49 protein-coding genes and 1 pseudogene (2 of these 50 cut by a window edge) are annotated in these 57,671 nt (G+C 69.5%); 21 read left to right on the top strand and 29 right to left on the bottom strand.

Going from position 1 to position 57,671, the window contains the following annotated elements:
• Nucleotides 1-406, top strand: the final stretch of a protein-coding gene (locus tag ACFXKA_RS15375; protein WP_379427688.1) for a hypothetical protein. 1,289 nt of this gene lie to the left of the window's left edge; only the last 406 of its 1,695 coding nucleotides appear in the window; the start codon falls outside the window, past its left edge; it ends in the stop codon at nt 404-406.
• A gap of 59 nt (nt 407-465) precedes the next feature.
• On the top strand, nt 466-1,101 hold the full coding sequence (locus ACFXKA_RS15380) for a LysE family translocator (RefSeq protein ID WP_379427689.1): 636 nt from the start codon (nt 466-468) through the stop codon (nt 1,099-1,101).
• Nucleotides 1,102-1,233: 132 nt separating this feature from the next.
• On the opposite strand, the gene ACFXKA_RS15385 is transcribed toward ACFXKA_RS15380, so the two are convergent.
• Entirely contained in the window at nt 1,234-1,596 is a 363-nt protein-coding gene (locus tag ACFXKA_RS15385; RefSeq protein ID WP_379427690.1) for a hypothetical protein, read from the bottom strand.
• A gap of 320 nt (nt 1,597-1,916) precedes the next feature.
• Complete coding sequence (locus ACFXKA_RS15390; RefSeq protein WP_379427810.1) at nt 1,917-2,276, bottom strand: DUF4254 domain-containing protein; 360 nt, start codon at nt 2,274-2,276, stop codon at nt 1,917-1,919.
• A gap of 262 nt (nt 2,277-2,538) precedes the next feature.
• Between ACFXKA_RS15390 and ACFXKA_RS15395 the strand changes: the two genes are divergently transcribed.
• From ACFXKA_RS15395 to ACFXKA_RS15430, 8 genes are all read left to right on the top strand, one after another.
• The gene (locus tag ACFXKA_RS15395) at nt 2,539-3,402 is read left to right on the top strand and encodes a helix-turn-helix transcriptional regulator (RefSeq protein ID WP_354837607.1); all 864 of its coding nucleotides are present in this window, start codon (nt 2,539-2,541) and stop codon (nt 3,400-3,402) included.
• Nucleotides 3,403-3,549: 147 nt separating this feature from the next.
• On the top strand, nt 3,550-3,957 hold the full coding sequence (locus ACFXKA_RS15400; RefSeq protein ID WP_379427691.1) for an AMP-binding protein: 408 nt from the start codon (nt 3,550-3,552) through the stop codon (nt 3,955-3,957).
• Nucleotides 3,958-3,994: 37 nt separating this feature from the next.
• Entirely contained in the window at nt 3,995-17,257 is a 13,263-nt protein-coding gene (locus ACFXKA_RS15405) for an amino acid adenylation domain-containing protein (RefSeq protein ID WP_379427692.1), read from the top strand.
• Between the two features lie 41 nt (nt 17,258-17,298).
• Nucleotides 17,299-18,363, top strand: coding sequence for an ATP-binding cassette domain-containing protein (locus tag ACFXKA_RS15410; RefSeq protein ID WP_379427811.1), 1,065 nt, complete (start codon nt 17,299-17,301; stop codon nt 18,361-18,363).
• Complete coding sequence (locus tag ACFXKA_RS15415) at nt 18,360-19,193, top strand: antibiotic transporter (protein WP_379427693.1); 834 nt, start codon at nt 18,360-18,362, stop codon at nt 19,191-19,193. Before ACFXKA_RS15410 ends, ACFXKA_RS15415 begins: the two co-directional genes overlap by 4 nt.
• 1 nt (nt 19,194) lies before the next feature.
• A complete protein-coding gene (locus ACFXKA_RS15420; protein ID WP_379427694.1) occupies nt 19,195-20,016 on the top strand; it encodes an ABC transporter permease in 822 nt (273 codons plus the stop codon).
• Between the two features lie 75 nt (nt 20,017-20,091).
• Entirely contained in the window at nt 20,092-20,607 is a 516-nt protein-coding gene (locus ACFXKA_RS15425) for a peroxynitrite isomerase (protein WP_379427812.1), read from the top strand.
• Between the two features lie 217 nt (nt 20,608-20,824).
• Entirely contained in the window at nt 20,825-21,022 is a 198-nt protein-coding gene (locus tag ACFXKA_RS15430) for a hypothetical protein (RefSeq protein ID WP_354837619.1), read from the top strand.
• A gap of 19 nt (nt 21,023-21,041) precedes the next feature.
• Here ACFXKA_RS15430 and ACFXKA_RS15435 read toward each other — a convergent pair whose 3' ends face one another.
• From ACFXKA_RS15435 to ispG, 3 genes are all read right to left on the bottom strand, one after another.
• Nucleotides 21,042-22,841 (bottom strand): penicillin-binding transpeptidase domain-containing protein, encoded by a 1,800-nt coding sequence (locus ACFXKA_RS15435; protein ID WP_379427695.1) that lies wholly within the window; start codon nt 22,839-22,841, stop codon nt 21,042-21,044.
• Nucleotides 22,842-22,929: 88 nt separating this feature from the next.
• Nucleotides 22,930-23,793 carry a GNAT family N-acetyltransferase gene (locus ACFXKA_RS15440; protein ID WP_379427696.1) on the bottom strand — a complete coding sequence of 288 codons (864 nt, stop codon included), beginning with the start codon at nt 23,791-23,793 and terminating at the stop codon, nt 22,930-22,932.
• Nucleotides 23,794-24,025: 232 nt separating this feature from the next.
• A complete protein-coding gene (ispG, locus tag ACFXKA_RS15445) occupies nt 24,026-25,159 on the bottom strand; it encodes a flavodoxin-dependent (E)-4-hydroxy-3-methylbut-2-enyl-diphosphate synthase (protein WP_379386894.1) in 1,134 nt (377 codons plus the stop codon).
• A gap of 208 nt (nt 25,160-25,367) precedes the next feature.
• Between ispG and ACFXKA_RS15450 the strand changes: the two genes are divergently transcribed.
• Nucleotides 25,368-26,090: an endonuclease V gene (locus ACFXKA_RS15450; RefSeq protein ID WP_379427697.1), complete on the top strand. Its 723-nt coding sequence runs from the start codon at nt 25,368-25,370 to the stop codon at nt 26,088-26,090.
• Here the strand turns inward: ACFXKA_RS15450 and ACFXKA_RS15455 are convergent.
• Together ACFXKA_RS15455 and dxr are read right to left on the bottom strand one after the other, a co-directional pair.
• Nucleotides 26,065-27,267 (bottom strand): M50 family metallopeptidase, encoded by a 1,203-nt coding sequence (locus tag ACFXKA_RS15455; protein ID WP_379427698.1) that lies wholly within the window; start codon nt 27,265-27,267, stop codon nt 26,065-26,067. The genes ACFXKA_RS15450 and ACFXKA_RS15455 overlap by 26 nt on opposite strands.
• Before the next feature lie 22 nt (nt 27,268-27,289).
• The gene (gene dxr, locus ACFXKA_RS15460; protein ID WP_379427699.1) at nt 27,290-28,429 is read right to left on the bottom strand and encodes a 1-deoxy-D-xylulose-5-phosphate reductoisomerase; all 1,140 of its coding nucleotides are present in this window, start codon (nt 28,427-28,429) and stop codon (nt 27,290-27,292) included.
• A 93-nt stretch (nt 28,430-28,522) separates the two neighbouring features.
• Between dxr and ACFXKA_RS15465 the strand changes: the two genes are divergently transcribed.
• On the top strand, nt 28,523-28,807 hold the full coding sequence (locus ACFXKA_RS15465) for a DUF2631 domain-containing protein (protein WP_364623898.1): 285 nt from the start codon (nt 28,523-28,525) through the stop codon (nt 28,805-28,807).
• Nucleotides 28,808-29,038: 231 nt separating this feature from the next.
• On the opposite strand, the gene ACFXKA_RS15470 is transcribed toward ACFXKA_RS15465, so the two are convergent.
• From ACFXKA_RS15470 to ACFXKA_RS15485, 4 genes are all read right to left on the bottom strand, one after another.
• Nucleotides 29,039-29,725, bottom strand: coding sequence for a hypothetical protein (locus ACFXKA_RS15470; protein ID WP_354837631.1), 687 nt, complete (start codon nt 29,723-29,725; stop codon nt 29,039-29,041).
• Nucleotides 29,726-30,009: 284 nt separating this feature from the next.
• Entirely contained in the window at nt 30,010-30,996 is a 987-nt protein-coding gene (locus ACFXKA_RS15475; RefSeq protein WP_379427700.1) for a cytochrome c oxidase assembly protein, read from the bottom strand.
• Between the two features lie 63 nt (nt 30,997-31,059).
• Complete coding sequence (locus ACFXKA_RS15480; RefSeq protein ID WP_379427701.1) at nt 31,060-32,745, bottom strand: metallophosphoesterase; 1,686 nt, start codon at nt 32,743-32,745, stop codon at nt 31,060-31,062.
• A 113-nt stretch (nt 32,746-32,858) separates the two neighbouring features.
• Nucleotides 32,859-33,554 carry a TetR/AcrR family transcriptional regulator gene (locus tag ACFXKA_RS15485; RefSeq protein WP_379427702.1) on the bottom strand — a complete coding sequence of 232 codons (696 nt, stop codon included), beginning with the start codon at nt 33,552-33,554 and terminating at the stop codon, nt 32,859-32,861.
• A 100-nt stretch (nt 33,555-33,654) separates the two neighbouring features.
• Here ACFXKA_RS15485 and ACFXKA_RS15490 point away from each other — a divergent pair, with 100 nt between their 5' ends.
• Nucleotides 33,655-35,826 (top strand): MMPL family transporter, encoded by a 2,172-nt coding sequence (locus ACFXKA_RS15490; RefSeq protein WP_379427703.1) that lies wholly within the window; start codon nt 33,655-33,657, stop codon nt 35,824-35,826.
• A 28-nt stretch (nt 35,827-35,854) separates the two neighbouring features.
• Here the strand turns inward: ACFXKA_RS15490 and ACFXKA_RS15495 are convergent, their stop codons facing one another.
• The 5 genes from ACFXKA_RS15495 to ACFXKA_RS15515 form a co-directional block, all read right to left on the bottom strand.
• Nucleotides 35,855-36,517: a DedA family protein gene (locus ACFXKA_RS15495; RefSeq protein ID WP_354837636.1), complete on the bottom strand. Its 663-nt coding sequence runs from the start codon at nt 36,515-36,517 to the stop codon at nt 35,855-35,857.
• 46 nt (nt 36,518-36,563) lie between these two features.
• Nucleotides 36,564-37,892: a hypothetical protein gene (locus ACFXKA_RS15500; protein ID WP_379427704.1), complete on the bottom strand. Its 1,329-nt coding sequence runs from the start codon at nt 37,890-37,892 to the stop codon at nt 36,564-36,566.
• 179 nt (nt 37,893-38,071) lie between these two features.
• Nucleotides 38,072-38,401 carry a DUF202 domain-containing protein gene (locus tag ACFXKA_RS15505; RefSeq protein ID WP_379427705.1) on the bottom strand — a complete coding sequence of 110 codons (330 nt, stop codon included), beginning with the start codon at nt 38,399-38,401 and terminating at the stop codon, nt 38,072-38,074.
• Nucleotides 38,398-38,739 carry a YidH family protein gene (locus ACFXKA_RS15510; RefSeq protein ID WP_379427706.1) on the bottom strand — a complete coding sequence of 114 codons (342 nt, stop codon included), beginning with the start codon at nt 38,737-38,739 and terminating at the stop codon, nt 38,398-38,400. Before ACFXKA_RS15510 ends, ACFXKA_RS15505 begins: the two co-directional genes overlap by 4 nt.
• A gap of 85 nt (nt 38,740-38,824) precedes the next feature.
• The gene (locus ACFXKA_RS15515; protein ID WP_379427707.1) at nt 38,825-39,646 is read right to left on the bottom strand and encodes an alpha/beta fold hydrolase; all 822 of its coding nucleotides are present in this window, start codon (nt 39,644-39,646) and stop codon (nt 38,825-38,827) included.
• 155 nt (nt 39,647-39,801) lie between these two features.
• Here ACFXKA_RS15515 and ACFXKA_RS15520 point away from each other — a divergent pair, with 155 nt between their 5' ends.
• The 3 genes from ACFXKA_RS15520 to ACFXKA_RS15530 all read left to right on the top strand — a co-directional run bounded on the left by ACFXKA_RS15520 (nt 39,802) and on the right by ACFXKA_RS15530 (nt 42,006).
• Nucleotides 39,802-40,140, top strand: coding sequence for a YciI family protein (locus ACFXKA_RS15520; protein WP_379427708.1), 339 nt, complete (start codon nt 39,802-39,804; stop codon nt 40,138-40,140).
• On the top strand, nt 40,137-41,372 hold the full coding sequence (locus tag ACFXKA_RS15525) for an RNA polymerase sigma factor (RefSeq protein WP_379427709.1): 1,236 nt from the start codon (nt 40,137-40,139) through the stop codon (nt 41,370-41,372). The genes ACFXKA_RS15520 and ACFXKA_RS15525 overlap by 4 nt, the downstream gene beginning before the upstream one ends.
• 205 nt (nt 41,373-41,577) lie before the next feature.
• Nucleotides 41,578-42,006, top strand: a complete 429-nt coding sequence (locus ACFXKA_RS15530) for a hypothetical protein (protein WP_379427710.1) — start codon at nt 41,578-41,580, stop codon at nt 42,004-42,006.
• Here the strand turns inward: ACFXKA_RS15530 and ACFXKA_RS15535 are convergent.
• The 11 genes and pseudogenes from ACFXKA_RS15535 to ACFXKA_RS15585 form a co-directional block, all read right to left on the bottom strand.
• Entirely contained in the window at nt 42,003-43,166 is a 1,164-nt protein-coding gene (locus tag ACFXKA_RS15535; RefSeq protein ID WP_379427711.1) for a low temperature requirement protein A, read from the bottom strand. The two genes, ACFXKA_RS15530 and ACFXKA_RS15535, sit on opposite strands and share 4 nt — an antisense overlap.
• Nucleotides 43,167-43,208: 42 nt before the next feature.
• Nucleotides 43,209-46,694, bottom strand: a complete 3,486-nt coding sequence (locus ACFXKA_RS15540) for a protein kinase (protein WP_379427712.1) — start codon at nt 46,692-46,694, stop codon at nt 43,209-43,211.
• A 47-nt stretch (nt 46,695-46,741) separates the two neighbouring features.
• The gene (locus ACFXKA_RS15545; protein ID WP_354837658.1) at nt 46,742-46,957 is read right to left on the bottom strand and encodes a hypothetical protein; all 216 of its coding nucleotides are present in this window, start codon (nt 46,955-46,957) and stop codon (nt 46,742-46,744) included.
• A 215-nt stretch (nt 46,958-47,172) separates the two neighbouring features.
• Nucleotides 47,173-47,424 carry a hypothetical protein gene (locus tag ACFXKA_RS15550; protein ID WP_379427713.1) on the bottom strand — a complete coding sequence of 84 codons (252 nt, stop codon included), beginning with the start codon at nt 47,422-47,424 and terminating at the stop codon, nt 47,173-47,175.
• 31 nt (nt 47,425-47,455) lie between these two features.
• Nucleotides 47,456-48,526 (bottom strand): annotated as a pseudogene (locus tag ACFXKA_RS15555) (RNA polymerase sigma factor); the annotation flags it as partial.
• A gap of 207 nt (nt 48,527-48,733) precedes the next feature.
• The gene (gene rlmN, locus ACFXKA_RS15560) at nt 48,734-49,843 is read right to left on the bottom strand and encodes a 23S rRNA (adenine(2503)-C(2))-methyltransferase RlmN (protein ID WP_354837664.1); all 1,110 of its coding nucleotides are present in this window, start codon (nt 49,841-49,843) and stop codon (nt 48,734-48,736) included.
• Between the two features lie 73 nt (nt 49,844-49,916).
• Complete coding sequence (locus ACFXKA_RS15565; RefSeq protein WP_379427813.1) at nt 49,917-50,099, bottom strand: tetratricopeptide repeat protein; 183 nt, start codon at nt 50,097-50,099, stop codon at nt 49,917-49,919.
• 50 nt (nt 50,100-50,149) lie between these two features.
• The gene (locus tag ACFXKA_RS15570; RefSeq protein ID WP_354837972.1) at nt 50,150-51,046 is read right to left on the bottom strand and encodes a phosphatidate cytidylyltransferase; all 897 of its coding nucleotides are present in this window, start codon (nt 51,044-51,046) and stop codon (nt 50,150-50,152) included.
• Between the two features lie 90 nt (nt 51,047-51,136).
• Nucleotides 51,137-51,694 (bottom strand): ribosome recycling factor, encoded by a 558-nt coding sequence (gene frr / locus ACFXKA_RS15575; RefSeq protein WP_354837666.1) that lies wholly within the window; start codon nt 51,692-51,694, stop codon nt 51,137-51,139.
• A gap of 36 nt (nt 51,695-51,730) precedes the next feature.
• A complete protein-coding gene (pyrH, locus tag ACFXKA_RS15580) occupies nt 51,731-52,465 on the bottom strand; it encodes a UMP kinase (RefSeq protein WP_040859803.1) in 735 nt (244 codons plus the stop codon).
• 158 nt (nt 52,466-52,623) lie between these two features.
• Nucleotides 52,624-53,496 carry a helix-turn-helix transcriptional regulator gene (locus tag ACFXKA_RS15585; protein WP_379427714.1) on the bottom strand — a complete coding sequence of 291 codons (873 nt, stop codon included), beginning with the start codon at nt 53,494-53,496 and terminating at the stop codon, nt 52,624-52,626.
• A gap of 182 nt (nt 53,497-53,678) precedes the next feature.
• Between ACFXKA_RS15585 and ACFXKA_RS15590 the strand changes: the two genes are divergently transcribed.
• The 4 genes from ACFXKA_RS15590 to ACFXKA_RS15605 all read left to right on the top strand — a co-directional run bounded on the left by ACFXKA_RS15590 (nt 53,679) and on the right by ACFXKA_RS15605 (nt 55,418).
• Nucleotides 53,679-54,224 carry a cupin domain-containing protein gene (locus ACFXKA_RS15590; protein WP_379427715.1) on the top strand — a complete coding sequence of 182 codons (546 nt, stop codon included), beginning with the start codon at nt 53,679-53,681 and terminating at the stop codon, nt 54,222-54,224.
• A gap of 84 nt (nt 54,225-54,308) precedes the next feature.
• Nucleotides 54,309-54,758, top strand: coding sequence for a hypothetical protein (locus ACFXKA_RS15595; protein WP_379427716.1), 450 nt, complete (start codon nt 54,309-54,311; stop codon nt 54,756-54,758).
• On the top strand, nt 54,755-55,003 hold the full coding sequence (locus ACFXKA_RS15600; protein WP_379427717.1) for a hypothetical protein: 249 nt from the start codon (nt 54,755-54,757) through the stop codon (nt 55,001-55,003). Before ACFXKA_RS15595 ends, ACFXKA_RS15600 begins: the two co-directional genes overlap by 4 nt.
• A 52-nt stretch (nt 55,004-55,055) precedes the next feature.
• A complete protein-coding gene (locus ACFXKA_RS15605) occupies nt 55,056-55,418 on the top strand; it encodes a hypothetical protein (protein WP_379427718.1) in 363 nt (120 codons plus the stop codon).
• Between the two features lie 73 nt (nt 55,419-55,491).
• Here the strand turns inward: ACFXKA_RS15605 and tsf are convergent, their stop codons facing one another.
• Together tsf and rpsB are read right to left on the bottom strand one after the other, a co-directional pair.
• Nucleotides 55,492-56,307, bottom strand: a complete 816-nt coding sequence (gene tsf, locus ACFXKA_RS15610) for a translation elongation factor Ts (protein ID WP_379427719.1) — start codon at nt 56,305-56,307, stop codon at nt 55,492-55,494.
• A 108-nt stretch (nt 56,308-56,415) separates the two neighbouring features.
• On the bottom strand, nt 56,416-57,267 hold the full coding sequence (rpsB, locus tag ACFXKA_RS15615; RefSeq protein WP_379386661.1) for a 30S ribosomal protein S2: 852 nt from the start codon (nt 57,265-57,267) through the stop codon (nt 56,416-56,418).
• A gap of 257 nt (nt 57,268-57,524) precedes the next feature.
• Between rpsB and ACFXKA_RS15620 the strand changes: the two genes are divergently transcribed.
• Nucleotides 57,525-57,671, top strand: the beginning of a protein-coding gene (locus tag ACFXKA_RS15620) for a GNAT family N-acetyltransferase (RefSeq protein ID WP_379427720.1). Its footprint extends 357 nt past the window's final position; the window shows 147 of its 504 coding nt (coding positions 1-147); it begins with the start codon at nt 57,525-57,527; the stop codon falls past the right edge of the window.

A 57,671-nucleotide genomic window follows, 5' to 3' on the forward strand; every position in this document is an offset into this window, starting at 1 on the left:
GTCGCAGAACGTGAAGACGGCGCTGCAGAACAACAAGTGCCAGCAGATGATGACAGGCGTCTACCTCGACGCCTCCGAGAAGATCCTGACCTCCATCGAGGTCTTCGCCTTCCCCTCCAACACCGAGGCCGAAACCCTCTACAACGGCCTCAAGGGCCAGGACCAGATCTGGGACGTCTGGTGCCCCACCCAGGGCGTCGGCTCCAGCGTCTGCCAAGCCAACACCGACACCCTCTTCAAGGCCACCTACTCCAGCTGGGGCAGCCAGGAATACCGCTACCTCTACGAGTCCTACTCCCTCTACATCAACCTCACAGTCGATGCCTCCCTCGAACCCAACCTCGAGGCCTCCGCCCGCACCATCCTCAACCTGGTAGGCCCCGACAACTACTGGAAAGACCGCTGACCCAACAGCTTCCGAGCAGAACGGCCGTATCCGGCGGCCACCGTGGTTACCCTGGGGTGATGGTGCCTGTGTCGCATGTGGTGGCATTCGGGGTGGCGGCGGTGATCCTGATTGTGATTCCGGGGCCCAATGTGATGTTCGCGGTGGGGCGGGCGTTGGTGTTGGGGCGGCGGGCGGCGGTGTTGTCGGTGGCGGGGACAGGGGCGGGGACTGCGGTGTGTTTGGTGGGGGCGGCGGTGGGGTTGGGGGCGTTGCTGATGGCCTGGGCAATGTTGTTTCTGGTGGTGAGGATCGCGGGGGCGGTGTATTTGATCTGGTTGGGGGGCATGGCTATTCGGGGGCGGCGGAAGCTCGGGGAAAGTTTGCGGGCGGGAGTGCCGGAAGGGGCGCAGCGGCGGGTGGTGTGGCAGGGGTTCGTGGTGGGGGCGACGAATCCGAAGACGGTGGTGTTCTTCGCGGCGGTGCTGCCGCAGTTCGCGGTGCCCGCCAACGGGTGGCTGCCGGTGCAGTTCCTGGTGCTGGGGGCGATCTTCCCGGTGCTGCAGGTGCTTTCGGATGTGGTGTGGGCGCTCGGGGCGGCGTCGGCGCGCGAGTGGTTCGTCCGGTCACCGCGGCGGCTGGAGGCCGTGGGGGCCACTGGCGGCGCGATGATCATCGGGGTGGGGACGACGGTGGCGTTCTCCGGGAACGGATGAGATCGGCTGCGGCGGAACGGGTTGGCGGTCCACCGCTGGCGCCGGGTCCGGACGACAAGAATTGGGCCGGTACCCGTTCGGCGGATACCGGCCCAACCTTCTCCGGGTGAGGGATCAACAAGACCCGAAGTCTCAGAGGCCTGCGGCGGCGGCCAGCAGGGTGCGCGAGTAGGTGGCGTCGGTGGCCTCGATCAGGCCGGCGGCCAGCAGGTAGGCGGCGGCCATGTCGAGGGCGGAGTGACGCAGAGCGGTCAGGGCCTCGGTGAGCTGGCGGCCCTTGTGTTCGAAACCGCGCCGGAGTTGGTGGGCGGAGTCGAAATCACCGAAGCCGGTGAGGGTATGAGTATCGTGGCTGCGCTCGATTTGCGGGTCCAGTGCGTCTGCGAACCGCAGGAAGTGTGCGGCGCAGTTACGCGCCGCTCCCACCTCCAGGCGGAATGTGCCGTCCTGGGCCCGCCGGTAGAGCTCGGTGGCCGTGCCCTCGCCCGTGTTCATGACGAACTCCCTCCCTCGAAATGTGAAACGCCGTATTACACCCGCAATTTTGTGAATCCGCCGCCACGTGAATGAAACATGGCGTGAACAAAAACCGCGCGGATGGTTTTGGGGCGCTCCGCGATTTATCCAGGCGGGCGTGCCGCGCCAGTCGACCACGCGGCACGCCGGGCGGGGCGCCCCGTTGCGCCCGCCGTCTCGGGCGGGCGACGTCCTACGGTTCGAGCGACCTATTGGTCCGATAGCACGACTCGGCTGACGTCACCGCTGACGATCAACGATTCGTTGGCAATACATCAATTGTGTCAATGCATTTGGAATCATTGTTCTGGTAAACGGCGGCGGCCACCGGCCACGTCGATTACGAGATCAGTGTAGCCGTCCACCAGTTCGGCCAGGTGGTACCAGTGTTTATGGGTGTTATCACTGGCCGCGCCCTCGTGATCGATCACCTGATTGGCCTCCACCCAGCTCCGGGCCATGCGGTCGACGACCGCGCCCAGGCTCTCGGTGTGCAGCGTGGCGCCGTTGCGGTGTTGCGGCAGTTCCTGTTCCACCCAATCATTGATATCGTCAACGAGTTCGCTGCGGCGACAATCGATCTCGCTGACCATCATGGGATCCCGTAGCTGGCCGCGACGTTCGTGCAGTTCGGCGAGAGCGTGCGCCGACCGTAGCAACACTCGATCTTGAAATCGCCTCCCCTGGAAGGCACAGAGCAATTGCGGAGCGGTCGGCAGGACGCCGGCTATCGACATGGTCATCGAGACTCCCTATACGCACCCGACAGCATCACTAATCGCACCAACATGATTGGTCTCCGGATTCAGCTATACCGGTCATCGGATCGGTTGTTCACGAATAGGCTAGCTGGATCATGCTCTTACAAATGCAAGAACGCAATACTGCGTTCTAGCAAGTGCGACAAGGGAAAGGGTTGTCATGGCAGGCAAGCGCACCGTGCTCACCGTCCGTTTGCGGCGGCTCGCCGCGATGCTGCACGAGATGCGCGAGACGGCGCAGCTCAGCAAAGAAGTGGTCAGCGCCAAGACCGGCATCAACGTGACCACCCTCTACCGCATCGAAACCGCTCAGGCCAGGCCCCAGCGCCGCACCCTGACGGCCATGCTGGACCTGTATGGCATCGGCGAGCCGCAACGTTCAGATGCCTTGCAGTTGCTGGTGGATGCGCTCCGCCCGGGCATGGCACGGTCTTTCGAGGATGCGGTGTCGGAGGTCTACGGCGCCTACATCAACTTCGAAGCCGAGGCGCTCTCGGCTCGGTTCTTCCAGTCCACCTATATCCCCGGCCTGCTACAGACCGAGGCGTACGCGAACGCGGTGTACCAGACCACCATGCCCAAGATCTCGGATCAGGTTATCGAGCAACGGATCCGGGCGCGCCAGGAGCGGGCCAAGGTGCTCACCAAGGACGATCCGCTGGAACTGTGGGTGGTGCTGGACGAGGCCGTCATCCGCCGGCTGGTGGGCGGCCCGGAGGTGATGTTCCAGCAGTTCACCCTGCTGCTGGAGCACACAGAGAAGCGCAATGTGATCCTGCAGATCCTGCCCTTCGACGCCGGCGCGCACCCGGGCATGCTGGGTTCCTTCACGCTGCTGGACTTCCCGGACCCCGCGGACCCGGAGCTGGTCTACGTGGAGGGCATCGCCAGTGACGAGCTCATCGAGGGCCATCCGGAGGTACGCCGCTACGGCGTGATGTTCGACCAGCTCCGGGCCATGGCACTGAGCCCGCGCGACTCCATCGCCATGATCTCCCAGACCATGGAGGGCCTGGGCGGCTGATCTTCCACCCACCCCAGGGTGGGTACATCCGCACCCTCGGAGCGGGTTCCGGCAGCACTGTGGTCGCTATCGGCCACGGCGCGCGGCGGCGACAGTAGATACATCCCGAACGCCACCGCAAGCGCCCCTCCGAGAGGATGATGTTCGATGTGCAAGCCGGTCGAATCGCCCGCCGCCATCGCGATGACCGCCGCCGACTGCGAACTGAGCTACGCCGAACTGGATCGCTGGAGCAACCGCCTCGCGCGCATGCTGCTGCGGCTCGGAGCCCACCCGGGGGCCCGCATCGCGATCGCGGAGACCCCGCAGCTGGAGGCCGCGGTGTCCCTTCTGGCCATCACCAAGATCGGCGCGATTCCGGTGCCGCTCACCACCGAAACCACGGTGGCGCGTGCCGATTTCGGCGTCACCACCAAGGACGGCCGGGAGCGGATCACCGATCCGAGCCGCTGGCTGGTGCTCGACGACCGCTCCACGCTGGTGCAGTACCTCACCGGTTCGGACGCCCCGCTCACCGCGGCGGAACTGCCGCCGGCACGGGAGGCTGCAGCCTGACCGTACCGAATCATTATCGCCCGCAGGATGTTTCAGAATGGTTTTCAGCACCCTGTCCACATCCACCCCTGATTCATCCGCGGCCTTCGCTCTCTCGGCGGCCCAGCGCGGCATCTGGTTCGCCCAGCAGCTGGCGGGTGACACGCCCGTCTCGATCGCCCAGTACGTGGAGCTCACCGGCCCCGTCGACGTGCAATTGCTCGCCGACGCGATCCGCCGCGCCGGGCGCGAGTTCGGCACCGGATACCTGCGCCTGACAGAAATCGACGAGCTGCCCTGGCAGCTCGTGGACACCACGCTCGACGACACGATCGACACCGTCGACCTGAGCGGCGCGCCCGATCCGGCGGCCGCCGCACGGGCGTGGATGCACGCCGAGTACACCGCGCCCCTGGACCTGACCCGCGACCGGCTGTGCCTGATCGCCATGCTGCGCCTGGGCCCGGACCACTGGTACTGGTACTCGCGGTTCCACCACATCCTGATCGACGGCGTCGGCGCGCTCACCATGCTGCAGCGCACCTCCGAGATCTACAACGAGGCCGCCGCCGGGCACGAGATCCCGCCCGGCCGGGCCGAGCCGTTGCAGCGCATCGTGGAAGCCGATGCGGCATACCGGGATTCGGACAAGCTCCAGGCCGACCGGGAGTACTGGCGCGCGCATCTGGCGGGCCTGCCCGAACCGGCGCAGCTGGGCAAGCGCACCGGCGCGGTCGACGCCCACCCCCGCCTGCTCAGCGGTACACTGCCGGAATCCACTGCGGCCCTGCTGGATTCGCTCACCACCGCCCTGTCCACCAGTCCGGCGCCGGTCGTGGTGGCCGCCTTCGCCGCCTATGTCGGCGCCATGACCGGGGCGGGCGAGATCGTGCTGAGCCTGCCGGTGTCCGGCCGCACCACCGCGGTCCTGCGCCGCTCCGGCGGCATGGTCGCCAATGTGGTGCCGCTGCGGCTGCGTCCCTCCCCCACCGCCACGGTCGGCGATCTCGTCCGCGCCACCCAGGGTGAGCTCACCGCCGCGCTGCGCCGCCAGCGGTACCGGCAGGAGGACATCATCCGCGACCTCGGCTGGGCCATGGACGAGGTGGCGGGCTTCGGCCCGACGGTCAATCTCATGCTCGCCGACACCCGCATCCGCCTGGGCGGGGTCACCGGGCAGCTGTACGTGCTGACCTCGGGCCTCATCGACGACCTGTTCGTGAACGTCTATCCGGGCGGCGGCGCGGAACGCACGCACATCGACTTCCAGGCCAATCCGAACCGTTACGACGAGCCCGAACTCGCGGTGCTGCACGCGCGCTTCCTGGAGTTCCTGCACCGCTTCCTGGCCGGTGGCGCCGAACAACCGCTGGCGGCGGTGACCGCGCTCTCCGAAACCGAACGCGCCGAACTGGCCCCCGCACAGGGCCGCGACGGCACCGGTCCGCGCACGCTGCCCGAGATCCTCGCGGCGGGGGCGGGCCGAGACCCGTCGGCCATCGCCCTGCGGGTGGACGGGACCGCGTTCACCTACCGTGAGCTCACCGAGTACACCGATCGACTGGCCCGGGTGCTGATCGCGGCGGGGGCCGGACCGGAACGCACGGTGGCGATCTCGATCCCGCGTTCCGCGGAGTCGGTGCTGGCCATGTGCGCGGTCGCCCAGACCGGCGCGGCGTTCGTGCCCGTCGACCCCGGCTATCCGGTCGATCGTATCGAGCACATGCTCACCGACAGCGGCGTGGTCGCGGGCGTGACGGTGGCGGGTTCCCGGGCGGCCCTGCCGGATCGGGTCGAGTGGCTGGTGCTGGACGACCCGGCCACCGAGAAGCTCATCGCCGCAAGCGATTCCGGTCCGATCACCGACGCCGACCGGCGTGCGCCCCTGCACCTGGACCAGGTCGCGTACCTCATCTACACCTCCGGCTCGACCGGGCTGCCCAAGGGCGTCGCGGTCACCCATCGCGGCCTGACGAATCTGGTCACCGGTTCCGGAGCCGCGTTCGGCGTCGGATCGGATGCCGTGGTGGCGCACGCGGTCTCGCCGAGTTTCGACATCTCGGTGGAGGAGCTGCTGGTCGCCCTCGCGGTCGGCGCGACGGTGGCGGTGGTGCCGCCGGCCGCCTACGCGGGCGAAGAGCTGGCGCGGGTGCTGCGGCACCTGGAGGTCACCCACCTGAATGTGACACCGGCCGTGGCGGGTTCGCTGGAACCGGACACGCTGCCGCGGCTGCGCACCGTGGTGGTGGGCGGCGACTCCTGCCCGCCCGAGCTGCCGGTCCGCTGGGCCGGGCGGTGTGTCATCAATGGCTACGGCCCCACCGAGGCCACCGTCACCGCCACCCTGAGCGCCCCGCTCGCCCCCGGCGATCCCATTACGATCGGCGCGCCCTCGCGGGGCATGGGGGCGGTCGTCCTCGATCCGTGGCTGCGTCCGGTGCCGCCGGGCGTGACGGGTGAACTGTATTTGTGCGGGCCGGGTCTGGCGCGCGGCTACCACCAGCGCATCGGCCTGAGCGCCGAGCGTTTCGTGGCCAGCCCGTTCGCCTCGGGCGCGCGCATGTACCGCACCGGCGACCTGGTGCGGTGGCGCCGGCGCGGCGGCCGCTGGGAACTGGAGTACCTGGGCCGCGGCGACACCCAGGTGAAGGTGCGCGGCTTCCGTATCGAACTCGGCGAGGTGGACGCCGCGGTCGCGCGGTATCCGGGGGTGGAGATGGCGGTCACGGTGGGCGCGACCACGCCCGGCGGTGCGACCGCGCTGGTGTCCTACGTGCTGGCGGCCGATTCGGTGGTCGCGCCGGAGGAGGTGAAAGCCACAGTGGCCCAGTCTCTTCCGGCGCACATGGTGCCGTCGGTCGTGATGGTGCTGCACTCGCTGCCGCTCACCCCGGCGGGCAAGGTGGATCGCCGCGCCCTGCCCAGACCCGATTTCGGATCCGGCCCCCGCGCCGGTCGCGCGCCCGCCACCGAGCGGGAACGTGCGCTCGCGGAGGTCTTCGCGGCGGTGCTCGGGGTGGAATCGGTAGCGGCGGACGACAATTTCTTCGCCCTCGGCGGCGACAGCATCGTGGCCATCCAGCTGGTGGCGCGCGCCAAGGCGGCCGGACTCGGGCTGCGGGCCCGGGATGTGTTCGAGCACAAGACCGTCGCTGCGCTGGCCGTCGTCGCCACCGAGGTGACCGCCCCCTTGGTCCAGGAGCTGCCCGGCGGCGCGGTGGGCCCGGTGCCGCTCACCCCGATCGTGCACGCCATGCTCGAGCAGGGCGAGACCTGGCCCAGATTCGCTCAGGCCGTGCTGATTCCGCTTCCGCGCGCCGAGGACATTTCCGCCTCCGGCGCTGAGGACACTGTCGCCTCCGGCGCTGAAGACACTGTCGCCTCCGGCGAGGCCGACCGATCGCGGCTCACGATGGCGGTGCAGGCCCTGCTCGACCGGCACGACCTGCTGCGCAGCACCCTCACCCACCGGCCCGCGAACGGCAGCGGCCCGTGGGAGTGGCGGGTCGGCGCGCCCGGCACGATCGAGGCCGGGGCCCTCATCGAAACCGTGACCGCCGCACCCGATTCCGACGGCGAGGACGAACTGCAACGCGCGGCCGACCTGCTGGATCCCGCCGCCGGGATCGTGGCCCGCTTCGTGCTCATCGACCGCGCGGACACCCAGCCACTGCTGTGGGTGGTGCTGCACCACCTGGTCACCGACGGCGTGTCCTGGCGCATCCTGCTGCCGGATCTGGCCACCGCCTGGGCGGGCGGACCGCTCGCGCCGGTGGGGACCTCGTTCCGGCGCTGGGCGCACGGGCAGGTCGAGCAGACCCCGGCGCGCGCGGCCGAGATCCCGCTGTGGCGGCGGATCCTCACCACGCCGGACCCGCGGCTGGGCACCCGGGCCCTGGATCCGGAGCTCGACACCGTGGCCACCATGGGCCAGCTGCGGACCGTCATCGACAGCGATACCGCCACGGCCGCACAGGAACTCATTCCGGCGCGCTTCCACTGCGGATTCGACGACGCCCTGCTCACCGCGCTGGCGCTGGCGGCGAGCCGCTGGCGGCGCACCCACCGGACGCTGCTCACCGTGGAGGGCCACGGGCGCGAGGAATCGGTGCTGCCCGGTGCGGACATCTCGCGCACCATCGGCTGGTTCACCAGTGTGTTCCCGGTGGCGCTCGACCTCGGCGACCTCGACCTCGACGACGCCTTCCGGGGCGGGCCCGCGGCGGGCGCGGCACTGAAGGCGGTGAAGGAGCAGCTGCGGGCGATTCCCGACAAGGGCGTGGGCTTCGGCATGCTGCGCTACCTCGGAACGGGACCCAACCGACTCGACGATTCGCCCACGCCGCAGATCAGTTTCAACTATCTCGGCCGGACGGGCGCGGGGGTGGAGCATCCGGGCGGCGCGGAAACCCCGTGGGTGCCGGTCAGATTCGCCGCCACCCAGGACGATCGCGCACCGCTGGCGGCGGTCGTCGACATCAATGCCTTCCATACCGCCGCCGGCCTCGAGGTGACCTGGGCCTACGCGTCGCGGCTGCTCACGCCTGAGCAGGTGCGGGAGTTCGCGCGGCTGTGGGGGCGGGCGGTCACCGCGCTGGTGGCCCATGCCCGAAACGCCGGAGCCGGCGGGCACACGCCCTCGGACTTCCCGCTGGTCACGGTCGATCAGGCGCAGATCGACGCCTGGGAGCGGGACTACCCGGACCTCACCGAGGTCTGGCCGCTGTCGCCGCTGCAGTACGGCCTGCTCTTCCACGCCCGCTACGACACCGACACCGCCGACGGGTACACCGTCCAGACCCGGCTGTCGCTGGCCGGCCGGGTCGATGCCGGACGGCTGCGCACGGCCGCGGCGGCGCTGACAGCCCGGCACGAGGTGCTGCGGGTGGCCTATGCCGAGACTGCCGACGGCCCCCGGCAGCTGGTGCTCGGCGAGGCCGAGATCCCCTGGCAGGACCTCGATCTCACCACCATCGAGGAGCCGGCCGAACGGCAGCGGGAACTGGACCGGCTGATCGCCGTGGACGCGGGCACCCGCTTCGACCTCGCCCGGCCGCCGCTGCTGCGCTTCAGCCTGATACGCACCGAACCCGAGGCGTACACGCTGCTCATGACCAATCACCATCTGGCCCTGGACGGCTGGTCCACGCCGCTGGTGGTGCGCGAGCTGCTGGCCGGATACCTGGCCGCGGTCACCGGGCACGAGATCGCGCAGGCTCCGGCGCACTCGTATCGCGAATTCCTGGCCTGGCTCGATCAGCAGGACGACGCCGCGTCCCTGTCGGCCTGGACCGAGGCGCTGGCCGGGGTCGACGCACCGACCCGCGCGGTGCCCACCCTCGCGGGCATCACCTCGACCGAATCCGGCATGGTCTCGGCCGAATTCACCGCGGCGCGACTGGAACGGCTCACCGACACCGTGCGCACCGCCGGGGCCACGGTGAACACCGCCGTGCAGGCCGCGTGGGCGCTGCTGCTGACCATGCTCACCGGCCGCACCGATGTGGTGTTCGGCGGCACCGTCTCCGGGCGGCCGCCGCAGCTGGCCGGGGTCGAGGAGATGGTGGGGCTGTTCATCAACACCCTGCCGGTGCGGGTGCGGCTGGATCCCGGTGAGCGCGTGGGCGATCTGCTGGCCCGGGTGCAGGCCGAGCAGGCGCGGCTGCTGGACCACCAGCACGTCGGGCTGGCCGCCATCCACCGGGCGGTCGGGCTGCCCGAGCTGTTCGACACCCTCACCGTCTTCGAGTCCTATCCCATCGACCGCGAAACCCTCTCGCGCGCACTGGATATCGCGGGCATGCGGATCCTCGACGTGTCCGGCACCGACGCCACCCCCTACCCGCTGAACCTCATGGTGATCCCGCAGCGCGCCGCCGACGGCAGCGAAAGCCTCACCATCACTGTCAAATTCATGGCCGACGAACTGCCCGAGGCCGCCGCGCGCCGGCTGCTCGACCGGTTCGTACTGCTGCTCGACCAGATCGCCGACCATCCCGAGCGCCGCACCGCGCAACTGCAGCACTGCGATCCGATCGAACGCACCCAGCTGCTGCCCGTCCGCGGCGGCACGCCCACCCCCCTGCGCACCCTGCCCGACATCCTGGCCGCGGGCGCGCGCGTCAATCCGGACGGCATCGCCCTCAGCTCCGGCACCCTCAGCATGACCTACCGCGACCTCGACGCCTGGTCCAACCGCTTCGCGCGAGTCCTGTTGCGGCGCGGGGTCGGCCGCGAGAGCTTCGTGGTGCTGGCCCTGACCCGGTCGGTGGAATCCGTGGTGGCGGTGTGGGCGCTGGCCAAAACCGGGGCGGCGTTCCTGCCGCTGGACCCCAGCTACCCGGTCGAGCGCATCGAGCACATCCTGACCGACTCCCGCGCGCCCATCGGGGTGACGGTGTGCGCGGTCGGCGAGACCCTGCCCGGCAGCATCGACTGGCTGCTGCTCGACGACCTCAACACCATCCGCCGGGTCATGACGGTGTCCGACGCGCACATCACCGACGCCGAACGCGGCGGGCCCATCAACCTGGCCCAGACCGCCTACCTGATCTACACCTCCGGCTCGACCGGCAAGCCCAAGGCGGTGCTGCTGAGCCATCGCGGGCTCGCCAATCTCGTTGCCTCGCAACAGAGTCTGCTGGATCTGGACGAGACCTCCAGCACACTGCAGGTGGCCTCCCCCAGCTTCGACGCCTCGGTGCACGAACTGCTCATGGCACACGGCGCGGGCGGGCGACTGGTCATCTCGCCACCGGATGTGTACGGCGGCAGCGCACTCGAGGAACTGCTGCGCACCGAAGGGGTGACACACGCGGTCATCACGCCGTCGGTACTGGCCACTATGAATCCGGCGGGACTCGACGAACTCGGCTGCCTCTCGGTGGCCGGTGAGGCGGCCGGATCCGAACTGGTGGCCGCCTGGTCCGCCGGGCGGCGCCTGGTGAACCTGTACGGCCCCACCGAATTCAGCGTGTGGGCCACCGGGCCGGGTGAGCTGCTGGCGGGCGAACCCATCACCATCGGCGCGCCCATTCGCGGCGCGGCCGCCCTGGTGCTCGACGGCTGGCTGCGGCCGGTGCCCATCGGGGTGACCGGGGAGCTGTATCTGGCCGGTCCCGCGCTGGCCCGCGGCTACTTCAACCGATTCGGGCTCACCTCCGCCCGTTTCGTCGCCAACCCGTATGCCGCGCCCGGCGCGCGCATGTACCGCACCGGCGACATGGTGCGCTGGGCGGAGGTCAAGACGCCCGGCGGCGCGCAGCTGGAGCTGGAGTACCTGGGCCGCAGCGACTTCCAGGTCAAGATCCGCGGCCTGCGCATCGAACTCGGCGAGATCGACGCGGTGTTGACCGCCGACGAGCAGGTCGACTACGCCGCCACCCTGGGCTGCCCCGGACCGGGCGGGCAGACGGTGCTGGTCTCCTACGTGGTCGCCGCGGCCGGGCACACCCTCGACACCGAACTGCTGCGCACCCGCGTCGCCGCGGCGCTGCCGGGCTACATGGTGCCGAGCTACCTGATCGCACTCGACGATGTGCCGCTGACCCCGGTCGGCAAGCTCGACCGGAATGCGTTGCCCGCACCGGATTTCGCGACCCTCGACCAGCGCTACCTGGCCCCTCGCACCGCCGTCGAAACGGCCGTCGCCCAGGTCTTCGCCGACGTCCTCGACGCCGAGCGCGTCAGCATCGACCGCTCCTTCTTCGACCTCGGCGGCAACTCGCTCACCGCCACCCGCGTGGTGGCCCGGGTGAACGCCGCCCTCGGCGCGACCATCGCACTGCGCGACCTCTTCGACGCACCCACCGTCGCGCAACTGTCGTCCCGTATCGTCCCCGGCACCGAGACTCCCGGGCGGCCGGCACTGGCCCCGCGCATCCGCCCGGACCGAATCCCGTTGTCCCCGGCACAACAACGAATGTGGGTCCTCAACCGCCTGGACCCGGGCTCCGCCGCCTACAACATCACCGCGGCCCTGCGCCTGACCGGCGAGCTGGAGACGGCGGCCCTGCGCGCGGCGGTCGCCGACGTGGTCGCCCGGCACGAATCGCTGCGCACCATCTACCCTGCCGACGCCGACGGCCCCCGCCAAGTGGTCCTCAGCGCCGAAGCGGCCGCGCCGCAGATCAGCTTCGCCGAGACGGACGACGGCCCGGACCTGCGCGCGGCCATTGCCGAAAGCACCGGGGCAGGTTTCGATCTCACCCGCGAAGCCCCGCTGCGGGTCCGCGTGCTCCGGCTGATCGGCCCGGCCGAGGTGCACGTGGTGGTGCTGGTGGTGCACCACATCAGCGCGGACGGGGCCTCCATGGCACCGCTGGCCACCGACCTGGTGACGGCGTATCTCGCGCGCAGTGGGGGCACGGACGCCGAGCGGCCGCCGTTGCGGGTGCAGTACGCCGACTATGCGATCTGGCAGCGGGAACTGCTGGGCGACGAGGCCGATCCGGAATCGCTTGCCGCACAGCAGATTCGGTACTGGAAGGAACGGCTGGCGGCGACGCCCGACGTGCTGGAGCTACCGACCGACCGGCCGCGACCGGCGGTGCAGAGCCTGCGGAGCACGGATCTGGAGTTCCGGCTCGACGCCGGATTGCACGCTGCGCTCACCGAACTGGCGGCCGCGACCGACACCAGCCTGTTCATGGTGCTGCATGCGACGCTGGCGGTGCTGCTGTCGCGGCTGTCCGGCACGCCCGACATTCTGATCGGGACCGCCGTGGCCGGGCGCGGCGAGGCGGCCCTCGACGACCTGGTCGGCATGTTCGTGAACACGCTCGCCCTGCGCACACCCGTGGATCCCGCCACGGGGTTCCGGGAGTTCCTGGCGCAGGTGCGGGCCACCGATCTGGACGCCTTCGCGCACCCGGAGGTGCCTTTCGAGCGGCTGGTGCAGGTCCTGGACCCGCCCCGGTCGACGGCCCAGCATCCGCTGTTCCAGGTGTCGTTGTCGCTGCAGAACTTCCAGCCGCCGACCGTCGAATTCCCCGGGCTGACGGTGGCGGTCGAGCCCATCGAGCGGGACGCCTCGCAGTTCGACCTGACCTTCGATCTGCGCACCCCGCTGCCCGGCACCGAGGCAGCCGGGCTCGACGGCACGCTCACCTTCGCCACCGACCTGTTCGACGAGGCCACCGCCGCGCGGCTGGTCACCCGGTGGCAGCGGATCCTCACCGCCGTCACCGCCGACCCCGGGGTCCGGCTGTCGGATATCGACCTGCTCGACGCCGCCGAACGGACCGCGCTGGTGCCGCTGCGCGGCCCGCGGCACCAACGGATCACCACACTCGCCCAGGTTTTCCGGGCCGCCGCCACCGCCCACCGTCTGTGCCCGGCCATCATCGCCGACGGGCGCGTGGTGTCCTATCGCGAGCTGGACACCGCCTCCCAGCGGCTGGCCATGCAGCTCTCGGCCGCCGGAGCCGGATCGGAAACGATTGTGGCGCTGGCCCTCTCGCGCGGCGTCGAGCTGATCACCGCGATCTGGGCCTGCGCCAAGGCCGGGGCGGCCTTCCTGCCCATCGACCCGCGTCACCCCCTGGACCGCATCGATCACATGCTGGCCGACTCGCGTGCGGTGCTCGGGCTCACCACCAGCGCCCACCGGCCGCTGCTGCCCGACACCGTCGGCTGGCTGGTGCTCGACGATCCCGCCGCCTCCAGCGTGCGGATCGCAGTGGGGCAGAGCCGGATCCGCGCCGTGACCACGTACCCGGATCAGCCCGCATGGCTCATTTACACCTCCGGGTCCACCGGCACACCCAAGGGCGTCTCCGTCTCGCATCGCGGCATCGCCGACCTCGTGCGGGCCCAGCGGGAACTGCTGAGCCTGGGTGAGCACTGCCGCGTACTCCAGGTCGCCTCACCGAGTTTCGACGCCTCGGCCTTCGAGGCGCTCATGGCCTTCGGGTCCGGCGGCACCGCCGTGGTCGCCCCGCCCGACGTGTTCGGCGGCGAGGCGCTGTCGGATCTCATTGCGGCGCAGGGTGTCACACACCTGGTGATCACCCCCTCGGCACTGGCGACCCTCGATCCGGAGGCGGTGTCCAGCGTGCGGGTGCTGGCCGTGGCGGGCGAGGCCATCGGCCCGGACCTGGTGGCGCGGTGGTCGAGCGGGCGCACGCTGATCAACCTCTACGGGCCCACCGAATTCACCATCTGGGCAACGGCTTCCGAACCCCTGACCGCCGGGCAGCCGGTCACCATCGGCACTCCGATCCGGGGAGCGGGCACCCTCGTCCTCGACGACCGCCTGCGCCCGGTGCCGATGGGTGTGGCCGGGGAGCTGTACCTGGCCGGACCGGCCCTGGCGCGCGGCTACCACGCGCGACCCGGTCTCACCGCGGCCCGCTTCGTCGCCGACCCGTACGGGCGGCCCGGTGAACGGCTCTACCGCACCGGCGATCTGGTGCGCTGGACCGGCTACCTCGACGAGCCGCGCCTGGAATACCTGGGCCGCACCGACTTCCAGGTCAAGGTGCGCGGCCAGCGCATCGAACTCGGCGAGATCGATGCCGCGCTGTCCGCCGCCGAGGGCATCGAATTCGCCGTCACCCTGGGCGTTCCCGGACCCGGCGGCGCCACCGCGCTCGCGGCGTATCTGCTGCCGGAGCCGGGGCGCGAGGCCGACCTGGCCGCCGTGCGCGCCCACGCCGCCGACCGGCTGCCCGGTTACATGGTGCCGACCGCGTTCGTGGTGCTCGACGCCATCCCGCTCAATGCCGTCGGCAAGCTCGACCGCAAGGCGCTGCCGGCGCCGGTGTTCGAGGCCGCGACCGAATACCGGGCACCGAGCACCGAGCTGGAAACCGTGCTCACCGAGCTCGTCGCCGAACTGCTCGGCCGCGACCGGGTCGGCGTGCACGACTCGTTCTTCGCCCTCGGCGGCGACAGCATTCTCGCCATCCAGCTGGTCTCCCGCGCCCGGCTGCGCGGCATCGAACTCACGCCATTGCAGATCTTCGAGCATCGCACCGTCGCGGCGCTGGCCGCGCTCGCGGCGGCCGCGGGCGAGACCGTCGTCCTCGAGGAGCTGCCCGGCGGCGGAGTAGGCGAGCTGCCGCTCACCCCCATCGTGCGCTGGATGCTCGAACGCGGCGGTGACCACCGCAGATTCGCGCAGACCGCGGTGCTGGAACTGCCGCAGGGCATCGGGCGCGACCAGCTCGTCGCCACCGTGACCGCCGTCGTCGACCACCACGACGCCCTGCGCGCCCAGCTCGCCTACGCGGACGGCGACTGGCGGATGAGCATCCGCGAACCCGGCGCGGTCGATGTCGACGCGCTCCTGCATCGCATCGAATTCGACACCGCCGACGCTGTCGACCTGCGCGAATACGCCGTCACCGAACTGGATTCCGCGCTCGGCCGCCTCGACCCGGCCACCGGGATCGTCCTGCAGCTGGTGTGGCTGGACCCGGCCCCGGGCAGCCCCGCCGACCGCCGCGGCCGCCTCATCCTGGTCGCCCACCACCTGGTCATCGACGGCGTGTCCTGGCGCATCCTCATTCCGGACCTGATCGCCGCCTGGGCGCAGATCAGCGGGGACATGCCACCGATCCTGCCGGAGACCGGCACCACCCTGCGCCGCTGGGCGCACGCGCTCGAGGAAGCCGCGCAACGCGAAAACCGCACGGCCGAACTGGATTACTGGCGCGAGGTGGCCGCCACCCCCGACCCGCCGATCGGGCCGCGCGGGCTCGATCCCGCCGTCGACCGGGTGCCGGCCGTCCGCACCGTCGAGATCGAGGTCGACGCGGACGTCACCACCGCCCTGCTCACCACCCTGCCCGCACTGTTCGACGGCACCGTCGAGGACACCCTGCTGGCCGCCCTCACGCTGGCCGTCATGCGCTGGCGGATGGAACCTGGTGCGGCGGTGCTGATCCGGCTCGAAGGGCACGGGCGACAGCAGGAAATCGTTCCGGGAGCCGATCTGTCCCGCACCATCGGCTGGTTCACCACCGTCTACCCGGTGCGACTCGCCCTGTCCGACATCCCGATTCGCGACGCCTTCGCCGGCGGGCCGGCCATGGGCACGGCCATCCGGGCGGTCAAACACCAGCTGATGTCCGTGCCGGACAAGGGCATCGGCTACGGCATGCTGCGCTACCTCAACCCCGAGACCGCCGCCGAACTGCCCGACCGGGTGCCCGGCCGCGTCGGCTTCAACTACCTCGGCCGCTACGCCACCGCCGACATTCCGGCCGGGCTCGAAGATCTCGGCTGGCTGCCCACCGACGAGTTCGGCGACCTGCACGCCACCGAGCACGCCGACGTGCCCGTCACCGCCGAGATCGAGATCAATGCTGTCGTGGCCGGGGACCGCCTGCAGGCCAGCTTCACCTTCCCCGAAACCCTGCTGCCCCGCCACGAGATCACCATGCTGGCCCACCTGTGGACCGACGCACTCGCCGCCGCAGCCTATTTCGCCACCTCACCGGCCGCCGAACTCGCCGCCGCGGCGGAACGCCAGTATCTGCGCGACCAGCAGGCCGCGGCCGAACTCGCTGCCATCCGGGCGGATTCGCCGCCGGGACTCGGCCTGGACGTGGTGCTGCCGATCCGGCCCGGCGGCGACGAGCCCGCCCTGTTCTGCATTCATCCGTCCTCCGGCATCGCCTGGACCTACCTCGGCCTCGCCGACACGTTGAACCCCGGCCGTCCCATCTACGGCCTGCAGGCCCCCGACCTGTCCGGCGAACCGCACGCCCGCAGCATCGCCGACTTCGCCGCGCGCTACGTGGCCGAAATTCGCCGACTGCAACCGCGCGGCCCCTATCATCTGCTCGGATGGTCCTTCGGCGGCCTGATCGCCCACGCAATCGCCGCCCAGCTAGCGGCAATCGGAGACGAGGTCGGCACCCTGGCCCTGCTCGACGCGGACAGCACCGATATCGACGGTGACAGCATCGACAAGCTCACCGCCGGCTCCTTCGTCGCGGCCTTCGGCTCGGTCTTCGGGATCACCGACATTCCCGCCGACACCAGCGCCGAACAGGCCGCGGCCATGATCCGCGACCGCATGGGCGGCGTCAGCCTGGTCGACGCGCAGACCCTGGAACGCATGGCCGCCTCCTACAATGCCTCCGCCGCCACCCGCACCGGCTACCAGCGGCCCGTATTCCGCGGCGACGCACTGTATTTCAGCGCCACCGTGCACACCTCCGACATCTTCGGACCCGCCGGCTGGCGACCCTGGATCACCGGGACCATCAGCAACCACGACATCGACGTCAGCCACGACGAACTCACCGCACCGCACGCGCTCGCGGCCATCGCACGCATTCTCGACGCACACCTGGGAGGGACGCCGTGAACACCGACAGTGGCAAACCCGATACAACAGACGTGGAAACCATGACGGTCGCACCCCCGAGCAGCGTGCACACCGGCGTCGACGGCGTAGTCGTCGAAGACGTCGAGAAATCCTTCGGCGCGGTCCGGGCGCTGCGCGGCATCACCTTCAAGGCTGCGCCCGGCGAGGTACTCGGCATCCTCGGACCCAATGGCGCGGGCAAGACCACCACGGTCAACATCCTGTCCACCCTCATCGCTCCCGACAGCGGGCGCGCCCTGGTCGCCGGGCACGACGTCGTCACCGACGCCGCCGCGGTCCGCCGATCCATCATGCTGACCGGGCAGTTCGCCGCCCTCGACGACGCCCTGTCCGGGTACGAGAATCTCGTCATGTTCGGGCGCCTCATGGGCCTGCGCAAACGCGCCGCCCGCGCCCGCGCCGACGAACTCGTCGAGGAATTCGACCTGGTGCAGGCCGCCGGACGCCGCGTCGGCACCTACTCCGGCGGCATGCGACGGCGTATCGACATCGCCTGCGGACTCGTGGTGCGGCCCGAGGTGGTCTTCCTCGACGAACCCACCACCGGCCTGGATCCGCGCAGCCGGCAGGGCGTCTGGGACCTGGTCGGCGGATTCCGCAAACACGGCATCACCACCCTGCTCACCACGCAGTACCTCGAAGAGGCCGACGCGCTCTGCGACCGCATCATCGTCATCGACCACGGCCTGGTCATCGCCGACGGCACCGCCGACGAACTCAAGGCCCGCACCGGCGGCAGCTACTGCGAGATCGTGCCGCTGCGCATCGAGGATCTGCCCGCCATCGCCCGCGCCCTCGGCGACCTGCTGCCCGCCGCCAATCGCGAAGCGCTGACCGGGGATTCGGACCGGATCGCCATCCCCGCGCCGGAGGGCGCCAAAACCCTCGCCGAGGCGCTGCGCCGGCTCGACACGGCCGGAATGGAACTCGTCGACATCGCGCTGCGTCGCCCCTCCCTCGACGACGTCTTCCTCCAGCTCACCGGGCACATCGCCAAATCCGAAGAGGCCGAAGACGATTCGCCGTCGGTCCGGTTCCGGACAACAGACGGGCGCTTCAGCGCCGAGGATCGGAACCGGGCATGACCGCCGTCGAGGCCGCACCCGCCGGGTGGCTCACCAACGTCCGCGCCACCCCCGCCACCCTCGCCCAGTGGTGGGTGCTCACGGTGCGGCTCATCGTGCCCTCGGTCAAAACCGGCGAAATCATCACCGCCATCCTGGCACCCGTCACCTTCACCGCCAGCTTCTACATCCCGCTCAACCGCGTGATGTCCTTCGCCGGACTGGGATTCAGCAGCTACGCACAGTTCATGGCGCCCATCGTGATCCTGCAGGCGTGCGCCTTCACCGCGGTCTCCGCCGCCTTCCGCGCCGCCACCGACGCGGTCTCCGGCCTCGACCGGCGCTTCGACGCCATGCCCATGCATCCACTCGTCCCTGCCGCGGCGCGCATGTCCTCCAATGTGTTCCGGCTGCTCATCGGGCTTGCCTCGGCCGTGGTCAGCACCCACGTGATCGGGTTCCGCTTCGTCGGCGGCACGGTGCACACCCTGGGGTTCCTGGCCCTCGGACTGGCCATCGGCATCGCGTTCTGTCTCGGCGCGGATGCCATCGGCACCGCCACCCGCAGCCCCGAGGCCACCACCCAGATGCTGGTGCTGCCGCCGCTCATCCTCGGCATGCTCTCCACCGGTCTCGCCCCCGCCCACCAATTCCCGCACTGGGTCCAGTTCTTCGTCCGCAACCAGCCGGTCTCCCAATTCGCCGAGGGGCTGCGCGCGTTCGGCGGCGACACCCTCGGCAAGGCCCACCCGGTGACCTGGTCCCTCATGATGCCGCCGCTGCTGTGGCTCGTCGGCAGCACCGCGCTGGCCTGCTACTTCATCGCCCGGCAGAACCTGAAGAGGTCGTGATATGGCCACCCTCGACCACCCCGAACTCGCCGACACCATCGTCTTCGGCGAAGGCTCGGCCCCAGCTCTGCTGCGGCACACCTGGATTCAGACCCAGCGCCTGCTGCTGCGCTGGGTCCGCGACCCCATCACGCTGCTCGAAACCCTCATCGTGCCGTGCCTGCTGCTGCTCATGCTCGACATCGTGGTGGGCTCACAGATCCAGAAGTTCTCCGGCCACAGCGCACTCTACGGATCCACCCCCATGGTGACCCTGGTCGGCGCGCTCTCCGGAACCGTGGCCAGCGGTGTCATGCTCGGCCGGGAACGGGAGGCGGGCATCCTGTCCCGCTTCTGGGTGCTGCCGGTGCACCGCGCCTCCGGGCTCGCCGCGCGCATCATCGCCGAGGGCTGCCGCATCTTCGCCGGAACCGTCGTGATCATCTGCTTCGGCACCGCGCTCGGCTTCCGCTTCCGGCAGGGACCGTTGCAGGCCTTCGCCTTCCTGTGGATTCCGGTGCTGTTCGGGCTGGCCTTCGCCACCATGGTCACCGCCATCGCCGTGTTCACCGCCAAGTCCACCCTGGTCGAGGCCGTCGCACTGCTGTCGTCACTGCTCATGTTCTTCAGCACCGGATTCGTGCCGCTCCCGGCCTACCCCCGGTGGATTCAGCCCGTGGTCCGCGATCAGCCCATGTCGGTCGCCGTCGACACCATGCGTGCGCTGGCCGAGGGCGGACCCGTGGCGGGCCCGCTGACGCGGACCCTCGCCTGGACCGCCGGCCTGATCATCGTGTTCGCCATCCCCTCCGCCTACGGCTACCGCCGGGCCAGCCGCCGCTGAGATCAATACCCCTATCCGGGAATGTCGGCGCCCGGGCGCGGCTACCTCCCGCGGCTACGCGCCGGGCCGATTAAGCTGTCCGCCGTGCTCGAACCCGAAACCACCGTCGCGCCGCACCCCGATATCGCCCACCTGGCCCCGCTGCTGGGCACCTGGCGCGGCCGCGGCCGCGGCGAATACCCGACCATCGAACCGTTCGAGTACCTGGAGGAAGTGCACTTCGGCCACGTCGGCCGCCCCTTCCTCACCTACCGGCAGCGCACCCGCGCCGCCGACGGCAGCCGGCCCATGCACAGCGAGGCCGGATATCTGCGGGCGATCAGCCCCGACCGCATCGAACTCATCCTGGCCCATCCCACCGGCATCACCGAGATCTGCGAGGGCAGCCTGGTGACCGAGGACGGCGAGCTGCGCCTGGAGCTCGACTCCACCTCGATCGGCCTCAGCAGCACCGCGAAATCGGTGACCGCGCTGGGCCGCACCATCGCCGTCGCGGGCGACACCCTCGAGTACTCGCTGCGCATGGCCGCAGTCGAGCAACCGCTGACCCATCACCTCGCGGCGACCATGCAGCGGGAAACCCGGCAGTGAACTTCGGGCTCCAACCCGGCCCGTAACCTGCCACATCTCCGTCCAACCGGAATGCGGCAGCACACTTGCGGGTTGCCTCGGCATAAGTGACCGATTACCGTTTCTTCCATTGGCAAACAGTCAGCCAACCCTTAATGAGCACCGGATCACCACCGTGTTCGCCGATAGCGGCGAACGTTCGGGTCTCCCAACTCATCCCCAAACAAGGGAGAGGGACATGAAGCGCTCGGCCCTTCTGCTGATCACCACCGCAGGCATGATCCTCGCGGGTGCGGGCGTCACCGAGATCCTCGGTGACGCGTCGAATGACGGACCACCCGTCCGAGCCCTTGCCGACCAACGCTTCGTGACCGACAACTTCGGCGCGATCCATTCCGTCGCCTGCTCACGACTCGACACCTACAGCGAGCGCTGACCCTGCCGGGCGGTGGTCCTCAGTAGCCCGGAGGCAGGGCCGCCAGCATGTCCCGCGTCACCGCCACCGCATTGTCCGAACTGCCACCGCGCACCAGCAGGGTCGCCCAGGCCAGATCACCGCGGTAGCCGATGAACCACGAGTGCGAACCGCCATCCACCTCGGCCTCACCGGTCTTCCCGTAGACCTCGCCCTGATCGATGATGCGCTCGGCCGTACCGCCGAGCACGACCTTGCGCATCATCAGCCGCAACCCGTTGATGACCTCCGGCTTCAACTGCGGCCGATCACCGGACACCTGGGTCGGATGACCCGCGATCAGATACGGCACGGGCGTCGAACCGTGCGCCACCGTCGCCGCCACCATCGCCATACCGAACGGGCTGGCCAGCACCTTGCCCTGACCGATGCCGTCCTCGGCGCGCTGCACCGGATCATCGTCGGGCGGCACCGAACCCGACACCGTCGGCAGGCCCGCCATCGTGTAGTCCGGGCCCAGCCCCAGCGCGGACGCGGCGGTGCGCAGATCCTGGCCACCCAGCTCCGAGGCGAGCTTGGCGAACGAGGTGTTGCAGGAACGCTCGTAGGCGGTCGCCATGGCCACATTGCCGACGCTGAACAGGTCGTAGTTGGGAATCGTGCGCTCCCCCACCACGATCTGGCTCGGGCACGGCACCACGGTGTCCGGGGTGGCGTGGCCGGCGGTCATGGTCGCGGCCGCGGTCACCGTCTTGAAGGTCGAGCCCGGCGGATAGAGGCCGATCGCCGCCACCGGGCCGTCGGCATCGGCCGCCGCGTTCTGGGCGATGGCCAGCACCGCGCCGGTGGAAGGTTGCAGCACCACCATCATGGTCTGCTCGGTGCGGGCATCCACCGCGCTCTGGGCGGCGTTCTGGATGTAGCGGTCGACGCTGAGCGAGAACGACGGGGAGGTCTGGGGATCGACCTCCTGCAGCACATCGGTGTCGACGCCATTGGCATTCACGGTCACCACGCTCCAGCCCGCCTTGCCGTCCACCTCGTCGATGACGGTTTTGCGGACCTCGGTCATGAGGTCGGGGGCGAAGTGACGGTCGGTGGGGACCAGATCGAACTCCTTGCTGAAGGTGACCCCGGACAGCCCCAGCAGCTGCGAATTCACCTCGCCGAACTCCCATTCCGAGAGCAGCGCCGCGGTGTAGGCGCCGTCGGCCTTGCCGGCCGCGCGCAACAGCGAGTCCGGGGTGAGGTGCGCGTCGAAGCGGTGCAGGGCGTTCGCCAGCGCCGCGGAGACCCTGGTCGGGTCGGACGATGCCGACGGTGTGAACAGCACCCGGTACAGCGTGCCCGGCACCATCACGTCAGTGCCCGAGCGTTCGTTCACCCGCGCCCGGGGCGCGGGATTCGAACGCAGTTGCAGCGTCTGGGTATTGCCCAGCTGCGGGTGGATGTCGGCGGAGGACCAGCGCACCTGCCACTGCCCGTTGGCGCGGCCCATCTGCAGCTGGCCCTGGTATGTCCAGACGCGGTCTTTGGGCAGATGCCATTCGTAGGTGTAGTCGACGATGGCGGTATCGCCGGTGACGCGGGCGGCGCCGGTGGTGGCCACCAGCTTCTCCGCCTGCAGCTGGTCCCACGCCGAAGCCAGTGCGGCACCGGCCTTTTCGGGCTGGCTGGTGCGGTCGGCCGCCGCCTGCACCTCATGGTCGGCGAAGGCGGAGACGAAGGCCTCGGCCGACTGCGCGGGGCCCTGCGGACCCGACGAGCAACCGGCCGTGGCGACGGTGACCGGGAGGGCGACCGCGGCGGCGATCAGTGTGATGAAGACCCGTGTTGACATCGAGTCAGATGCTAGAGCCAACTACCGGCAAACCGGCGCGACACACTGCACCGGAACGGATTTCACGCTCACATCACAGAGTGTGAACTCAATCCAGCAGCACGGTCGCAAAGGTGGCGACCTGGCGGAACCCCACCTTGCTGTACGCGCGGCGCGCAATTTTGTTGTAGCAGTTGACATATAGGCTGGCCGTGCGTCCGGAGGAGACCACCACATTGGCCACGGCCGCGGTGCCCGCCGTGCCGTAGCCCTGGCCACGCTTGTCCGGATGGACCCATACGCCCTGAATTTGTCCGGTGCGTCGCGACAACGCGCCGACTTCCGCCTTGAAGACGACCTCACCGTCCTCGAATCGTGCCCAGGCCCGGCCGGATTCGATGAGCCCCGACACCCGGCGGCGATAACTGCGCCCGCCGTCACCCGTGCGCGGATCGATCCCGATCTCCTCGGTGAACATCGCGACCGCCGCGACCAGATAGCGGTCGATCTCCTCGGGCCGCACCCGGCGCACCCGCAAATCCGGCGCAATACTCGCGGGCCGTTCCAGCGCGAGCAGCGGCTGATCCTCGCGCACCTCCCGCGGCGTCCCCCAGTGCTCGGCCAGCAACTCCCACAGCGGCAGAGCCAGCTCGCGCCGCCCCACCACCGACGAGCACAGGCGCGGTCCCTTGATCGCGCGCTCCGCGAAGGCCTTCATATCGTCGCGACCACCGCGCAGCGGAACCAGATTCGCGCCCGAGAAACACAGCGACTCCGCCGGCCCACCCCGGGTCCACAGTTCGCCGTACACCCCGCGCGGGTCCAGCCCGTACTCCTGCAGGCGCGAGGCGACCATACAGGTCGCCACCGGATCGGTGTCGAGCACACGCAAGACCTGCGTCAGATCGCGGTTCGCGAGCTGACGGGTCCCGGACGTCCGGCCCCTGCGAGTCGGCTCCAGCACACTCCGCACGCTCACAGCCTGCCAGAACTTCCCGCCCCGCGCCGCACGATTGTCCCCAACCGCCCACCCATCAGGCAAAAGCCCCAACCCCCAACCCAATCCAACCCCTCGGTACGACATCCGCCCCACATCACTCCGAACGCGGCGGCCGGTATGGGTGCCGGGCCGAGGCGCGAACGAGGAACGGCCCGGGCGACAGCGGCGGTGATGCCGATGCGGACCGGGCCGGGTTGGGGTGTGGCTAGCCGGCGGTGACGACCGGGGCGCCGGATTCGGTGGTGTCGCCCATTTCCTCCGCGAGGCGCATGGCCTCCTCGATGAGGGTCTCGACGATGAGGTGCTCTGGGACGGTCTTGATGACCTCGCCCTTGACGAAGATCTGGCCCTTGCCGTTGCCGGAGGCGACGCCGAGGTCGGCCTCACGGGCCTCACCGGGGCCGTTCACGACGCAGCCCATGACTGCCACGCGGAGGGGGACCTCCATGCCTTCGAGGCCCGCGGTGACCTGGTCGGCGAGGGTGTAGACGTCGACCTGGGCGCGGCCGCAGGACGGGCAGGAGACGATCTCCAGCTTGCGGGGGCGCAGGTTGAGGGACTGGAGGATCTGGGTGCCGACCTTGATTTCCTCGGCGGGCGGTGCCGAGAGGGAGACGCGGATGGTGTCGCCGATGCCCTCGCTCAGCAGCGAGCCGAAGGCGACCGCCGACTTGATGGTGCCCTGGAAGGCCGGGCCGGCCTCGGTCACACCCAGGTGCAGCGGGTAGTCGCACTGCGCGGCGAGCTGGCGGTAGGCCTCGACCATGATCACCGGGTCGTTGTGCTTGACCGAGATCTTGATATTGCCGAAGCCGTGCTCCTCGAACAGGCCCGCCTCCCACAGCGCGGACTCGACCAGCGCCTCGGGGGTGGCCTTGCCGTACTTCTCCAGCATCCGCTTGTCCAGGGAGCCGGCGTTGACGCCGATGCGGATCGGAATGCCCGCGTCACCGGCCGCCTTGGCGACCTCCTTGACGCGGCCGTCGAACTCCTTGATGTTGCCCGGGTTCACGCGCACCGCGGCACAGCCCGCGTCGATGGCGGCGAAGATGTAGCGCGGCTGGAAGTGGATGTCGGCGATCACCGGGATCTGCGACTTGCGGGCGATGGTCGCCAGCGCGTCCGCGTCCTCCTGACGCGGGCAGGCCACACGCACGATGTCGCAGCCGGACGCGGTCAGCTCCGCGATCTGCTGCAGGGTGGCGTTGACGTCATGGGTCTTGGTGGTGGTCATCGACTGGACAGAGACGGGGAACTCACTCCCCACTCCGACATTGCCCACCATCAGCTGGCGCGTCTTGCGCCGTGGTGCGAGGACGGCCGCCGGTGCGGCCGGCATCCCCAAAGCGATGGCACTGCTCACGATCGGCTGCCTACTTTCGACTAAGTCCTCACCCTTACCGGCTCCGAGCTTACCGAGGCTCTGATACCGGTCGCCCTGTGACGGCGGCGACAAGGGTACCCGCGCGGGCCGCAGGACTCGGAATCGGCCCGGGGCCCACGGTTCATATTCGTTGCAATCGACGCGAAGGTTTACGCTCCGAAAAGTGAAGGTAGCGAATCCAGAGCCGTGGCCGGCGACACCGGAAGAGGCCGTGGCACTGCAGGATCGGCTGCGCGCGCGGGTGATCGCCGCCAACCCCCGGCCACCGGAATTCCGCACGATCGCGGGGCTTGACTCGGCCTACGACGACCACGGCAATGTGACGGCCGCCATTGTGGCGCTGGACGCCGCCACGCTCGAGACCGTCGAGACCGCCACCGCGCGCGGCATCACCGATTTCCCGTACGTGCCGGGCCTGCTCGCCTTCCGCGAGCTCCCCACCACCCTGGCCGCCCTCGAAAACCTCACCGTCACACCGGATCTGCTCGTCTGCGATTCTCAGGGCCTGGCCCACCCGCGACGCTTCGGCCTCGCCTGCCACCTCGGCCTCTTGACCGGTGTACCGACCATCGGAGTCGCCAAGAACGCCTGGGGCGAGTTCGAGGAGCCCGCCCCCGAGCGCGGCGCCTCCACCGTCATCACCATCGACGGCGACACGATCGGCCGCGCCCTCCGCACCCGCACCAACGTCAAACCGGTCTACGTCTCCGTCGGCCACCTGATCGACCTGGAGACGGCCTGCGCACAGGTCCTGGCCCTGACCCCGGAGTACCGTCAGCCCGAAACCACCCGCCGGGCGGATCGGCTCTGCCGCACTCTGCTGCGCGACATCTCGATCGAATCCGCAAGCGCGCCAACGGCTATGGGAACAGTTTCACCGGATTGACGATGTCGGCGACCAGGGTGAGGATCATGTAGGCGCCGCCTAGGACTACTACGACGTAGGTTGCGGGGAGCAGCTTCAGGTAGTCGACCGGGGCGCCGTCGGGGAGGCCCTTGCGGTTGCGGAAGAGGTTGCGGAGCTTTTCGTAGATGACGACGGCCATGTGGCCGCCGTCGAGGGGGAGCAGCGGGAGCAGGTTGAAGGCGCCGAGGAAGAAGTTCAGGCTGGCCAGGGTCAGGACGAACATGGACCAGAGGCCGTGCTCGGCGGTCTCGCCGCCGATCTTGGAGGCGCCGTAGACGCTGACGGGGGTCTCCGGGTCGCGGGTGCCGCCGGTGACGGCGTGCCACAGGTCGACCACCTTGGAGGGCATCTGGGCCAGGGATTCGACGGTGCGCACCGCGATCTGGCCGGTGAACGCGCCCGACGCGGGGATGGCGGACAGGATGTTGTGCTGCACCGGCGCGTAATAGTCCTGGCCGACACCGACCTTGGCGACCGTCTTCGGGGTGCCGTTCTTCTCCTGGTAAATGACGGCCATCTGCGGGGTGACCGGAATCTGGAGGGTCTGACCGTCACGCTCGACGGTGTAGGTGAAGGTGCCGGTCTGCTTCTCCGTCTCGGCGCGGAAGTCGTTCCACGTCTTGATCTTGACGCCATTGACCGCGGTCACCTGGTCGCCACGCTGCAATCCGGCCAGCTGCGCGGGGCCCTCGCCGGTGCAGGGCAGCGCCTTCTGGTCCGGGCCCATATTGGCCACGCAGCTCATCGCCCCGAGCTGGGTGGCCGGCGGCTGATCGAAACGCGGCAGCCCCCAGCCCACCGCGAGCAGCACGATGAGCAGGTAGCCGATGAGGAAGTTCATCAGGATGCCGCCGGACATCACCAGCAGCCGCTTCCAGGTGGCCTGCCGGTACATGGCCCGGTCGAGGTCCTCGGGTTCGAGCTCGTCGAGGGCGGTCATGCCCGCGATATCGCAGAACCCGCCCAGCGGCAGCGCCTTGAGACCGTATTCGGTCTCGCCGCGCCGCCAGGAGAAGACCTTGGGCCCGAAACCGATGAAGTAGCGCCGCACCTTCATGCCCGTGGCCTGCGCGGTCCACATGTGGCCGCATTCGTGCAGGGCGACCGAGGCCGTGATCCCGAGGGCGAACAGTACGAAGCCGATCGCGTAGACCATCCGGTTCCGAGCCCTCCTGCTGTCAGCCGCGCACGATCGTGCGTGCGGTGTCGCGCGCCCACGTATCCGCCGCGAGCACCTCGTCCAAGCTACCGGGTTCGGCGCTCCAGCGGTCGGCGGACTCCACGACGCGCGCGACGGTGCGCACGATGTCGGGGAATCGGATGAGCCCGTCCAGGAAGGCCTGCACGGCGATCTCGTTGGCGGCGTTGTAGACCGCGGTCACGCAGCCGCCGGACTTACCGGCCTGGCGAGCCAGCTCGACGGCCGGGAAGACGGTGTTGTCGACCGGCTCGAAAGTCCAGGTGGAGGCGGTGGAGAAGTCGCACGCGGCGGCCGCGCCGGGAACGCGGTCCGGCCAGCCGAGGGCGAGCGCGATGGGCAGCTTCATATCGGGCGGGCTGGCCTGGGCCAGGGTCGAGCCGTCGGTGAAGGTGACCATGGAGTGCACGATGGACTGCGGGTGCACGGTGACGTCGATGCGGTCGTAGTCGATGCCGAACAGCAGGTGCGTCTCGATCAGCTCGAGGCCCTTGTTCACCAGCGACGCCGAGTTCAGCGTGTTCATCGGCCCCATGGACCAGGTCGGATGGGTCTTGGCCTCGGCCGGATTCACCGACTCCAGCATCTCGGTGGTCCAGCCGCGGAAGGGTCCGCCGGAGGCGGTGAGCACCAGTTTGGCGACCTCGCCCGCGGTGCCGCCGCGCAGGCACTGGGCCAGCGCCGAATGTTCGGAGTCCACGGGCACGATCTGCCCCGGCTTGGCAGCCCGGGTCACCAGCGAGCCGCCCGCCACCAGAGACTCCTTGTTGGCCAAGGCGAGTCGCCGCCCCGATTCCAGCGTGGCGAGGGTGGGCTCCAGGCCGAGCGAGCCGACCAGCGCGTTGAGCACCACGTCCGCGTCGGTGCGCCGGACCAGCTCGGTCACGGCGTCCGGACCCGACAGCGCCACACCGAGTTTCGCGGCCGCCGCCTGATCGGCCACCGCCACGTTGCCGGTCCCGGTGGCCGCGATCTGCTGTGCCAGCAGGTCCGCATTGCCCCCGCGCGCCGCGAGACCCACCACTTCGAAGCGGTCGGGGTTGGCCGCGATCACCTCGAGTGCCTGCGTACCAATCGAACCGGTGCTGCCCAGCAGCAGAACTCTCACAACGTCGGACACGGGTCCATTGTCCCCTGCCCCCTGCTCGCTACGACGCTGGGTCGTATGTCACGATATTGGCCAGCAATCGATTCGAGCCGTAAAGGAGCCACAGTGGCCGCCACGGAACTGGAACCCGCGCACCCCTCTGAGGTTGTCACCAAGGTCGACACCGCCGAGGTTCCGTCCGCCGCGTGGGGCTGGAGCGGAGAGTCGCGCCGTACCGCCCGCGCCGCCGGCTGGGTCGTCGTCGTGATCCTGCTGGCCATGCTGTTCGAGAACCAGCAGGGCAGCTCCTCGGGCACCGGCAATGTCGGTTACATCTTCCTGGTGCTGTTCGCGGCCGGTATCGCCTTCGTGCTGATCCGCGACTCCATCGTGTCGCGCCGCCCGCGCTAGTTCGATACGAAATCCCTTGCCCCACGGACATGTCCGTGGGGCATTCGGGTTTCGCCGTACCCTTTCGGCAGCACCAACGAATTCGGGCCGGATCGCCCCCAAGCGATCCGGCCCGAATTCTGTTGCTACGCAATGCCTCCTGCACCGGCACTGCTGCTTCCCGCGGCGGGCGCGCCGCCCGCCGCGGCCAGGCCGGACCGCGGTGGTCCCGGTCCGGCAGTCGTTCAGCGGCTAGCTGGCCGGGGTGGAGTCCGGCGCGTTCAGGCGGTTGAACAGGCCGATGCCGACCGCGATGGCGGCGGGCCCGCCGACACCGATCAGACCGGCCGCGGCGCCCAGCGGGATGCCGATCGCGGCGCCGGCGACACAGCCCGCGATGCCGGTCGGAACCGACATGATCACGACACCGGCGATGGCGCCGCCCAGCGCGCCGATGGCGCAGCCGGCCACGCCGCCGACGAGGGTGCCCAGCAGGGTGCCCATGGAGCTGGCGATGCCGAACTGGTTCACCGCGGCGCCGAACGCGGCGTCCTGGTCGGCCTGGCTGGCGACGTCCTTGACCACGGGGGCCGGGAGGGCCGGGGCCGCGAAGCCGGCGGCCGGGTCCATGTTCGGGGTGAAGGTGGCGGTGTTGCCGTCGATCTTGGCGGCGACCGGGTGGGCGACGTCACCGGTGATGATATTCAGCGGGAACTGGGTGACCAGGCCGCCGTTGTTGTCACGCACCTGGAACTGGCCGTCCTGGGTGGTCAGCGAGCCCGCGTCGGTCTTCAGTACCACCGAAGCGCCATCGATCTTCGTGTCCCAGTGGATGCCGGGAGCGGCGGCCGCCGCGGGATCGGCATAGGCGGTCCCGGCGGAGATGCCGACGGCCGCGATGGCCAGGGCCGAGGTTGCGGCAAACTTCGTGTAACGCATACTTCTCGTCGCTTTCTTGATCGGGCGCTTCCCTCCTGGGAGCGAGGTCCTCATCGAGCACCCGGATCAAGATAAGTCAGCAAATGTTGCCTACTTGTTGCCAAACCGTAGCGAAGACACTCCTTAAAGTATGTTTTGCGTAAAGATGGCGTTCGCTGAGCCTTTCGCTAGTGACCCAGGCAACCTTTCGGCGCATAAAGAGGCCCGCCTCACACCCCTGCGCTGATGAAGCGTCCTGATATCACCGACTCCCAAAGATGGTGAGACAGGTCACCTTTCAGCGATCAGCGGCGGAAGCGCTCGCGCAGCTGCGGGTCGTTCTCCCACCACAGTCCGGTGGACACCGGCTCGTCGTCGGCCTCCGTGTCCCGGGTCGCGGTGCGCGACACCGCCTTCCGCCGCGACCGCGCCGCCTCGGCGGCATCCAGCTCGGCATCGATCTCCCCGGCCCGGCGCTTCTCGTCGGCGGCGAAGGCCCGCATGACGACCAGCGAGTAGATCAGCCCGAGGAAATCGCCGAGCAGCCACAGGATGCCCGCGCCGATGGTCTGGTCCAGGCGCGCGTCCGGACCCCAGGTGCGGCCGAGCGAGCCGTAGTAGCCGGCGGCGACCAGCGGTCCCAGCCACAGCACGATGCCGAGGATGCCGTCGGCCAGGGACTCCGCGATGGTGATGAGCAGCGACAGCCCCTGCGTGAAGTGCTTGGGCACCGGATCGATCTGCAGGCGCGAGTAGAAGTACAGGAACCCGATGGCCACCACGATGATTCGGGTGACCGCGTCGACGCCCCCGTGCCGCAGCACCGACTCGTACCAGGGCGAGAGGAACAACGCCCAGGGCAGCAGCAGGATCAGCATCGAGGCGCTGGCCGGGTGGGTGAGCAGCCGGGCGACACCGCCGGAGAGCATGGCGTCCAGGCGTTTCCGGCCCGCCGGGCCCAGCGCCGCGCGCAGCACGGTGAACGGTGCACCGGCCGCGAGCGCGAAGGGCACCAGGTAGAGCAGCAGGAGCACCTGCAGCGCGCGCACCCAGAACAGGGTGTCGGAGTAGACGCCGATCATGCCGACGCCGGTGTACAGCCACACTCCCAGTCCGGCCAGCCCGAAGTAGAGGGCCCGGCTCACCGGAAGCTGTTCGCCGCGCTGTCTTCCCTTGAGAAAGCAGGCCGCGTACGCGAGTCCCAGGAGCGCGATGACCAGCACGGTCGAGGTGTCCCAGCGCCAGGAGCTCACCAAACTGCTCAACTGCAGCGGTGTTCGGGTCTGTAGCACGGGACCCAGTATGCGCCGTGCCGCCGCGGGGGACGGCACGGCTCCCGGGAACCCGTTGCGCGGCTAGCGGGAGACCAGGCGGCGGTAGGTCACGGTGTCGAATTCGCGCCCGTGCTCGTCGACCGCGACCACGTCCATCTCGCTGGAGAACACGCCCGGCCGCACATCCACGCGAATGAACGAGTAGCGGCTGAACCGCACCCGCGACCAGGCGACGGCCTCCTTGCCCTCCTTACCGTCGGAGCCCCACAGAGTGCTCTCCGGCACGAAGGTGTCGGGCCGCTCGTTGCCGCGGTAGGTGTCGCCCGCGGCGAAGGTGCCGTGCGCCGCGCCGCCTCCGCCGACCACGTAGTACACGGTGCCGTCGGTGTCGGGGTAGACGATCGAGTTGTCGGGTGCGGCCTTGGTCGGCTGCCCGCCGCGCATCGGGTCGGTGCGCTCGAAGTTGTGGTTGTGGCCCTGCAGCACCAGATCGACGCGGTACTTGTCGAACAGGTCGGCCCAGGCTCCGCGCACGCCGCCGTCGCTGGCGCCGCCGATGCCGGTGGCGTAGGCGCACTCGTGGAAGAAGCAGACGATGAAGTCGATGCTCGGGTCGGCGCGGTAGTCCGCCAGGGTGGATTCCACCCAACTGTTCTGTGCGCCACCGGAATAGCCGAGATTGGCGCGGACCTGCCAGCTCACCTCGTTGGCGTCCAGCGACAGCACCGCCACATTGCCGTAGGTGAAGGAGTACACCGACGGGCAGCCCGCGGGCCCGTTGTCCGGAAAGTCCATGCGCGCCATCAGGCCGCCGTAGCCGTGATTGCCGTAGACGGCTTCCATGTCGTGGTTGCCGGTGGCGAACATCCAGGGCACGTGGCCCGCGCTGCTCTCGATGGCCTGCAGGTAGGTGTCCCACACGAACGGGTTGTAGGCGTCGATGGCGTCGGTGTCGGCCTTGCCGTTGGGCACGAACCAGTCCGGGCCGCCGCCGTGGGAGGTGTCGGCGTAGCAGATGTCGCCGGCCAGAATGTGGAATTCCGGGTTGCTGGCCACGATCTGGCGCTGGATGTTCTCGGCATTGCGGGAGCTCGGGGCGTCGCCGTCGCCGTACTTGTTGCGGTAGGCGCCCGCCGGCATGCCCGCGGGCAGTGCCGGGGTGTCGTCGACGCCCTGGTCGCCCATCATGGTGAAGCGGAACGGCAGCAGTGCGGCACGCGAACTCGGCATGGCGGTGCTCGCGGAGAGCACGTCACTGCTGTAGCCGTCGGCGGTGCGCCAGCGGTAGAAGTGCGGCAGGCGGCCGGGCAGTCCGTCGACGGGGGCGTGGACGTAGAACTGTTCGGCCGACAGCACTCCCCCGTCGGTGCGCGGGAGCTGGGTGACCAGGTTGCGAACCTCGGCCTCGAGGGTGCCGCCGAGCGCGGGGGTCGGGCCGTGATCGAGGAAGACCTTGGTGGCCCCCGGGTTTCGCGACAGCTGGGCGGAGAAGCGCAGCTGGGCGGCCGCGTCCGTGCCGTACCCGACGCGGCGGCCGCCGACGGTCAGCGGGGCGTCGTCGGCGTAGGCGACGCCGCGGCCGCCGAAGGCGGAGCCGAGTCCGGCGGCCATGGCCGCGGCCGCGCTGCCCCGCAGGAAGGTGCGCCGGCTCACGCGATGCCGTTTCAAATACGAACGGTGCCAGTCGTATTGCTCGTCCATCGTCATCTGCGCGGCGAGCTGTGCCGGAATGCCCGTGCGGGGCACCGTGCCGAGGGGATTCAGCATCGAGAAAACCTTGTCACCGTGAGTCCGTTTGCGCGGTCATCAAAACGCCGCAAGCTTACGGACTCGCGACATGGCGGTGAACACAGGACAATTCGCGCGGCGAGTCGCCGGAATCAGGCGGGCAGCGCGATGTGCGGATCGGTCGAGCGGTACGGCTCGGCGCGCGGGCCGGTGGCGAATCCGCGCAGCACGGTGGCGACGGCGTGATCGATGGCCGTCTCGCGATCGGCGGGCTCGGCGTCGGCCAGCGGGCCGTCGACGATCAGGCTCGCCAGTCCGTGTACGGCCGCCCATGCGGTGAACTCCGCGCCGGGCCGCTGACGCGGATCCATGAATCCCGTCGTGACCAAGGCGTCGATTCCGGTCCCGATGAGCTGGAAGATGGGATCCTCGAGCACCTCTTTGTCCACGTCGACATCGCTGCCGCAGAACGCGGTCCGGAACAGGCCGCGCTCCCGCTCGGCGTATTCGATGTAGGCGCGCCCGGCGGTGGCCAGCCGGCCGATCGCGGCCGAGGTCGGATCAGCTTGCGCCGGAACGTTTTTCATCGCGCCGTCGAGGGCCTCGAACAGGGCTTCCTCGGCCTGCTCGCGCACCGCGGCGAGCAATTCCTCGTGGCCGTTGAAGTGGCGGTAGGCCGCGGTGGCGGTGACGCCGACCGCCCGGGCGGCGGCGCGGACGGTGACCGCGGTGGGCCCGCCGATCTCGGCGAGCTGCGCGGAGGCGCTCACCAGGGCATTGCGCAGGTCCCCGTGGTGGTAGGGACCCTCGCGTGCGGGTTTCTTCGCCACATCGTCGGTGATGTCCACGACATTGATGTTGACACCTGTACAGATCGCGAGGCAAGTTAACACCCATAAAGTTTACGCCCGTCAACATCAACTCGCACGCCTCCGAGAGGAATCACCGATGAGCGCATTACTGGGCCGGATCGGCGACTTCGCTTTCCGGCGCCGTGGCCTGGTCGTCTCGATCTGGGCCATTCTGCTAATCGCCGTCGTCGGCGGCGCCGCGCTGGCGGGCGGCCGCCTCGACGACCGCTTCACCGTGCCCGGGGCCGAGTCCCAGCGGGCGCTGGACACCCTGTCCGAGACCGCGCCCGACGCGGCGGGAGCCAACGCGCAACTGGTCTTCACCGCGCCCGAGGGACACCTCATCACCGAGGCGCCCTATCGCACGGCGATCCAGCACACCCTCGAGGCCGCGGGAACCGCGCCGGGAGCGATCGGGGTGACCACGCCCCAGCAGGCGGGAGCCGTCTCGCGGGACCAGCGCACCGCGATCGGTGTCGTGCACTTCGACGGCGACCGGTCCAAGGTGACCAGCGCCGCCCGGGACGCGGTCGAACGGTCGGGCGAGACCGCACGCGCGGCCGGGCTGGACGTGTCGGTCGGCGGCTCCGCCTACGGGGCCGGGCAAATGCAGCCGGGCGTCACCGAGATCCTCGGGCTCGGGGTGGCGGTGCTGGTCCTGCTGATCACGTTCGGATCACTGGTGGCGGCCGGAATGCCGATCCTGTCAGCGGTTTTCGGCATCGCGGTCACGGTGGGCGGGCTGTCCGCCCTGAGCGCGGCGGTGCCGGTGTCGTCGACCGCGCTGACGCTGGCGCTCATGCTGGGCCTGGCGGTCGGGATCGACTACGCGCTGTTCATCCTGTCCCGGCACCGGTCCCAGCTGGCCGCCGGGCTGACGCCCCGGGAATCGGCGCGGCGGGCCAATGAGACCGCGGGCAGCGCAGTCGTTTTCGCGGGTACGACGGTGATCATCGCGCTGGCGGCGCTGAGCGTGATCGGCATTCCGTTCCTGACCGTCATGGGGCTGGCCGCCTCCGGGGCGGTGCTGATCGCGGTGGCGGTGGCGCTCACATTGCTGCCCGCGCTGGCCGGATTCGCCGGCGTCCGGCTGACGCCGCGGGCGGGCTCGCGCGCCCATCGCCGGGCCACCGCCACCGGAGCCGACAGCATGGGCGCGCGCTGGGCACGGCTGGTCACCGCGCGGCCGCTCGTCACCGTGGTGGCCGTGGCCGGGGCGCTGATCCTGCTGGCCCTGCCTGCAGCCTCGCTGCGAATGGCCCTGCCCGACAATGGTTCCGCCGCCGCGGCGACGGGTCAGCGGCAGGCCTACGACACCCTCGCCGAGAAGTTCGGTCCCGGCTTCAACGGCCCGCTGGTGGTAGTCGTGGACACGCCGAACGGCGACACCCGGGCCGCCGCGACGGTCGCCGACACGGTGCGCGGACTGCCCGACGTCACGTATGTCGCACCGCCGCAGCCGACCCAGCGGGCAGGCCAGTCGCTGATCATGGTGATTCCGGCCAGCGCGCCGGAGTCGCGGCAGACCACCGATCTGGTCCACGCCATCCGCGATCGGGCGCCCGGCGCGGTCCCCGGGGCCGAGGTGGCCGTCACCGGCGATACCGCGGTCACCATCGATGTCTCGCAACGGCTTTCCGCGTCCCTGGCGCCGTTCCTGGGCATCGTGGTCGGCCTGAGCCTGGTGCTGCTGGTCCTGGTGTTCCGGTCGATCGCGGTACCGGTGAAGGCGGCAGTCACCTTCCTGCTGTCGGTCGCGGCGGCACTGGGCACCACGGTCGCGGTCTTCCAATGGGGTTGGGCCGCGGACCTGTTCGGCGTCTCGAAGGTCGGGCCGGTGGTGAGCTTCCTGCCGATCATCCTGGTGGGCGTGCTGTTCGGTCTGGCCATGGACTACGAGGTGTTCCTGGTGTCCGGGATTCGCGAACAGTGGCTGCACCGCCGCGACGCCGGGGCGTCGATCATCGAGGGCACCCGCCACAACGCCCGGGTGGTGACGGCCGCGGCGACGATCATGGTAGCGGTCTTCGCCTCCTTCGTCCCCACCGACGACGCCATGATCAAGCCGATCGCCTTCGCCCTGGCGGTGGGCGTGCTGGTGGACGCGTTCGCGGTCCGGCTGACGCTGGTCCCCGCGGTGCTGGCCCTGCTCGGCCGCCGGGCGTGGTGGCTGCCCCGCCGCCTGGATCGGGTGCTGCCGACGCTGAATATCGAAGGGCCGCAGGAGGACAGCGAGCCCGAGCCGCAGCGCGAACTGGCCGCGGTCTGAGCCGGGCGACGCCCGAAACCGATTGGGCTCAATCGGTTTCGGGAGTCATCAGTCCCTGGTGGGTCGCCTCGTACTCGGTCTCGAAGGCCCGCTCGCGGCGACGTTCGCGCAGCTTCCACACGATCAGCGCGAGCACGACGATGGCGACGACACCGATGGCCAGGTCCCGGCCGACCGTCTTGGCCACCGCCTCGTAGGACTGCCCGGCCACGAAGCCGAGCACCACGAACGTGGTGCCCCAGACGATTCCGCCGACGGCATTGAACAGCAGGAAGCGCCGGTAGGGCATGCGCGAAGTGCCCGCCAGCGCGGGCATCATGGCCCGGAAGAACGCGGTGAACCGGCCGAGGAACACCGCCCAGCCGCCGCGCCGGGCCAGATAGTCCTGGGCACGGTCGAGGCGGCCGCGATGCCGGTCCAGCATCGAGGCCTGCAGCAGCCTCGGGCCCACGTGCTTGCCGACCTCGTAGCCGACGCTGTCGCCGAGGATGGCGGCGGCCACCACCAGCAGGATCATCAGCCACAGCAGCACATGTCCCTGGCTGGCGGCCACACCGCCGAGCACCGCCGCCGTCTCACCGGGGATCACGAAACCGACGAAGATCGCGTCCTCGGCGAACACCAGCAGGGTGACGACCAGGTACACCCAGATCGGCGCGATATCCAATATCCGGTGCAGCAGCGAATTCATGTCCGCCACGGTACCCAGGCCGCTCGGCCACGGGCGCTCGGGACGCTCAGCTCGCGGACGCCGCCACCCGAGCCTGTTCGGGCCGCCGCCGCAGCAGCGCCCACAGGCCCAGCGCACAGCCCACCGCGAGTGCGATGGCCGCGCAGCCGGGTGCGAACGAGGTGAAATCGGCTATGGTGCACGGCTTTCCGGGGTCGATCAGCAGGCAGTGCCCACGCCGGGCGTAGTCGCGCAGCGCGAGCACCGGTGAGGGCACGTAGATCAGGGCGATGCCGAGCACCCGGGTGGAGCCGTAGCGCGGGGTGACCGCGCCGAAGCAGTAACCCGCCAGCAGGGCGAGCAGCGCGTGCCCGAGCACGGTGAGGACGACGGGATGCCCGGCCACGACCGTCAGCACCGCGTAGACGGACAAGCCGATGATGCCGACCGCGGCGGCCCGCACACCGGGCCAGCGGATACCCGCGACCAGCCCGCCGGCGACCAGCGCCAACAGACCCCAGATCGACCATCCCGGAATGCTCGTCACGAGGACGGCGCTGCCCGTCCCGGCGAGCGCCACCGCGAGCAGCACCTGGACGCCGTCCCGCCTGGGCAGCATGAGCGCGGTGAGCAGGGCCCCGGCGACCGTGGCCGCGCACGTCACGGCGATCGCGAGCGGGCTGTCGCCGTGGCGGGCCAGCACCCCGGATCCGACCAGGTCGACGCCGATCATGAGGGCGCCCGCGATGATCGGCACGATGGGCAGCTGGATCGAATGTGCTTCCACCGGATGCGCGCCCGGCTCACGCAGGAACCGGAGTCCGATGACGAGCAGGGCCAGCGCGATCAGCCACAGCGGGGGCGCGCCGAGGGCGGGCCAGTTCTGCGGGAAGTGCGGATCGGCCACCTTGGACTCGGATTCCGGCATGAGGTCCTGGGCGACCACGCTGCCGAGCGCGCCCAGCAGCCACGCCGACGTCGCCCAGGTGTACCGGGATTCGACGCGGGAGCGAGACAGCACCCCGGCCCCCGAACCGCCGAGAATGAGCCCACCGGCAATGGAATCCAGGAAGTTCAGGGTGGCCAGCGAGGTGCCGAGTACGGCGTGGCCCCCCAGCAGGTGATTGACGAACAGCAGCGCCGCGCCGCCCAGCGCCACACCCCAGCGCAGGCTCTGCCCGCCCAGCGCGGTGGTCAGCACCGCGATCACGATCGCGACCAGCGCCCCCGCCGCAATCGCCTGCGGCAGACTGAAGACCAGCAGTTCCAGGTGCAGTGCCGAACTGCGAGAGGTCCACGCGAAGTCGATGGGCACCATGAGCGACAGCCCGGCGACGAGCGCCGCCAGGAACGCGGTGCCCGCCTCGATGGCGTCGCGGCCGCCCCGGACCCTCATCGGGATCCGGTGGACCGAGATCCGTCCAGCCGCTGACCAGCACTCATGGCGCCAGATTAGCAATCATCACGCAATCGATCCGGGAGGTCGGCGGCCGCGTCCCGCCACCCGCGATTCGCTCACTCCGGGCCGGTGAGCATGCCTGGCTCAGGCGGTTTCGACCGCTGCCCGCCGCGACGTCAGGCCCAGTGCGCGAGGACCATCGCCGTCGCGGCGAGCCCCACCGCCGTCACCCCCGCGGACACCAGGAGCAGCAGCGGCCCGGTGCCGCGATGCGCGCCGCGGTGCAGACTTCTGCTGCGCGCCATGGCGATTGCCGCCACCAGCATCATGACCACGGCCGCGCTCAGCGGCAGCAGACCGGTCGGCTGCCAGTCGATCCCGCCCTCGGCGGCCACCTTCGTGAACAGTGCGGCATTGGCGACGGCGGAGATGGCGGTGCGCCGCCAGGCCAGCGCGGTGCGCTCGGTCGCCAGTCCGGGATCGCGGGCGATCGCCGGCGCGCTCACAGGCTGAGCACGCCGACCACGGCGATCGCGGAGATCAGCGCGACACCGGCCGCGAGTACCGGGATCAGCGCATTGCCCGGCAGCCGTTCGCCCGCCCGCATGGCCCGTTCCACCTTGCGCCACTGCGCGTACGCCCCGACCGCGAGCACCACCGCCAGCACGATGGCCGACATGGCGATGGCCGCGCGCACGCCGTGGATGCGGAAGCCTTCGACCAGCGTGTGGACGGCGACGCCGCCCGCGAGCAGGCCCAGCGCGGTGCGGATCCAGGCCAGGAAGGTGCGTTCGTTCGCGAGGGTGAATCGGTAGTCGAGTTCGGTCTGCTCTTCGGAAGCCACCCCTCCAAGTTATTGCGTAATAACTGCAATAGCAGCACAGTGTGAGCACTCGGACAGGCCGGTGACCGGCCATGGCGGGCGCGAGTCAGCGCACTCGGCTCGCCGGATCCTCCGCAAGGAAGGCGTCGAGCACCTTCGCGGTGGCCTCGGCGGGGATGCCGTGATCCGCGCCGCCCGGCACCTCCACATAGCGGGCGCGGACGAGTTCGGCGGGCAGCGCCCGGGCGGCGGAGCGAACGCCGGGCCAGGAATCGGGGCTGCTGATCACGAGGGTCGCGAGGTCGAGACGGGCCATGGCCGGGGTCGGCAGATTGGGCGGGCGGCAGATGGCGGCGTCGTAGACCACCGTCTGGGCGATAGCTTCCAGCTGCGGCCAGACCGGTGAGTGCTTCACCTGCTCGACCACGTCCGGCGGCAGGCCGATGCCCTCCAGCTGCATCAGTTCCACGGCCGCGCCGGGTTCACCGCGGGCGATGAGATCGGCGAGGCGTTCCGGCAGCCGCTGCGGGGTATGGCCGGACAGACCGCCCAGCGCGAACGGCGGTTCGTAGAGGGCCAGGCGGGTGATGCGCGAGCCGGCGACCGCGGCCCGCAGGGCGAGGATGCCGCCGGAGGAGAAGCCGAAAACCGCTGCGGCGCCGCCGATATCGGTGATGACCGCGTCGAGGTCTTCGATCTCGCGCTGGACCTCATAGGCCCCGGCGCCGGCCGGAACGATGGCGTCGGCGCTCTCACCCCGGCCGCGGCGGTCCGGGCGGACCACCGTGTAGCGGTCACTGAGCTGCTCGGCCAGGGGCGCACAGGTGCCGCTGTCGTTGAAGGCGCCGGGCAGGAAGACGAGGGCCGGGCCGGAACCGGCGCGATGGTAGGCGATGGTGGTGCCGTCGGCGGAAATCACTCTGGGCATGGCCTTCTCCGTGGTCGGGGATCGATACCGGGACGACGAACGGGAATCCCCGATTTGGACACCCTCGCTCGGCATAGTGGTGTCCATCCGCGTCGGTCCTGTTCGTCGGGTAGATGAGTCCCGTCCGTCGTGCGGGAGATTAGGGAGTGACGACCATGCGATACCTCTTGCTGATCAGCGCCGATGAGAGCCGGGCCGACGACGTCGTCGACGAGGACGGCCTGCGGGCGTTCCGGGCGTGGCTGGAGGATCTGCTCGCCCGCGGCGTGCTCACCGCCCACGAGGGGCTGCACCCCAGCCACACCGCCACCACGGTCCGGGTGCGCGGTGACGAGGTGCTGCTCACCGACGGGCCGTTCATCGAGGCCAAGGATCAGATCGGCGGCTTCGCGCTCATCGAGGTGGCGGATCTGGACGCGGCCATCGAGGTGGCGGCCGGGCATCCCGCGAGTCGCTTCGGGCAGATCGAGATTCGCCCGGTCCGGACGCCGTGACCGCGGTCGACGCCGCTCTCACCGCCGCCTTCCGGACGGAGTGGGCGCGGCTGGTGGCCACGCTCATCGGCGGGCTGGGCGACTGGGATCTGGCCGAGGAGTGCGCGCAGGAAACGTTCGCGCTGGCCTGGCGTACCTGGCCGCGGGACGGTGTGCCCGAGCGGCCCGGTGCGTGGCTGCTCACCGCCGCCCGCCGCCGTGCGGTCGACCGGCTGCGCCGTGAACGCGTCGGAGCCGAGAAGCTGCGCGCGCTGGCGCTCATCGACACCCCCGATTCCGGAGAACCCGTGTCCGGCACCGATATTCCCGACGACCGGCTGCGGCTGATCTTCACCTGCTGCCATCCGGCGCTGGCCTTCGAGGCGCAGGTCGCGCTGGCGTTGCGCACGCTGACCGGGCTCACCACCGCCGAGATCGCCCGGGCCTTCGGCGTTCCCGAGCCGACCATGGCCAAACGGCTGGTGCGGGCCAAACAGAAGATCCGCGCTGCCGGGATTCCGTATCGGGTGCCGCCCGCGCACCTGCTACCGGAACGCACGCGCGCCGTGCTGGGCGTGATCTATCTGCTGTTCAACGAGGGCTATCTGGCCGGGGCGGGACCCGATCTGCAACGCCCCGATCTGGCCGCGGAGGCGCAGCGGCTGGCCGCGCTGGTGGTCGAACTCATGCCCGACGATCCGGAGGCGGGCGGGCTGAATGCCCTTGTCCTGCTGCAGCAATCGCGTGCGGCCGCGCGGACCGGGGCCGACGGGACGCTGATTCCGCTCGAGGAGCAGGATCGCGGCCGCTGGGATCGGCGGCTGATCGCGGCCGGGCTGGCCGAGCTGCGCCGCACGGCCCGCCGGGATCGGCTGGGCCCGTACCAATTGCAAGCGATGATCGTCGCGTGCCATGTGACGGCGGCGGGCCCGGAGGATACGGACTGGGCGCGCATCGCCGAGCTGTACGACGCGCTGATGCTCCGAACCCCCTCCCCCACGGTCGCTTTGAATCGCGCCATTGCCGTCGGCATGCGCTCCGGCCCCGACGCCGGGCTCGAACTACTCGACACGGCGGCCGCCGCACCCGGCTCCGACCTGGCCCGCCTGGTCGCGGCCGCGCGCGCCGATCTGCTGCGTCGATCGGGCCGTGATGAGGCCGCGGCACGCGAATACCGGGCCGCGCTCGATCTCACCGCGAACGAGGCCGAGCGCGCCTACCTGCGCCGCCGGCTCGGCGAGGTCGGAGGCTGATTCAGCCGGCCGGGTCGGCGGGCGCCTGTGGCCATCGCGAGGGCGAAGACCAGACGGTAGCCCTCAGGCTGGCGGAGCTGTTCGCGCCGCGACTGGCGGCCGTGGTGTCCGCGGAGACCGTCCGGCCGGGCCTGGGTGAGCGCCTGGCAGAGGGCTGGAAACGCTTGCGCGGCACCGCCTCTCGAGCCAGCATCAGCGGATGAAGATGAGACATGTTGCAGTGTTGACGGCGAGCGCGGCTGCCGCCCTCGGTGTCGCCTCCGGAAGCGCGGGCGCGGCACCCATGCACACCCGCGACACCGCCATCGCGCTCGCCTATCTCGACGCGCTGATCAGCCACGACGCGTCGGCGGTGCCGTTCGCGCCGGACGCGACGCGGGTCGAAGCGGGCCTGCAGACCGGCTTTTCGGGGCCGCAGCTCACCTACGACCTTGAGCACGGGCCGCAGTATTCGCTCGTGCAGCGCTTCTACAACCTGCGCCTGACCGAGGCGGACGGTGTGGTGACGGCACGGTATCTGCTGGATTCCGGCGTCGCGGGGGTGCGGCTGGTGACGGTGGACATCACCGAAACCTTCGCGATCAGTGACGGACTCATCCACACCATCGACGCCACCATCGTGCCGGTCGGCTAGCGCACCCGGGCGCGGCGCATGAGCAGCAGCGGCCGTCCGGTCGACACCACCCAGTACTCGAAGGCGTTGAGGCCGGCCAGGATCGCGGTCGCCGCGGCCAGCGTCGCGATCTGCGGCAGCAGCGGCGCGGCGGCGGTCAGGACCGCCAGCGCCAGCGCGGTGACGAACCGGCCGAGGGTGGCCGCGCCGAACATGCGCCAGCGGGTGAACAGGAAGGTGGTCACGTACAGGGTGGCGCCCAGCGGCAGCAGATATCCGGTCACGCTGTGCGCCACCGCGCTCGGATGCTCGACCATGGTGCGCGCGCCCACCGCCACCAGCACCAGGCCGATCACCAGCAGCAGGTGCCCGTAGCTGAGCACATCCCGCACGACCGTGCCGCGCACCTGGTTGGTGCGCAGCGAATGCTCGACCGCGGCGAAGCCGTAGGCGAAGTACAGCCACCACAGGCCGCAGCCGAGCACGAAGATCAGCACCACCGCGATCCAGGCCACCACGCCCAGATGTGCTTCCGCCGCTTGGGAACCCACCGAGGCGACGGTCTCGCCGAGCGCGATGATGACGAAGGTGGCGAAGCGTTCGGGCAGATGGGTCGCACCGAACTGGACCTTCTCCAGGCGGCGCGCCAGCAGCGCCGGACCACCGAAGGCCAGTGCCACCGCGATGATCCAGAGCCCGTTGCGCATTCCGCCCGCGGGCGCGAATGCGGCTGCCACCAGGAGCACCGCCGCCGCCAGGGTCACCGTGAACGGATTGAGCCAGTTCCCGAAGGTCCCCGCCGACGAGAACGCCCGCTTGTGCTGCATCTCGCCCCACAGCAGCAGCCGCAGTGCCAGGTGCGCGCCGGCCAGCAGCAGCGGTTGCGCGTGGCTGGTGAACGCGTGTGGCGCGGTGATCGCGATGACGAACATGCACAATCCGCAGACGAACAGGAATATCCGCTGCTGGTTGGAATCCTCCACCCCGTGCACGGCCAGCGTGGTCCCCACCCACGACCACCACATGATTGCCAGCAGCAGCACCGTCTGCCCGACCGCGCCCCAGCTCTGCCCCGCCACCGCCACGTGCGCGGCCTGCGTCACCGCGAACACCAGCACTAGATCGAAGAACAACTCGGCCCAACTGGCCCGCTCGTGCGCCTCGTGTAGAGGTTCAGTCACACCCGTCAATCCCTGCCTAGCTCCACATCCGGCGGGTTCACTCTAGATCGTCTGGGCGGCATCGGCTTCCGTCAGGGCGCGGAGGAAGGCGGGTGGGACCTCGGGCCAGTCGGGGCGCCAGCGGCCGGCGGCCTGGTCGGCGGCGAGGGCGGCAAGGGTGGCGACGACGTGCGGGCCGCCGTCGAGGATGTAGCGGACCGAGCCGTGTTCGGCGCACTGGGCGGTGACGGTGGCGAGCAGGGTCTTGGCGGCGGCGGTGCGGCCGGTGGCGGCCAGGCACGCGACCAGCAGGCGGCGGGCCTTCAGGAGTTCGCGGGGGCGGCGGACGGCTTCGAGCTCGTCGACCCATTCCTGGGCCCAGGTGCGGGCCAGTTCCCGGGATTCGGTGGCGGATTCGGCCAAGAGCAGACGGATGGCGGTGAATTCCTCGTAGAGGACGGTGAATTCGTCGATCGGGTCGATCGGGGTGCGGCGGTGGGCGTGGTCGACCACCGCGAGCGGGCCGAAGTCGGGGTGCGGCGGCAGGCCCAGGCGCAGCCGCTCGTTCTCGACCTCGGCGCGCAGGCGGGGCAGCGACATCGAATCGGCCACGCGCGCACCCTCGTTCAGGCGGCGGATGGCGGCGGCACGGTCGCCGCGCAGCGCCTTCACCCGGGCGCCGACCACGTAGCGGGCCAGTTTGAAGTCGACGACACCGGCGTCGGCGCCGAGTTTGTAGCCCTCGTCGAGCAGGCGCTCCGCCTCGGCGACCTCGCCACGCTCGTAGAGCAGTTCACCGAGCAGCGATCCGGCCAGGCGGGCCCCGTAGGAGTGGCTGCCGCCGGATTGCTTGGCGATCTTCAGGGCGCTGCGGAAGTACTCCTCGGCGCGCGGGATGTCGAGTTGCAGGCTGGCGGCCAGGCCCAGAAAGCACAGGCCGTGAACATTGTTGTAGTAGCCCTTGTTCCGGCGCATGTACGGGGCCGACCACTCCTGGATGCGGATCGCCTCCTCGAAGTCGTAGCGGTAACCCGCGGCGAAACTCGCGCAGTTGGCGCCGATGGCCACCACATACGGTGAGAGCTCGTCGGCCATCGCGAAACACGGTGCGAGCCAATCCTCCACGCCGGTCAGCACATCCGCACGGACCGTGACCACCGCGTGCACCACACCCGCTTCGGCGCGCAGCCAGCTGGTAATCCCCGGGTCGAGACCGCCGCGCTCGAGCGTCTGTTCCGCCAGGGACAGCGCGCGTTCGGCCGGACCGGCCCGATGCAGCAGGATGTTCGCCCATGCCAGATCCAGTTGCAGCCGCGGATGGGATTCGATGACGGCCGGTGGCAGCTTGTTCACCAGGCCGATGAGGCTGGCCATCTGGCCGTATTCGAGCAGCGACATGCCATCGCGCTCCACGATTTCGACCGCACGCTGCTCGTCACCGGCCAGCAGGGCGTGGTCGACCGCCTCGCTCACGTGCCGGTGCCCGGCGAACCACTCCGAGGCCGCGCGATGCAGGCGGTCGATCTCCGCGGGCCGATCGTGTTCGAGCCGCTGCCGCAGGAAGTCCTGGAACAGCTGGTGGTAGCGGAACCACGGGCCGCCGTCGACCCGGCGCAGGAACAGGTCCTGCTGCTCGATCCGTTCCAGCAGGGCCTGCCCGTCGGGCACGCCGGTGAGCGCCGCGGCCAGCTCGCCGCAGGTGCGTTCGGTGACCGAGGTCGCCACCATGAAGTCGAGCACGCCGGGTTCGAGGGCCTCCAGCACGTTCTCGGCGAGGAATTCGCCGATGGCGTGGTGACGTCCGGTGAGCTGCCCGATCAGCTGCCCGGGATCGTCACTGCCGCGCAGCGACAGCGCCGCCAGTTGCAGTGCCGCGACCCAGCCGCCGGTGGATTCGGTGAGGTCCGCCACGTCGTCGCGATCCAGTTCCAGCCCGCCCAGCTCGACCAGCAGGGCATAGGCCTCGCCGGCGGTGAATCGCAGTGCGGCGGTGTCGATTTCCACCAGTTCGTCGCGGGCGCGCATGGAGCTCATGGGCAGGCCGGTCTGGTGGCGGCTGGTCACCAGCATGCGCAGCACCGGACTGCAGCTCTCGATCAGGAAGCGCAGCGCGGCCTGGGTATTCGGGTCGCTCACGCGATGCCAGTCGTCGATGACCACGGTCAGCGGCTCGCCGCGCTGGTCGATGTCGTTGATGAGCGAGGTCAGTACGAAGCGCCCGGCCTCGTCGCCGTGTTCCTCGAGCAGTTCGCCCAATTCGCGCGCCAGAGCGGGCCGGACCGCGCGCACCGCTTCGATCAGGTGGGAGAGGAACCACACCACATTGTCGTCGTCGTTGTCGACGGTCAGCCAGGCCACCGATCCCCCGGCGGCGGTGACCGCCGCACACCATTGCGCGGCGAGGGTGGTCTTGCCGAAACCGGTGGGGCCGTGGACGACCGCGAGCCGGCGGTCGCTGCCCGAGCGCAGCGCGTCGAGCAGGCGCGGGCGGTCCACCAGGACCCGGGTGAGGGTGGGCGGGCGCAGCCGGGTCGCCGGGACCGGCGGCGTGGCGGTGGTGATGCGGGAGCGCCTGCGCCCGACCCGGGGCGGGGTGGTGCGGCCGACGGTCCGGGCCCGGTCCGTCGGCGGTGGCGGTTCCGCGGTGGGCGCCGGAATCGGTATGTCGTCGGGTGGCAGCCCGTGCCGTTGCTGGATATCCCGCAGCGCCGCACCGAATTCGGCGGCGGAGCCGGGGCGTTGTGAGCGCTCGCGTGACATGGCCGCCTCGATCGCCCCGGTGAGGTCGGCGGGCAGGCCCTCCCCGGTCAGGTCCGGCATCGGATGCCTGGTGATCCGCACGAACTGTGCGACCAGCTGCTCCCCGCTGCGCCGCTCGAACACCGCGTGCCCGGTGGCCGCGCAGAACAGGGTCGCCGCCAGGCTGTAGACGTCGGCGGTGACATCCGGGGCCTGCCCCTGCAGCACCTCAGGCGCGGTGTAGGCGGGCGACCCGGTGATCGTGCCCGCCGCGGTCTCGAATCCACCTGTCAGCCGCGCGATTCCGAAATCGGCGAGCTGCGGCTCCCCGTACTCGGTGAGCAGGATGTTCCCGGGCTTCACATCCCGGTGCAGCAGTCCCCGCCGATGCGCCGTCTCCAATGCCCCCGACAGCCGGACCCCGAGATGCAGCACCTCCGGCCATTCGACCGGACCGCCCTGCTGTATCCGGGTATCGAGTGACCCGTGCGCGTGGAACGGCATCACGATGTACGGCCGCCCGGTGTCGGTGGACCCGACCTCGAACACGGTCACGATGTTCGGATGTCCCGACAGCTTCCCCATGGCGAGCTGCTCGCGCACAAACCGTTCCAGGCTGTCGGATTCCAGGTCCGCGGTCAGTACCTTGATGGCCACGGTTCGTCCCAGCGCGTGCTGAAAACAGCGGTACACCACGCCGAATCCCCCGCGGCCCACCTCGACCGGCGCCCCGAACCCGGCAGCCGCCAGCTCCGCCGCGAACCCGAGAGTCTCTTCGCGGCGCGTGGAAAACGGATCGACATGCGGCACAGCGACCCCGATACGAGAACGAGCCAGTCACCCCGAGCATAAGCCGATCACCGCCACCGCGCGCCGATCTCCGGCCGCGTGAATCTGCGCCGCGCATCGGTGAGCCAGTCGGGGCGTTCCCGCCGCAGCCGCAGCACCTCCCCGACGGTCCAGCCGCAACCCAGTTCCGGCAGGTCCCCGACCGCGATATTCAACCGCGCGGCCGCGGCCGCGCGCTTCAAGGGCGTTGCCGCCGAGGCATTTCGATTCCGCTTCGTTGTCATGGTCGTCAATGGTGAGGACGGTCCATGCGGCAGCGCGGCGGTTCGGCGACTTCGCACCCCCTCGGTGGTTCAGTGCCGCCGGAACAAGTCCGCGGACTCGGGGTAGACGTCCTCGGGGGCAGGCCGACTTCAGTTCCTCGCCCCAATTCCGTACCGCGCCAGCCCATCCGGAGTAGCAGTACCGACGCCGCGATAATCCGGTGGAACGAAGTGGTTCAGTCCAAGCCGAGATCGAGTTGATTCCAGCTGATCGCGACATCGAGCGGGTCCAGTACGTCGACGGCCATCGCATCGCCGCGAGCTCGCAGCGCCGTATTTTCCCGCGTTTCGTCAGGAGTGTCGAAACTCTTGACCTGCGAACTCAACTCTTCGTGCGGGAGCATGTCGTCCTCGCGAACCAGGTGGAGGTTGCGGAACAGCGCGGGCCCGGCGAGCGATCCGGTCTCGGGCATGGCGGAGTTCGCCATCGCCTGTTCAGAGGTGTCTCGCAGCTCGTCGTCAGGAGTCGAGGTAATCCTGCAGTAGCTGTGAGCGCGACGGATGACGCAGCTTCGACATCGTCTTCGACTCGATCTGCCGAATTCGCTCGCGCGTGACGCCGTAGACCTTCCCGATATCGTCGAGGGTTCGAGGCTGGCCATCCCCCAGGCCGTAACGCAGGCGCATGACACCGGCTTCGCGCTCGGTGAGCGTGTCGAGTACCGCCTGCAGTTGCTCCTGCAGCAGGGTGAACGCCACCGCCTCGACCGCGACGACCGCCTCGGAGTCTTCGATGAAGTCGCCGAGCCGGCCGTCACCCTCCTCACCGATCGTCTGGTCCAGCGAGATCGGTTCACGCGCGATTTGCCGGATCTCGAGGACCTTCTCGGGTGTGATGTCCAATTCCTCGGCGATCTCTTCGGGCGTGGCCTCGCGGCCCAGTTCCTGCAGCAGATCGCGCTGGACACGTCCGAGCTTGTTGATGATCTCCACCATGTGCACCGGGATGCGAATGGTGCGGGACTGGTCGGCCATGGCGCGACTGATCGCCTGGCGAATCCACCAGGTGGCATAGGTCGAGAACTTGAATCCCTTGCTGTAGTCGAACTTTTCGACCGCACGCACGAGGCCCAGATTGCCCTCCTGTATCAGGTCGAGAAAGGCCATGCCGCGCCCGGTGTACCGCTTGGCAATCGAGACCACCAGACGCAGATTCGCCTCTAGCAAATGATCCTTGGCCCGGACGCCGTCCCGCACGATCCAGGTCAGGTCTCGGCGACGCGCGGCGGTCAGACCCGACGGCACCTCGGACTCGGCGCGCAGCTTCTCCGCCGCATACAGTCCGACCTCGATCCGGACTGCCAGATCGACCTCTTGAACCGCGGTGAGCAGGGGAACTCGGCCGATCTGCTTCAGATACGCCCGAGTCGAGTCCCCGCTCGCGGTGAGCTCGGATTCCTTTCGTGCCCGACGCAGCGCCGGGGACTCGCTTTCGTCCCAGACCGAACCCTCCGCGGCCTCGGTGTGCTCCGCCGGGTCGGCGGTGGAATCCTGGTCGATCGTTTCGGCTGCGGTAGTTGCCACATTCGCCCCTTCACGAGATTCGGGCGGCATCGCGATTCGAGAAACAGGACCGCAGAGAGGCCTCGAGCGGCTTCGGCAAACACCGGGGCCACTGACCAGCCTACGGTCACCAGCCGGTAAACGCTGGCTACCGCCCCGAGTGGACGTCGTACGGTGTGTTTCCCGGGAACGCCGGCCAGGGTCGACGCCACTCGGCCGATCGAGCTTCGATTGCTATCCCTCGGCGGCGAGCTGGCCGCAGGCAGCGGCGATTTCCTGGCCTCGGGTGTCGCGGACGGTGCAGGTGACGCCCTGGGCCTGGACACGGCGGACGAACTCGTCCTGGACCGGCTTCGGGCTGGCGTCCCACTTGCTGCCGGGAGTCGGGTTGAGGGGGATCAGGTTGACGTGGACCAGGGGGCCCAGCGCCTGGTGGAGTTTCTTGCCGAGCATGTCCGCACGCCAGCCCTGGTCGTTGACGTCACGGATCAGCGCGTATTCGATCGAGACGCGGCGGCCCGACTTGTGGGCGTAATAGCGTGCGGCGTCGAGGACTTCGGCGACCGGCCAGCGATTGTTCACCGGCACCAACGTGTCTCGCAGCTCGTCATCGGGAGTGTGCAGGGAGACAGCGAGTCTCACCGACATATCCTCGTCGGCGAGCTTGCGGATAGCGGGCGCGAGACCGACGGTGGACACCGTCACCGACCGCTGCGAGATCCCGAAACCCTCCGGCGACGGAGAGGTGATGCGGCGGACCGCGTTCACCACGCGCTTGTAGTTGGCCAGCGGCTCGCCCATGCCCATGAACACGATGTTGGACAGGCGGCCGGGGCCGCCGGCGACCTCGCCGTCGCGCAGGGCGGCCGCGGCGGCGCGGACCTGGTCGACGATTTCGGCGGTGGACAGGTTGCGGTTCAGGCCGCCCTGGCCGGTGGCGCAGAAGGGGCAGGCCATGCCGCAACCCGCCTGCGACGAGATGCACAGGGTGTTGCGGTCGGGATAGCGCATCAGCACCGACTCGAGCAGCGTGCCGTCGTTCGCCCGCCACAGGGATTTGCGGGTGGTCCCGTCGTCACATTCGATGTGCCGGACCTCGGTGAGCAGCGGCGGGAACAGCGCCTCGGCGACGGTGGACCGCATGGCCTCCGGCAGATCGGTCATCAGCGCCGGGTCGGCGACCAGCCGTCCGTAGTACTGGCGCGCGATCTGATCGGCGCGGAACTTCGGCAGGCCGAGCTCTTCGACCACCGTCTTGCGCTCCTGCGAATCGAGGTCGGCGAGATGCCGCGGCGGCATGCCGCGACGAGGGGCGTCGAAAACGAGGGGCAAGGGGGTAGTCATAACCGTTCCAGTGTCCCATCCCCCGGCAGGCCGACGCCGTCCGGGGGAATCGAGTTCCTCACAGTAAGCGCGATCACATGGGCGGCGGCTCGACGTCGCAGGTGCCCCGCATCCTGGCGGCGGCCGCCCGCGATTCCGGATGATCGGGGCCGAGGGTGGCCGCGTAGGCCTCCAGGATGTCCTGTTCCAGGTCGTCAGCGGCCTCGATGCGGCCCAGCGCACGCCAATCCAGGCTGAGGTTGAGCGCGCACTGCAGGGTGTAGGGATGCCAGCCGAAACATTCTGAGTGGCAACCGTTTCAATGCGTCAGAGCAGCGCGGTGAGCACCAGCCAGGCCACGAAGGCCGACGGCAGCATGGAATCCAGGCGGTCCATGATCCCGCCGTGGCCGGGCAGCAGCGTGCCCATGTCCTTGATGCCGAGCTCCCGCTTGACCTGCGATTCGATCAGATCCCCGCTGGTCGCAACCAGCACCAGGCCCACGCCGAGCAGCACGCCGATCATCGAGTTCGCCTGCAGCAGCAGCGTCACCGTGAGCAGGCCGCCGATCACGCAGAACACCAGCGATCCGCCGAAGCCCTCCCAGGACTTCTTCGGGCTGATGTGCGGCACCATCGGGTGCTTGCCGAACAGCACACCGGCGACATAGCCGCCCACGTCCGAGCAGACCACCAGAATCATGAAGGTGAGCACCCGCAGGTTGCCCTTGTCCTCCTGCAGCATCAGTACCGCGAAGGCCGCCAGCAGCGGAATCCAGGCCAGCACGAACACCGCGATGGCGGTGTCGCGCAGGTAGTTTCGCGGCGTGGCCCGCAGGCCGTGGTCGAACAGCCGCCACACCATGATCGTCAGCGCGGTCGCGCCGAACGCGCCCAGCACCCCCTGCGGCCCGGACGGCCAGGCCAGCCACACCACCGCCTGCCCGCCGACCAGCAGCGGAATCCGGGGCACCAGCACATCGGCCTCGCGCAGCCGCTTGGCCACCTCCCAGGTGGCCACCGCGATCGCCACCGCGATCACGCCGATCAGCACCTTGGGCGCCCACAGCAGGATCGCGATGAGGGACAACCCCAGCCCGAATCCGACCGCCAGCGCCGCCGGCAGGTTGCGGCCCGCCTTCGACGCGGGCGGCTTCCCCTCGTCATTTCCCGGCCCTGCCGACTCCGCGCCCGCCGCCGGCGGTGTGGCGGCATCCTCCGGCATCTCGCCGGTGGCGGCAGTCTCTTCGGCCACGATTGTCCCGTCGCTCACTTGTCGTCCGTTCGTCCCTGCCCCCGGCCGGCGTCGGCCGTCCTAGACCTCGAGCAGCTCAGCTTCCTTGTGCTTCACCAGTTCGTCGACGTGCGCGACGTACTTCTGCGTGGTCTTGTCGAGTTCCTTCTCGGCGCGGCCGACCTCGTCCTCGCCGGCCTCGCCGTCCTTCTGGATGCGGCCGAGCTCGTCCATCGCCTTGCGGCGGACATTGCGGATCGAGATCTTGGCGTCCTCGCCCTTGGACTTGGCCTGCTTCACCATTTCCCGGCGGCGCTCCTCGGTGAGCTGCGGGACGTTGACGCGAATGATGTCGCCATTGTTGGTCGGGTTCACCCCGAGGTCCGAGTTGCGGATCGCGGTCTCGATCGGCTGCAGCTGGGACTGCTCGTAGGGCTTGATGACGAGCATGCGCGGCTCGGGCACCGTGATGGAGGCCATCTGGGTGATCGGCGTCGGCGAACCGTAGTAGTCGACCACTACTCGCGAGAACATGCCGGGATTCGCGCGCCCGGTCCGAATGGAGCCCAGATCGTCCTTCACCACCGAGACGGCCTTCTCCATTTTTTCCTCGGCGTCGAAGAGCGCTTCTTCAATCACGGCGATTCCTCCACTGCGTCATCGTTCTTGTCTCGGTCATGACCGGACCAGCGTGCCGATCTTCTCACCGGCGACCGCGCGGGCGATATTTCCCTTGGTCAACAGATTGAACACCAGCATGGGCATCTGGTTGTCCATACACAGGCTGAAAGCGGTGGCATCGGCGACCTTCAAGCCGCGTTCCAACGCCTCCTTGTGGGTGATCTCGGTGAACATGGTGGCGTCGGGGTCCTCCCGCGGATCCGCGGTGAAGACGCCGTCCACGGCCTTGGCCATCAGGACCACCTCGGCGCCGATCTCCAGCGCGCGCTGGGCGGCCGTGGTGTCGGTGGAGAAGTAGGGCATGCCCATACCCGCGCCGAAGATCACGACGCGGCCCTTCTCCAGGTGCCGCTTGGCCCGCAGCGGCAGGTACGGCTCGGCGACCTGACCCATGGTGATGGCGGTCTGCACCCGGGTGTCGATGCCCTGCTTCTGCAGGAAGTCCTGCAGTGCAAGGGAATTCATGACGGTTCCGAGCATGCCCATATAGTCCGAGCGGGCCCGCTCCATGCCGCGCTCCTCGAGCTCGGCGCCACGGAAGAAGTTGCCGCCGCCGATGACGACCGCCACCTGGACACCGGTCTCGACGACCTCGGCGATCTGCTCCGCGACCGCCTGCACCACATCGGGATCGAGACCCACCCGACCACCGCCGAACATCTCGCCACCGAGCTTGAGGAGCACTCGGCGGTAGCCCTTGCGATCGGGGGCGGTATCCGGGTCCGTCATCGGTCTCCTTGTCTCGGCGGTCGAGCGTGCGCACGCACATGAAAAGACCATCCCGGCCGATGGATTGCACGGGACGGCTTGAAAGCTCCATCCATCCTGCCTCACGACCGGTGGCGAGCGTGACCCGACCCTCGATACGGCCCACCGATTCGTGACATTTACCCGATTCGTCCGGCCGCAAGAACCGCGGCGATTCGCCCGGCGGCGACCGGCGTGGCCGGGGCCTGCACCACCATCAGCAGGTTCGGGTACTCGACCGGGCGCAATTGGAATACTTCGAGTTCGATCGGCCCGGCCCGCGGATGGCGCACGGTAATGGTGGCGGGCCGGAATCGGCGCACCGGATATTCCGACCACCAGCGCCGGAAGTCCGGGCTCGTAGCGGACAATTCCGACGCCAAGGCGGCCAGCCGGGGATCATCGGGGCGACGGCCCACGGCATCGCGCACCTGACTCACCACCGCGCGCGCCGCACGCTCCCAATGCGCCATGCGCATGCGATTCGCGTTCTCGGTGAACATCATCCAGAGCAGATTGCGGCGTTCCGGCGGCAGAGCGAGTGGATCGTCGCGGACCAGCACATAGGCCCGATTCCAGACCAGATAGTCGAATCCGGCGTCGTACACTCTCGCCGGACTGGGCATGACCGCGTCCACCAGGCGCTGCAGCCGAGACCGGTCGGCCTCGGGCTCGGCGTCCTCCGGCTCCGCGAGACCGGCCAGAAACCGCAGGTGACGATGCTGATCGGGATCCAGCCGAAGGGTGCGGGCCAGGGCGTCGATGACCTGCCGGCTGGCCGCCACCTCGCGCCCCTGCTCCAGCCACGTGTACCAGGTCACCCCCACCCCCGACAGTTCGGCGACCTCCTCCCGCCGCAATCCGGGCGTGCGGCGCCGCGCGGGATCGCCGTACGGCACCAGGCCCACGTCCCCCGGCTGCAAGCGCGCCCGCTGCGCCCGCAGGAACTCGCCCAGCTGCGCGTGCCGGGCAGGGACGTGATGCGAGCCGGAAGTGCCGGTGCCGCTTACCATTCGGCCGCCCCCCTGTACAGAGACCTGCCTAGCATTATCGCCACCAGGACAGGCGTGCACGCCGCTTCCTACCGTCGAATCGAGATCGACGCGACGGGAGCTGGAGATGAGCGCGGACAACGGACCGGTACTGGTCATCGGAGCAACCGGGCGGCAAGGCAGGGCTGCGGCCGGTGTCGTTCATGGACAATTTCGCCACCTACAACCGCCCGGCCCGTGACGGAGACCACCTGGTCCTGGCCCTGCCGGTGCCGCCGGACCTGCCCATGCCGCTCATCGCCATCCGCGATATCGGCCGCTTCGCCGCCCTGGCCTTCGACCGCCCCGACGAGTTCCTGGGCGGTTTCGACGTCGGCGCCCACTGGCACGGCCACGCTGAGGAGATCTTCTACATCGTCGACGGCGAACTCGACCTGCTGGCCTTCCACCCCGAGGCCGAGGCCGTGGGCGACTGGCTCACCTGGCAGGCCGCCGACGGCACGCCCGTCTACCGCGGCGGCCCGGGCAGCTTCATGTACGTGCCCGCGGGCTGCCCGCACGCCTTCCACAATCCCGGAACCATCACCGCCAGAATGCTTTTCATGGTCACGCCGGCCGGGCACGAGAAGTACCTCGCCGAGCTGAGCGACCTGCTACTGTCCGGTTCGGCAACTACGGAGGCTATCTCCGAGCTACGGCTGAAGCACGACATCCACCAGCTGACGGCACTACAGAACCGACCCACCTGACGCCCGGCCCCCGGAAACATTGCCCAGGAAACGGGGGGCGTTCAATCCCCTTTCAAATGAAGCTGTTTCACATATCTTCGGCGCGTGACCACGAAGAACCGTACGGTCCGGACCGGACTGGCAGCCCTCGCCCTCGCAGCGACCCTCGCGACCGTCGCGGGCCCCGCCGCGGCCGACATCCCCCTCGAGCCCCCCGCGTCCTCCGGCCCGTCCGCCATCGCCGACTCCTCCACCGGCAGCGGCAATTTCAATCCCGCGACCGGAAGCGGCCAGAAGGAGAACGGAACCAGCGGCGGAACCAGTTCCGGTTCGGCCTCCGGCTCGGCGACCGGAAGCCAGCAGCTCGTCAATCCCTTCAGTTCCGCACCGATGGGCAACAGCACCGTCGCGGAGACGATCCTGAAAGCCCTGGACTACGTCCCGTGCCCCGGCCTGTCCAACCCGCACACGAACAGCGTTCTCGCCAGCACGGTCGCGCTGCTGATGAGCCTGACGACCGGGACCTGGTACATGGGCGCGGGGTGCGCGTCGTGATCAGAAACCACACTGCCCGAACAGAATTCGCGGCCCTCGCACTCGCGATGGGCGTCATCGGCTGCGCGGGCCCGGCCGCGGCCGAGGTACCCCGCACGCCCGCCGACCCGATCAGTCTCGCCACCGGCACCGACAGCGGGAGCAGCGGCCCGACCCTTTCCTCAGGCAGCAGCAATTTCCTCGGTTACCTCGGGGAACTGCTCGCCCCACCGTCGAAGGACCCCTGCCACGGACTCTGCGGCTGAACCGGATTCCGTTTCCGGCGCAGTCAGGCATTCAGAATCACAAGGAGAAATCGTGAACACACGCAACGTTGCCGTCCGGTCCGGACTGGCCACCCTGGCAATCGCCGGGGCCATCGCCGCCGCGGGCCCCGCCACAGCCGACGTCACCCTCGAGCCGGCCGCGCCCCCGAGCACCTCCGATATCGCGGGTACCTCGAGTGGCAGCGGGGTGACCGGCAGCCAGCAGTTGATCTACCCCTTCAGCTCCGCCCCGGTCGGCACCGGAACCCTGGCAGAGCTGCTCCTCTCCGCCTCGGGCTACAGCTTTCCGTGCGGTCAGGGCAGCAGCGGGCTGGGGCAGCTGGGCCGGCTGCTGATCAACGGCTCCTCCGGCGGCGGCTGGGGGAACTGCGCCAGCAGCCCCGTCGTGTCGTAGCGCGGCGGATACGAGAAGGCCCCTCGCTCATCGGAATCCGATGGGCGAGGGGCCTTCTCGATGCTTCAGGCGATTACGCCTGGCCGACCTCGAAGCGGGCGAAGCGGGTGATGGTGACACCGGCGTCGTCCAGCTGCTGCTTGACGGTCTTCTTGGAGTCGGTGACCGACGCCTGCTCCAGCAGGACGACATCCTTGTAGAAGCCGTTGACGCGACCCTCGACGATCTTCGGCAGGGCGGCCTCCGGCTTGCCCTCCTCCTTGGCGGTCGCCTCGGCGATCTCGCGCTCCTTGGCGACGAGCTCGGCCGGGACGTCCTCGCGGGTCAGGTACTTGGCCTTGAGGGCCGCGACCTGCATGCCGGCCGCACGGGCGGCGTCGGCGTCGGTGCCGGTGTACTCGACCAGCACGCCGACGGCGGGCGGCAGGTCGGTGGCGCGCTTGTGCAGGTAGACGGTGGTGGTGCCCTCGAAGGTGGCGACGCGGCGCAGCTCGAGCTTCTCGCCGATCTTGGCGGCCAGCTCCTGCAGCACCTGGTCGGCGGTCTTGCCGTCGACCTCAACGGCCTTCAGGGCGTCCAGGTCGGCCGGGCGGGCCTTCGCGGCGGCGGCCACGATGGCGTTCGCGACGTCCTGGAACTCCTGGTTCTTGGCCACGAAGTCGGTCTCGGAGTTGATCTCGATCAGGACGCCGTCCTGCGCGACGACCAGGCCCTCGGCGGTGGCGCGCTCAGCGCGCTTGCCGACATCCTTGGCGCCCTTGATACGCAGGAACTCGACGGCCTTGTCGAAGTCGCCCGCGTTCTCCTCGAGCGCCTTCTTGCAGTCCATCATGCCGGAGCCGGTGAGCTCGCGGAGCCGCTTCACATCGGCGGCGGTGTAGTTCGCCATCTCGGGCGAGCCTCCCTTTGTGAGTGAAAGTCTGTGGGGGTCACACCTTGCCGACCGTCATGGAACATGAGCGGTCGGCAAGGTGAACAGATGCCTCGCGGCTGGAAATCAGAAGTCGGCCGGGGTCTTCGGGGCCGGCTCTTCCTTCAGCTCGGCCTCGGCCGCGGTCTCCGGCTCGGCGGCCGGGGTGGCCTGAGCCAGCAGCTCCTGCTCCCACTCGGCGAGCGGCTCGCCGGCGCCGGCCTCGGGCTTCGCATCGCCGGTGGCACGCGCGGCACGAGCCTGCACGCCCTCGGCGACGGCGGAGGCGACGACCTTGGTCAGCAGCGCGGCCGAGCGGATCGCGTCGTCGTTGCCCGGGATCGGGTAGTCGACCAGGTCCGGGTCGCAGTTGGTGTCCAGGATCGCGATGACCGGGATGTTCAGCTTGCGAGCCTCACCGACGGCGATGTGCTCCTTGTTGGTGTCGACAACCCAGATGGCCGAGGGAACCTTGGCCATGTCCCGGATGCCGCCCAGGGTGCGCTCCAGCTTGTTCTTCTCACGCGTCAGCATGAGGATTTCCTTCTTGGTGCGACCCTCGAAACCGCCGGTCTGCTCCATCGACTCCAGCTCCTTCAGGCGCTGCAGCCGCTTGTGGACGGTCGAGAAGTTGGTGAGCATGCCACCCAGCCAGCGCTGGTTCACGTAGGGCATGCCGACGCGGGTCGCCTCGGAGGCGATCGACTCCTGGGCCTGCTTCTTGGTGCCGACGAAGAGGACGGTGCCGCCGTGGGCGACGGTCTCCTTGACGAACTCGTAGGCCTTGTCGATGTAGGTCAGCGTCTGCTGCAGGTCGATGATGTAGATGCCGTTGCGGTCGGTGAAGATGAACCGCTTCATCTTCGGGTTCCACCGGCGGGTCTGGTGACCGAAGTGCGCGCCGCTATCGAGCAGCTGCTTCATTGTTACGACAGCCATGGCTCCGTAACTTCCTCTCGTTGCTGGTTGACACAGGAATCGGCGATCCCTGCCCTGGCGCTCACGGCCACCGGAACCCTCCGAAAACGAATCAGGGGGACCAGCCGGCGACACTCACTGTGGGCGCGCGAAGTCGGTCTGCGTTAACGCAAACCGCTGGACCAGTTTACGCAGCGGAGGCGCCAGACCGAAATCGGGCCCCGGGGGTATGCGTTACTCAGGTGCGCAATCGCAGGTCAGCGACCTACGGTGGGGCAATGCTGCGAACCGGGCGACTGGTGCTCACACCGGTGTGCGCGAGCGATCGCGACGAGCTCGTGGCGCTGTGGCGTGACCCGCTCGTCCGCGAATTCCTCTTCGACGGCGAAATACTCTCCGCCGATGAGGTCACGCGGATCATCACG

Source organism: Nocardia sp. NPDC059228, assembly GCF_042754245.1.
Taxonomy (GTDB): Bacteria; Actinomycetota; Actinomycetes; order Mycobacteriales; family Mycobacteriaceae; genus Nocardia.

What these genes read in the sequence shown, in the direction of transcription:
- ACFXKA_RS15380 (WP_379427689.1), top strand. Translation starts at nt 466, where the DNA reads ATGGTGCCTGTGTCGCATGTGGTGGCATTCGGGGTGGCGGCGGTGATC.
- ACFXKA_RS15385 (WP_379427690.1), bottom strand. Translation starts at nt 1,596, where the DNA reads ATGAACACGGGCGAGGGCACGGCCACCGAGCTCTACCGGCGGGCCCAG.
- ACFXKA_RS15395 (WP_354837607.1), top strand. Translation starts at nt 2,539, where the DNA reads ATGGCAGGCAAGCGCACCGTGCTCACCGTCCGTTTGCGGCGGCTCGCC.
- ACFXKA_RS15400 (WP_379427691.1), top strand. Translation starts at nt 3,550, where the DNA reads ATGTGCAAGCCGGTCGAATCGCCCGCCGCCATCGCGATGACCGCCGCC.
- ACFXKA_RS15405 (WP_379427692.1), top strand. Translation starts at nt 3,995, where the DNA reads ATGGTTTTCAGCACCCTGTCCACATCCACCCCTGATTCATCCGCGGCC.
- ACFXKA_RS15410 (WP_379427811.1), top strand. Translation starts at nt 17,299, where the DNA reads ATGACGGTCGCACCCCCGAGCAGCGTGCACACCGGCGTCGACGGCGTA.
- ACFXKA_RS15415 (WP_379427693.1), top strand. Translation starts at nt 18,360, where the DNA reads ATGACCGCCGTCGAGGCCGCACCCGCCGGGTGGCTCACCAACGTCCGC.
- ACFXKA_RS15420 (WP_379427694.1), top strand. Translation starts at nt 19,195, where the DNA reads ATGGCCACCCTCGACCACCCCGAACTCGCCGACACCATCGTCTTCGGC.
- ACFXKA_RS15430 (WP_354837619.1), top strand. Translation starts at nt 20,825, where the DNA reads ATGAAGCGCTCGGCCCTTCTGCTGATCACCACCGCAGGCATGATCCTC.
- ACFXKA_RS15435 (WP_379427695.1), bottom strand. Translation starts at nt 22,841, where the DNA reads ATGTCAACACGGGTCTTCATCACACTGATCGCCGCCGCGGTCGCCCTC.
- ispG (WP_379386894.1), bottom strand. Translation starts at nt 25,159, where the DNA reads ATGCCGGCCGCACCGGCGGCCGTCCTCGCACCACGGCGCAAGACGCGC.
- ACFXKA_RS15455 (WP_379427698.1), bottom strand. Translation starts at nt 27,267, where the DNA reads ATGGTCTACGCGATCGGCTTCGTACTGTTCGCCCTCGGGATCACGGCC.
- ACFXKA_RS15470 (WP_354837631.1), bottom strand. Translation starts at nt 29,725, where the DNA reads ATGCGTTACACGAAGTTTGCCGCAACCTCGGCCCTGGCCATCGCGGCC.
- ACFXKA_RS15480 (WP_379427701.1), bottom strand. Translation starts at nt 32,745, where the DNA reads ATGCTGAATCCCCTCGGCACGGTGCCCCGCACGGGCATTCCGGCACAG.
- ACFXKA_RS15490 (WP_379427703.1), top strand. Translation starts at nt 33,655, where the DNA reads ATGAGCGCATTACTGGGCCGGATCGGCGACTTCGCTTTCCGGCGCCGT.
- ACFXKA_RS15495 (WP_354837636.1), bottom strand. Translation starts at nt 36,517, where the DNA reads ATGAATTCGCTGCTGCACCGGATATTGGATATCGCGCCGATCTGGGTG.
- ACFXKA_RS15500 (WP_379427704.1), bottom strand. Translation starts at nt 37,892, where the DNA reads ATGAGGGTCCGGGGCGGCCGCGACGCCATCGAGGCGGGCACCGCGTTC.
- ACFXKA_RS15515 (WP_379427707.1), bottom strand. Translation starts at nt 39,646, where the DNA reads ATGCCCAGAGTGATTTCCGCCGACGGCACCACCATCGCCTACCATCGC.
- ACFXKA_RS15520 (WP_379427708.1), top strand. Translation starts at nt 39,802, where the DNA reads ATGCGATACCTCTTGCTGATCAGCGCCGATGAGAGCCGGGCCGACGAC.
- ACFXKA_RS15530 (WP_379427710.1), top strand. Translation starts at nt 41,578, where the DNA reads ATGAGACATGTTGCAGTGTTGACGGCGAGCGCGGCTGCCGCCCTCGGT.
- ACFXKA_RS15545 (WP_354837658.1), bottom strand. Translation starts at nt 46,957, where the DNA reads ATGACAACGAAGCGGAATCGAAATGCCTCGGCGGCAACGCCCTTGAAG.
- ACFXKA_RS15550 (WP_379427713.1), bottom strand. Translation starts at nt 47,424, where the DNA reads ATGGCGAACTCCGCCATGCCCGAGACCGGATCGCTCGCCGGGCCCGCG.
- rlmN (WP_354837664.1), bottom strand. Translation starts at nt 49,843, where the DNA reads ATGACTACCCCCTTGCCCCTCGTTTTCGACGCCCCTCGTCGCGGCATG.
- ACFXKA_RS15570 (WP_354837972.1), bottom strand. Translation starts at nt 51,046, where the DNA reads ATGCCGGAGGATGCCGCCACACCGCCGGCGGCGGGCGCGGAGTCGGCA.
- pyrH (WP_040859803.1), bottom strand. Translation starts at nt 52,465, where the DNA reads ATGACGGACCCGGATACCGCCCCCGATCGCAAGGGCTACCGCCGAGTG.
- ACFXKA_RS15585 (WP_379427714.1), bottom strand. Translation starts at nt 53,496, where the DNA reads ATGGTAAGCGGCACCGGCACTTCCGGCTCGCATCACGTCCCTGCCCGG.
- ACFXKA_RS15590 (WP_379427715.1), top strand. Translation starts at nt 53,679, where the DNA reads ATGGACAATTTCGCCACCTACAACCGCCCGGCCCGTGACGGAGACCAC.
- tsf (WP_379427719.1), bottom strand. Translation starts at nt 56,307, where the DNA reads ATGGCGAACTACACCGCCGCCGATGTGAAGCGGCTCCGCGAGCTCACC.
- rpsB (WP_379386661.1), bottom strand. Translation starts at nt 57,267, where the DNA reads ATGGCTGTCGTAACAATGAAGCAGCTGCTCGATAGCGGCGCGCACTTC.